General features: G+C 39.6%; 49 protein-coding genes. 43 read left to right on the forward strand and 6 right to left on the reverse strand.

Annotated features, from left to right (window positions below; all coding sequences use genetic code 11):
• Positions 1–176: 176 nt before the first annotated feature.
• The 7 genes from HMPREF3249_RS02600 to dnaJ all read left to right on the forward strand — a co-directional run bounded on the left by HMPREF3249_RS02600 (position 177) and on the right by dnaJ (position 7,664).
• Positions 177–872, forward strand: coding sequence for a histidine phosphatase family protein (locus HMPREF3249_RS02600; RefSeq protein ID WP_004224131.1), 696 nt, complete (start codon positions 177–179; stop codon positions 870–872).
• 135 nt (positions 873–1,007) lie between these two features.
• Positions 1,008–1,697 (forward strand): histidine phosphatase family protein, encoded by a 690-nt coding sequence (locus tag HMPREF3249_RS02605; RefSeq protein ID WP_049534473.1) that lies wholly within the window; start codon positions 1,008–1,010, stop codon positions 1,695–1,697.
• A gap of 120 nt (positions 1,698–1,817) precedes the next feature.
• On the forward strand, positions 1,818–2,132 hold the full coding sequence (locus HMPREF3249_RS02610; RefSeq protein ID WP_106382354.1) for a PadR family transcriptional regulator: 315 nt from the start codon (positions 1,818–1,820) through the stop codon (positions 2,130–2,132).
• A 285-nt stretch (positions 2,133–2,417) separates the two neighbouring features.
• Positions 2,418–3,452, forward strand: coding sequence for a heat-inducible transcriptional repressor HrcA (gene hrcA, locus HMPREF3249_RS02615; RefSeq protein WP_070867481.1), 1,035 nt, complete (start codon positions 2,418–2,420; stop codon positions 3,450–3,452).
• Positions 3,453–3,512: 60 nt separating this feature from the next.
• Positions 3,513–4,031 (forward strand): nucleotide exchange factor GrpE, encoded by a 519-nt coding sequence (gene grpE, locus HMPREF3249_RS02620; protein WP_021002038.1) that lies wholly within the window; start codon positions 3,513–3,515, stop codon positions 4,029–4,031.
• A 212-nt stretch (positions 4,032–4,243) separates the two neighbouring features.
• Positions 4,244–6,076 (forward strand): molecular chaperone DnaK, encoded by a 1,833-nt coding sequence (dnaK, locus tag HMPREF3249_RS02625; protein WP_004224124.1) that lies wholly within the window; start codon positions 4,244–4,246, stop codon positions 6,074–6,076.
• A gap of 454 nt (positions 6,077–6,530) precedes the next feature.
• Positions 6,531–7,664: a molecular chaperone DnaJ gene (dnaJ, locus tag HMPREF3249_RS02630; RefSeq protein ID WP_003039670.1), complete on the forward strand. Its 1,134-nt coding sequence runs from the start codon at positions 6,531–6,533 to the stop codon at positions 7,662–7,664.
• A gap of 31 nt (positions 7,665–7,695) precedes the next feature.
• On the opposite strand, the gene HMPREF3249_RS02635 is transcribed toward dnaJ, so the two are convergent.
• The gene (locus HMPREF3249_RS02635) at positions 7,696–8,181 is read right to left on the reverse strand and encodes an NUDIX hydrolase (protein ID WP_004224118.1); all 486 of its coding nucleotides are present in this window, start codon (positions 8,179–8,181) and stop codon (positions 7,696–7,698) included.
• Positions 8,182–8,291: 110 nt separating this feature from the next.
• Here HMPREF3249_RS02635 and truA point away from each other — a divergent pair, with 110 nt between their 5' ends.
• The 15 genes from truA (at position 8,292) to HMPREF3249_RS02710 (ending at position 25,877) form a co-directional block, all read left to right on the forward strand.
• A complete protein-coding gene (truA, locus tag HMPREF3249_RS02640) occupies positions 8,292–9,041 on the forward strand; it encodes a tRNA pseudouridine(38-40) synthase TruA (protein ID WP_059221469.1) in 750 nt (249 codons plus the stop codon).
• Positions 9,031–9,804 (forward strand): bifunctional hydroxymethylpyrimidine kinase/phosphomethylpyrimidine kinase, encoded by a 774-nt coding sequence (locus HMPREF3249_RS02645; RefSeq protein WP_049534467.1) that lies wholly within the window; start codon positions 9,031–9,033, stop codon positions 9,802–9,804. Before truA ends, HMPREF3249_RS02645 begins: the two co-directional genes overlap by 11 nt.
• Complete coding sequence (locus HMPREF3249_RS02650; protein ID WP_037619444.1) at positions 9,782–10,249, forward strand: ECF transporter S component; 468 nt, start codon at positions 9,782–9,784, stop codon at positions 10,247–10,249. The genes HMPREF3249_RS02645 and HMPREF3249_RS02650 overlap by 23 nt, the downstream gene beginning before the upstream one ends.
• A gap of 97 nt (positions 10,250–10,346) precedes the next feature.
• Positions 10,347–10,910, forward strand: a complete 564-nt coding sequence (locus tag HMPREF3249_RS02655) for a TIGR01440 family protein (protein ID WP_049534455.1) — start codon at positions 10,347–10,349, stop codon at positions 10,908–10,910.
• Between the two features lie 120 nt (positions 10,911–11,030).
• Positions 11,031–12,314, forward strand: a complete 1,284-nt coding sequence (tig, locus tag HMPREF3249_RS02660; protein WP_049534453.1) for a trigger factor — start codon at positions 11,031–11,033, stop codon at positions 12,312–12,314.
• A gap of 236 nt (positions 12,315–12,550) precedes the next feature.
• Entirely contained in the window at positions 12,551–13,138 is a 588-nt protein-coding gene (gene rpoE, locus HMPREF3249_RS02665) for a DNA-directed RNA polymerase subunit delta (protein WP_049534451.1), read from the forward strand.
• Between the two features lie 173 nt (positions 13,139–13,311).
• Positions 13,312–14,922: a CTP synthase gene (locus HMPREF3249_RS02670; RefSeq protein WP_059221467.1), complete on the forward strand. Its 1,611-nt coding sequence runs from the start codon at positions 13,312–13,314 to the stop codon at positions 14,920–14,922.
• A 162-nt stretch (positions 14,923–15,084) separates the two neighbouring features.
• Positions 15,085–15,771 carry a B3/B4 domain-containing protein gene (locus HMPREF3249_RS02675; RefSeq protein ID WP_059221464.1) on the forward strand — a complete coding sequence of 229 codons (687 nt, stop codon included), beginning with the start codon at positions 15,085–15,087 and terminating at the stop codon, positions 15,769–15,771.
• 164 nt (positions 15,772–15,935) lie between these two features.
• Positions 15,936–17,912 (forward strand): peptide ABC transporter substrate-binding protein, encoded by a 1,977-nt coding sequence (locus HMPREF3249_RS02680; RefSeq protein ID WP_049534441.1) that lies wholly within the window; start codon positions 15,936–15,938, stop codon positions 17,910–17,912.
• A 197-nt stretch (positions 17,913–18,109) separates the two neighbouring features.
• Positions 18,110–20,089 (forward strand): peptide ABC transporter substrate-binding protein, encoded by a 1,980-nt coding sequence (locus HMPREF3249_RS02685; RefSeq protein WP_049534439.1) that lies wholly within the window; start codon positions 18,110–18,112, stop codon positions 20,087–20,089.
• A gap of 376 nt (positions 20,090–20,465) precedes the next feature.
• Positions 20,466–21,962 carry an ABC transporter permease gene (locus HMPREF3249_RS02690; RefSeq protein ID WP_049534436.1) on the forward strand — a complete coding sequence of 499 codons (1,497 nt, stop codon included), beginning with the start codon at positions 20,466–20,468 and terminating at the stop codon, positions 21,960–21,962.
• On the forward strand, positions 21,962–22,888 hold the full coding sequence (gene oppC / locus HMPREF3249_RS02695; RefSeq protein ID WP_003026180.1) for an oligopeptide ABC transporter permease OppC: 927 nt from the start codon (positions 21,962–21,964) through the stop codon (positions 22,886–22,888). The genes HMPREF3249_RS02690 and oppC overlap by 1 nt, the downstream gene beginning before the upstream one ends.
• Before the next feature lie 8 nt (positions 22,889–22,896).
• A complete protein-coding gene (locus HMPREF3249_RS02700) occupies positions 22,897–23,964 on the forward strand; it encodes an ABC transporter ATP-binding protein (protein ID WP_003039437.1) in 1,068 nt (355 codons plus the stop codon).
• Positions 23,965–23,974: 10 nt separating this feature from the next.
• Positions 23,975–24,898: an ATP-binding cassette domain-containing protein gene (locus HMPREF3249_RS02705; RefSeq protein WP_003026175.1), complete on the forward strand. Its 924-nt coding sequence runs from the start codon at positions 23,975–23,977 to the stop codon at positions 24,896–24,898.
• A 142-nt stretch (positions 24,899–25,040) separates the two neighbouring features.
• A complete protein-coding gene (locus tag HMPREF3249_RS02710) occupies positions 25,041–25,877 on the forward strand; it encodes a Cof-type HAD-IIB family hydrolase (protein ID WP_003039829.1) in 837 nt (278 codons plus the stop codon).
• Between the two features lie 59 nt (positions 25,878–25,936).
• On the opposite strand, the gene HMPREF3249_RS02715 is transcribed toward HMPREF3249_RS02710, so the two are convergent.
• Positions 25,937–26,902, reverse strand: a complete 966-nt coding sequence (locus tag HMPREF3249_RS02715; RefSeq protein WP_059221463.1) for a LacI family DNA-binding transcriptional regulator — start codon at positions 26,900–26,902, stop codon at positions 25,937–25,939.
• Positions 26,883–28,340 (reverse strand): sucrose-6-phosphate hydrolase, encoded by a 1,458-nt coding sequence (locus HMPREF3249_RS02720; RefSeq protein WP_003039426.1) that lies wholly within the window; start codon positions 28,338–28,340, stop codon positions 26,883–26,885. Before HMPREF3249_RS02720 ends, HMPREF3249_RS02715 begins: the two co-directional genes overlap by 20 nt.
• A 191-nt stretch (positions 28,341–28,531) precedes the next feature.
• On the opposite strand from HMPREF3249_RS02720, the gene HMPREF3249_RS02725 reads away from it, so the two are divergent.
• From HMPREF3249_RS02725 to HMPREF3249_RS02760, 8 genes are all read left to right on the forward strand, one after another.
• Positions 28,532–30,430, forward strand: a complete 1,899-nt coding sequence (locus tag HMPREF3249_RS02725; RefSeq protein ID WP_070867482.1) for a sucrose-specific PTS transporter subunit IIBC — start codon at positions 28,532–28,534, stop codon at positions 30,428–30,430.
• Between the two features lie 273 nt (positions 30,431–30,703).
• Positions 30,704–31,603, forward strand: a complete 900-nt coding sequence (scrK, locus tag HMPREF3249_RS02730; RefSeq protein WP_059221692.1) for a fructokinase ScrK — start codon at positions 30,704–30,706, stop codon at positions 31,601–31,603.
• A gap of 64 nt (positions 31,604–31,667) precedes the next feature.
• Positions 31,668–32,078: a peptide deformylase gene (locus HMPREF3249_RS02735; protein ID WP_059221459.1), complete on the forward strand. Its 411-nt coding sequence runs from the start codon at positions 31,668–31,670 to the stop codon at positions 32,076–32,078.
• Between the two features lie 156 nt (positions 32,079–32,234).
• Positions 32,235–32,693 (forward strand): MarR family winged helix-turn-helix transcriptional regulator, encoded by a 459-nt coding sequence (locus HMPREF3249_RS02740; protein WP_004224071.1) that lies wholly within the window; start codon positions 32,235–32,237, stop codon positions 32,691–32,693.
• Positions 32,686–34,452 carry an ABC transporter ATP-binding protein gene (locus HMPREF3249_RS02745; RefSeq protein ID WP_059221457.1) on the forward strand — a complete coding sequence of 589 codons (1,767 nt, stop codon included), beginning with the start codon at positions 32,686–32,688 and terminating at the stop codon, positions 34,450–34,452. The genes HMPREF3249_RS02740 and HMPREF3249_RS02745 overlap by 8 nt, the downstream gene beginning before the upstream one ends.
• Complete coding sequence (locus tag HMPREF3249_RS02750; protein ID WP_003027423.1) at positions 34,442–36,202, forward strand: ABC transporter ATP-binding protein; 1,761 nt, start codon at positions 34,442–34,444, stop codon at positions 36,200–36,202. Before HMPREF3249_RS02745 ends, HMPREF3249_RS02750 begins: the two co-directional genes overlap by 11 nt.
• Before the next feature lie 209 nt (positions 36,203–36,411).
• Positions 36,412–36,726: a PTS cellobiose transporter subunit IIB gene (locus HMPREF3249_RS02755; protein ID WP_022525145.1), complete on the forward strand. Its 315-nt coding sequence runs from the start codon at positions 36,412–36,414 to the stop codon at positions 36,724–36,726.
• Between the two features lie 10 nt (positions 36,727–36,736).
• Complete coding sequence (locus HMPREF3249_RS02760; protein ID WP_003027417.1) at positions 36,737–37,057, forward strand: PTS cellobiose transporter subunit IIA; 321 nt, start codon at positions 36,737–36,739, stop codon at positions 37,055–37,057.
• A gap of 133 nt (positions 37,058–37,190) precedes the next feature.
• Here the strand turns inward: HMPREF3249_RS02760 and HMPREF3249_RS02765 are convergent, their stop codons facing one another.
• Complete coding sequence (locus HMPREF3249_RS02765; protein WP_003027414.1) at positions 37,191–38,588, reverse strand: glycoside hydrolase family 1 protein; 1,398 nt, start codon at positions 38,586–38,588, stop codon at positions 37,191–37,193.
• Positions 38,589–38,731: 143 nt separating this feature from the next.
• Between HMPREF3249_RS02765 and celB the strand changes: the two genes are divergently transcribed.
• The 9 genes from celB to recG all read left to right on the forward strand — a co-directional run bounded on the left by celB (position 38,732) and on the right by recG (position 51,234).
• Positions 38,732–40,000 carry a PTS cellobiose transporter subunit IIC gene (celB, locus tag HMPREF3249_RS02770; protein ID WP_049534423.1) on the forward strand — a complete coding sequence of 423 codons (1,269 nt, stop codon included), beginning with the start codon at positions 38,732–38,734 and terminating at the stop codon, positions 39,998–40,000.
• 33 nt (positions 40,001–40,033) lie between these two features.
• Positions 40,034–40,759: a GntR family transcriptional regulator gene (locus HMPREF3249_RS02775; protein ID WP_003027408.1), complete on the forward strand. Its 726-nt coding sequence runs from the start codon at positions 40,034–40,036 to the stop codon at positions 40,757–40,759.
• A 32-nt stretch (positions 40,760–40,791) separates the two neighbouring features.
• Positions 40,792–41,736, forward strand: coding sequence for a mannose-6-phosphate isomerase, class I (manA, locus tag HMPREF3249_RS02780; RefSeq protein WP_022525144.1), 945 nt, complete (start codon positions 40,792–40,794; stop codon positions 41,734–41,736).
• A gap of 252 nt (positions 41,737–41,988) precedes the next feature.
• Positions 41,989–43,836: an APC family permease gene (locus HMPREF3249_RS02785; RefSeq protein WP_059221455.1), complete on the forward strand. Its 1,848-nt coding sequence runs from the start codon at positions 41,989–41,991 to the stop codon at positions 43,834–43,836.
• Between the two features lie 127 nt (positions 43,837–43,963).
• On the forward strand, positions 43,964–46,483 hold the full coding sequence (gene secA / locus HMPREF3249_RS02790; protein WP_003027401.1) for a preprotein translocase subunit SecA: 2,520 nt from the start codon (positions 43,964–43,966) through the stop codon (positions 46,481–46,483).
• A gap of 22 nt (positions 46,484–46,505) precedes the next feature.
• Complete coding sequence (locus HMPREF3249_RS02795; protein ID WP_059221453.1) at positions 46,506–47,546, forward strand: 3-deoxy-7-phosphoheptulonate synthase; 1,041 nt, start codon at positions 46,506–46,508, stop codon at positions 47,544–47,546.
• Positions 47,547–47,656: 110 nt separating this feature from the next.
• A complete protein-coding gene (acpS, locus tag HMPREF3249_RS02800) occupies positions 47,657–48,022 on the forward strand; it encodes a holo-ACP synthase (protein ID WP_059221450.1) in 366 nt (121 codons plus the stop codon).
• On the forward strand, positions 48,009–49,115 hold the full coding sequence (gene alr / locus HMPREF3249_RS02805) for an alanine racemase (RefSeq protein ID WP_059221448.1): 1,107 nt from the start codon (positions 48,009–48,011) through the stop codon (positions 49,113–49,115). The genes acpS and alr overlap by 14 nt, the downstream gene beginning before the upstream one ends.
• Before the next feature lie 103 nt (positions 49,116–49,218).
• On the forward strand, positions 49,219–51,234 hold the full coding sequence (recG, locus tag HMPREF3249_RS02810; RefSeq protein WP_059221447.1) for an ATP-dependent DNA helicase RecG: 2,016 nt from the start codon (positions 49,219–49,221) through the stop codon (positions 51,232–51,234).
• Between the two features lie 331 nt (positions 51,235–51,565).
• Here the strand turns inward: recG and HMPREF3249_RS02815 are convergent, their stop codons facing one another.
• Positions 51,566–52,528 carry an asparaginase gene (locus HMPREF3249_RS02815; RefSeq protein WP_059221445.1) on the reverse strand — a complete coding sequence of 321 codons (963 nt, stop codon included), beginning with the start codon at positions 52,526–52,528 and terminating at the stop codon, positions 51,566–51,568.
• Between the two features lie 64 nt (positions 52,529–52,592).
• Between HMPREF3249_RS02815 and HMPREF3249_RS02820 the strand changes: the two genes are divergently transcribed.
• On the forward strand, positions 52,593–53,981 hold the full coding sequence (locus HMPREF3249_RS02820; protein WP_059221443.1) for a Cof-type HAD-IIB family hydrolase: 1,389 nt from the start codon (positions 52,593–52,595) through the stop codon (positions 53,979–53,981).
• 43 nt (positions 53,982–54,024) lie between these two features.
• Here HMPREF3249_RS02820 and HMPREF3249_RS02825 read toward each other — a convergent pair whose 3' ends face one another.
• A complete protein-coding gene (locus HMPREF3249_RS02825) occupies positions 54,025–54,477 on the reverse strand; it encodes a universal stress protein (protein ID WP_059221441.1) in 453 nt (150 codons plus the stop codon).
• 151 nt (positions 54,478–54,628) lie between these two features.
• On the opposite strand from HMPREF3249_RS02825, the gene HMPREF3249_RS02830 reads away from it, so the two are divergent.
• From HMPREF3249_RS02830 to HMPREF3249_RS02840, 3 genes are all read left to right on the forward strand, one after another.
• Positions 54,629–55,843, forward strand: coding sequence for a pyridoxal phosphate-dependent aminotransferase (locus HMPREF3249_RS02830; RefSeq protein WP_003039623.1), 1,215 nt, complete (start codon positions 54,629–54,631; stop codon positions 55,841–55,843).
• Positions 55,844–56,007: 164 nt separating this feature from the next.
• A complete protein-coding gene (gene codY, locus HMPREF3249_RS02835) occupies positions 56,008–56,796 on the forward strand; it encodes a GTP-sensing pleiotropic transcriptional regulator CodY (RefSeq protein ID WP_003028802.1) in 789 nt (262 codons plus the stop codon).
• Positions 56,796–57,371, forward strand: coding sequence for a cysteine hydrolase family protein (locus HMPREF3249_RS02840; RefSeq protein WP_049534410.1), 576 nt, complete (start codon positions 56,796–56,798; stop codon positions 57,369–57,371). The genes codY and HMPREF3249_RS02840 overlap by 1 nt, the downstream gene beginning before the upstream one ends.
• Positions 57,372–57,671: the final 300 nt, after the last annotated feature.

The raw sequence follows: 57,671 nt of genomic DNA on the forward strand, positions 1-57,671 counted from the left end.
GTTTCGTAGAAACTTGATTTCATCGTCCCACCTCCGCACGGTTGAGTAGGACTGTAAAAGTTGATTTATCAACGTATTAGAGTCCACTCAACCACTGCGTCTTATAATTATGACTATATAAGCAAAGGAAGCTGAGCACTTTTGTCCCAGCTTCTTCTTTTGAAAAGGAGATTGAAATGGCAAAAACGAAATTATACATTATTCGTCATGGAAAAACGATGTTTAATACAATTGGTCGGGCGCAAGGTTGGAGTGATACGCCGCTTACGGCTGAAGGGGAACGTGGCATCCATGAATTAGGAATTGGTTTGCGAGAATCAGGACTTACATTTACAAGAGCTTTTTCCAGCGATTCTGGGCGGACAATTCAGACCATGGGGATTGTCCTTGAAGAGCTCGGTTTAACAGGCAAAATTCCTTATACCTTTGACAAGCGAATCCGCGAATGGTGTTTTGGCAGTTTCGACGGTGCTTATGGTGGCGATCTGTTTCATGGCGTGATTCCACGAGTGCTGGATGTTGAAGACTATAAGAAACTAACCTTGCAGGAATTAGCAGACGGTCTAGTCGAAGTGGATACAGCTGGCTGGGCAGAACCTTGGGAAAAGCTTAGTGGACGTATTCTAGATGGTTTCACAGCTATTGCGCAAGAGGTAGAAGCTGCTGGTGGGGGCAATGCTCTTGTCGTCAGCCACAGCATGACAATCGGTGCCTTTACTTGTTTGATTGATCCGTCTATTATTTTAAATCCTGGCGTACAAAATGGCAGTGTAACGGTCGTGGAGTATGAAAATGGGAAATTCACCATTCAAGCGTTAGGAGACATGTCTTATCGCCAAGTAGGTGCTAAGATATTGGAAGGGCAGAAATAATCGCAAAAACGGGAATGTGAGAAAAGTTGATTTTCACGAATTGTGGCTTTCATCTTACTCCTGATTTTTCTTTCATCTCTCAAACGATTTTCTGCAAAAAATGATATAATATAGTAAGAAAAACGGAGGTAAAATATGGCAAAAACAAGATTATACATTGTTCGCCATGGGAAGACCATGTTTAATACAATCGGTCGGGCACAAGGCTGGTCTGATACGCCTTTGACCGCTGCAGGAGAACGTGGCATTCGTGAGCTAGGAATTGGGCTTCGCGAGTCAGGACTTCCATTCAAAAAAGCTTTTTCTAGCGATAGCGGGCGGACAATTCAAACCATGGGGATTATTTTAGAAGAACTTGACTTGACAGGGCGCATTCCTTATCGCACAGATAAGCGAATTCGCGAATGGTGTTTTGGTAGTTTCGATGGAGCTTACGATGGTGAGCTGTTTATGGGAGTGATGCCCCGTGTTTTCAATGTAGAGCATGTTCATCAATTGAGTTACCCTGAGCTGGCTGAAGGCCTGGTAGAAGTTGATACAGCTGGTTGGGCTGAGAGTTGGGAAAAATTGAGTAGCCGTATTTGGGAAGGATTTTCAGATATTGCCAAGGAAATCGAAGCTGCTAGTGGTGGCAATGCACTGATTGTTAGCCACGGTATGACCATTGGAACATTTGTGTATCTCATTGACCAAACAAGGCCACATGGTTTAGACAATGGTAGTGTGACCGTCATTGAATACGAGAATGGTCAATTTACAGTTGATTGCATTGGAGATATGTCTTATCGTGAAGTTGGCAAGAAAATACTGGATGAGATTGAGTAAGAGTCGTTTTTGTAATGAAAATAAATTAAGAGGTTGAGATAAGCGTTGATTTTTGGGAACGACTTTCTCTCCTTTTTTTATTGCTAAAAAATACTTGACAAGTATATCGAGGTGAATAGTATGGATGATAAATTAAGACGGATTTATGTTCCCATGACAGAGACGGGATTTTATATCTTATTTTGCTTGCAAAAAGAAAGTCATGGTTATAACATTACACAGAAAGTAAAAGAACTGACAAAAGGGCAGGTTGTAATTAGTCCGGGAACTATGTATGGAACTTTGTCTAAAATGGAGAAAGATGGTTTGATTGTATTTTCTCACGAAGAGGAGAAACGTAAAATTTATCAGATTACAGAAATAGGACGAGAGATTTTGGAAATAGAACTGAAACGAATTGAGCGACTCTATCAAAATAGCAAGGAGGATGTATAATGGAAAAGAAAATTTTTTAGGCTGGCTAACAAATGTCATACTTCTGTTGTTGCCGATTTTAGCGGTTGCGGAATTATTCTTTTATATGTGGCTTGTGAAAAAGAAGAAAACTAGGTCCTCAGACTGATTTTTAGCACTCTTTTTAAAAGAGTGCTAATTTTTTGAGTTTTTGTCTTGACTTTAAAAATGAACCGTGTATAATAGAATCATAGGTTAGCACTCAGGTGTTTAGAGTGCTAAAAAGAAAATCTCATATTCCAGCTGAAAGCTGAAAGGGGTGATGTCATGGTAACGGAACGTCAGAATGAGATTTTAAACTTGATTATTGACATCTTTACAAAGACCCATGAGCCAGTCGGATCTAAAGCCCTACAAGAATCAATCCAGTCTAGCAGCGCGACGATTCGTAATGACATGGCTGTTCTTGAAAAGCAGGGGCTTTTGGAAAAAGCACACACATCAAGTGGACGCAAGCCAAGTGTTGCGGGTTTTCAATACTTTGTCAAACATTCCCTTTCCTTTGATCGTCTTGCTGAAAATGAACTCTATGAAGTAATCAAGGCATTTGACCGTGAATTCTTCAAACTAGAGGATGTTCTTCAACAGGCAGCAGACGTTCTTTCAATGCTAAGTGGATGTACGGTGGTAGCACTTGATGTAGAACCGAGTCAACAACGCTTGACAGCTTTTGACATTGTGATTCTCAGCCAGCATACAGCTTTAGCAGTCTTTACTTTGGATGAATCCAATACGATTACCAGCCAATTCATGATTCCCCGTAATTTCTTGCGAGGTGATTTGATTCAGCTGAAAGAATTGATACAAGAGCGTTTCTTAGGACAGACAGTTCTTGATATTCACTATAAGATTCGGACAGAGATTCCACAAATTATTCAGCGTTATTTTACAACGACCGATAATGTTATGGATCTTTTCGAGCATATCTTTAGTGATATTTTCAAAGAAAATGTCATTGTATCTGGTAAGGTGAAGTTGCTGAATTTTTCAGATCTAAAGAGTTATCAATTCTTTGATCAACTGCAAAAAGTGGCTTTTGAAATTCGAGATAGTTTAGCTGAAGATCAAATGCAGACGGTGCGCGTGGCAGACAGCAGAGAAAGCAGTCTGGCGAATTTGACGCTCATCTCTAGCAAATTTCTCATTCCTTACCGAGGATTTGGTATGCTAGCGGTCATTGGACCAGTCAATTTAGATTATCAGCGAGTTGTCAGTCAACTCAATGTTGTCAATCGCGTTTTAACGATGAAGCTCACAGATTTTTATAGATATCTGAGTAGCAATCATTATGAAGTGCATTAAGGCGACAGAGCTGATAGCTATAGATAGAAAAATACTTAAAATACCATAAGGAGGTGCCTAGTGGCAGCAGAAAAACAGCAAGAAGAAGCAAAAAAAGAGGACGTTTCGGTAGAAGAAACAACAGAGGTAGCTCCTGAAAAGTCCGAATTGGACTTGGCGAATGAGCGCGCAGACGAATTTGAAAACAAATATCTTCGTGCAGCTGCTGAAATGCAAAATATTCAGCGCCGAGCAAATGAAGAACGTCAACAATTGCAGAAATATCGTAGCCAAGACTTAGGAAAAGCAATTCTTCCTTCGTTGGACAACTTAGAACGCGCCTTGGCAGTTGAAGGTCTGACTGATGATGTCCGAAAAGGGCTAGAAATGGTACAGGAAAGTTTGATTGCCGCCCTTAAAGATGAAGGAATTGAAGAAGTTCCAACAGACGGTGAGTTTGATCACAACTTCCATATGGCTATTCAGACGGTGCCGGCAGATGATGATTACCCAGCTGGAAGCATCGCACAAGTCTTCCAAAAGGGCTATAAACTCCATGAACGTCTCCTAAGACCAGCTATGGTAGTGGTAGCAGAATAAAAAGATCTCGTCCGAAACGACGGTAAACTATGAAGAAAGAAAATATATTTTCGCTCTACTAAACCGTGAGCGAAGTGAACAATTGGCGACACTCTTAACCGTGGTGCTCTCTGCGCAAACTTTAATAAAGAGATTGACATAGTCAAGCTCTGATGGCGCCGCCACTTAAGAAGAGTATCAAAAAAGAAATTCTAAATAAAGGGGAAAAAATAATGAGCAAAATTATTGGTATTGACTTAGGTACAACAAATTCAGCAGTTGCAGTTCTTGAAGGAACTGAAAGCAAAATTATCGCAAATCCAGAAGGTAACCGTACAACACCGTCAGTTGTGTCTTTCAAAAACGGTGAAATCATCGTTGGTGACGCAGCAAAACGTCAAGCGGTGACAAATCCTGATACGATTATCTCCATTAAATCAAAAATGGGAACTTCTGAAAAAGTTTCAGCAAATGGGAAAGAGTATACTCCACAAGAAATCTCAGCTATGATTCTTCAATATTTGAAAGGCTATGCTGAAGATTACCTTGGTGAAAAAGTAACCAAAGCAGTTATCACAGTTCCTGCTTACTTCAACGATGCCCAACGTCAAGCAACTAAAGATGCTGGTAAAATTGCTGGTCTTGAAGTAGAACGGATTGTCAACGAACCAACAGCAGCAGCCCTTGCTTATGGTTTGGACAAGACAGATAAAGAAGAAAAAATCCTTGTATTTGACCTTGGTGGTGGTACATTTGACGTGTCAATCCTTGAATTAGGCGATGGTGTCTTTGATGTGCTAGCAACTGCAGGGGACAATAAACTCGGTGGTGATGACTTTGACCAAAAGATTATCGACTATATGGTAGCAGAGTTCAAGAAAGAAAACGGTATTGATTTGTCAACTGACAAGATGGCTCTTCAACGTTTGAAGGATGCGGCTGAAAAAGCTAAGAAAGACCTTTCTGGTGTAACTTCTACTCAAATCAGCTTGCCATTCATCACTGCGGGAGAAGCTGGACCGCTCCACTTAGAAATGACTTTGACTCGTGCAAAATTTGATGACTTGACTCGTGACCTTGTGGATCGCACAAAAGAACCTGTTCGTCGTGCATTGTCTGACGCTGGTCTTAGCTTGTCAGAAATTGATGAAGTTATTCTTGTTGGTGGTTCAACACGTATCCCTGCCGTTGTGGAAGCAGTAAAAGCTGAAACTGGTAAAGAGCCAAACAAATCAGTAAACCCTGACGAAGTAGTTGCTATGGGTGCAGCTATTCAAGGTGGTGTCATTACTGGTGATGTCAAAGACGTTGTTCTGCTTGACGTAACACCATTGTCACTTGGTATTGAAACAATGGGTGGTGTCTTCACTAAACTGATTGACCGCAACACAACGATTCCAACATCTAAATCACAAGTCTTCTCAACTGCAGCAGACAACCAACCAGCTGTTGATATCCACGTTCTTCAAGGGGAACGCCCAATGGCAGCAGATAACAAGACTCTTGGACGTTTCCAATTGACAGATATCCCAGCTGCTCCTCGCGGAATCCCTCAAATCGAAGTAACATTTGACATTGATAAGAACGGTATCGTGTCTGTTAAGGCTAAAGACCTTGGTACGCAAAAAGAACAACACATCGTTATTCAATCGAACTCCGGTTTGACAGACGAAGAAATTGACCGCATGATGAAAGATGCAGAAGCAAACGCTGAAGCAGATAAAAAACGTAAAGAAGAAGTAGATCTTCGTAACGAAGTGGATCAAGCAATCTTTGCAACTGAAAAGACAATCAAAGAAACAGAAGGAAAAGGCTTCGACGCAGAGCGCGACGCTGCCCAAGCTGCCCTTGATGACCTTAAGAAAGCTCAAGAAGATAACAACTTGGATGACATGAAAGCAAAACTTGAAGCACTCAATGAAAAAGCGCAAGCCCTCGCTGTGAAACTTTACGAACAAGCGGCTGCAGCCCAACAAGCTCAAGCAGGAGCAGAAGGTGCAAGCCAAACAAGTACAGGCGACAACAAAGGTGATGATGTCGTAGACGGTGAGTTTACGGAGAAATAAGACGCCAAAGCAGCTCATCTGCTAACGCTTGCCGCTATAAGGCGGTCAAGCTAGGCGGCTTACTAGATCGAAAACAAAGAAAAAATCGTCTTTGCTTTCTCCCATCGTAACGATGAGACAGGAGTGCTTCAGGAAAATCCTGAAACCTCCTTTGTCACATCTTGGCAAGAACGATTGCGGATTATAATTTAGTGCTTGCTCAATCTTACTTGTAGCCGATTTGTAACAGATAAATTCAGGGGTTGATAAACCAACCTCTGTTTTTGGATAAAGAGGAACTGAACCCAACCTAAATATTGGTTTGTTTCGTAACAATAACAGAAAGGAACAAAGAGTGTTCATGGAATTGAACACGAGCGGAAAGCTCGGAAATTAGATAAACCTCTTAAGAAATCAGGATTTCTTGTCGGTTTCCTAAATTTCAGTCGCTTTCTGTTCGCTCTTAGTATCTTATATGAACAATACAGAATTTTATGACCGTTTAGGCGTTTCAAAAAACGCATCTCAGGATGAGATTAAGAAAGCCTATCGGAAATTATCAAAGAAATATCACCCAGACATCAATAAAGAACCGGGTGCTGAAGAGAAATACAAGGAAGTCCAAGAGGCCTATGAAACCTTGAGTGATGAGCAAAAACGGGCAGCCTATGACCAATATGGTGCTGCGGGAGCTAACGGAGGCTTCGGCGGTGGAGCTGGCGGTTTTGGTGGCTTTGACGGTTCTAGCTTTGGAGGTTTTGAAGATATTTTTTCTAGCTTCTTTGGTGGAGGTGGTGCAAGTCGCAATCCCAACGCACCTCGTCAAGGAGATGATCTTCAATATCGGGTCAACCTTAAGTTTGAAGAAGCGATTTTTGGTACGGATAAAGAAATTAAATACAATCGTGAGGCGACTTGCCATACTTGTCATGGCTCTGGTGCGAAACCGGGAACTAGTCCAATAACTTGTAGTCGCTGTCACGGATCTGGTGTCATCAATGTGGATACGCAAACCCCACTTGGAATGATGCGTCGTCAAGTCACTTGTGATGTCTGCCATGGGCGCGGACAAGAAATCAAAGACCCTTGCCAAACCTGCCATGGAACAGGACATGAAAAACAAGCCCATAGTGTTCATGTAAAAATCCCTGCAGGTGTTGAAACTGGTCAACAAGTTCGCTTGTCTGGTCAAGGGGAGGCCGGTTTCAACGGTGGACCGTACGGAGATCTATATGTCGTCGTTCAGGTGGAATCAAGTGATAAGTTTGAGCGGGATGGATCAACCATTTATTATAAGCTCAATCTCAATTTCGTTCAAGCAGCTTTAGGTGACAGCGTGGAAATACCAACCGTTCACGGTGATGTGGAATTAACCATTCCAGAGGGAACACAAACCGGCAAACGCTTCCGCCTGCGTGGAAAGGGAGCACCGAGCCTTCGTGGCGGCAGCATGGGAGACCAGTATGTCACAGTCAATGTTGTAACACCGACAGGACTTAACGACAAACAAAAAGCAGCGTTGAAAGAGTTTGCAGAAGCTGGTGATATGAAAGTCAATCCGAAGAAAAAAGGTTTCTTTGATAAAATGAAAGATGCCTTTGAGCAATAAGAAAAGAGCAGTTTGACGCTGCTCTTTTATATTATAAGGATAAAATTGTGTGTTTTTCATCTTTGGTGATGACGCGCTTGATACCAGTTGGTTGTGTGGAAACAAGTTTTGCTAGAAAATTTGGGTAGGCTTGATACTCATCCATTCGATCTAGTGGAATCCATTCAACTGTTTCACGAGGAGAGAAGCTTGGGAACTGCTGGCCTTTTGACTTCATCAAGTAATAAAAGGAAATTTCATGGCAATTCAGACCAGCTAACTTGCCAGAATTTTGTTGGAAAAAATTTTCGTGAATGAACAGCAATCGATCGATTTCGTAGTCCTGTCCAGTTTCTTCCTTAATTTCTCGAAGAATAGCTTCTTCTGAAGTTTCTCCTAGCTGAACAGCTCCACCTAAAGGATAAAAATAATCCTCGTTTGGATTGGTCATAAAAGCAAGCGCGCCTTCTTCAATAATGACGGCAGCAGCTTTGTAACGAAATCGAGATTTCTTTTTGCAAAAAGTAATATCAGTCATTTATCTTTCCTCCGTATTCTAGTGTAGCATATTTTCAATGAAAACCTGTCCCCGGACAGTTTTGTTTTTACAGTCTTGCGAGGGGCTTTTTTTCTTGTTACAATAAACACATGACACGATATAAAGCGATTATTTCTTACGACGGTCATGGCTTTGCTGGTTTTCAGCGGCAACTTCATGCTCGTAGCGTTCAAGAAGAGATTGAAAAGACTTTAACCAAAATCAATAGTGGGGCATCGGTCGTAATCCATGGTGCAGGACGTACAGACAGCGGTGTTCATGCGCTAGGACAAGTTATTCATTTTGATTTACCACAAAAAAGAGATGGAGAAAAACTACGTTTCGCACTTGATACGCAGACACCGGAAGATATTGATTTTATCAGTGTAGAAGAGGTGAATGATAATTTTCATTCTAGGTATTGCAAACACAGCAAGACCTATGAATTTATAGTGGATATCGGGCGTCCTAAAAATCCTATGATGCGCTATTATGCAACCCATTACCCTTATCCGCTTGATTTGAGTTTGATTGAAGAAGCTATTGAAAAGTTAGAAGGAACTCATGATTTTACGGGTTTTACAGCTTCAGGAACTAGTGTGGAAAATAAAGTTCGGACGATTACAAAAGCACGCTTAGACTTTGATGAGAAACGCAACTTTCTGATTTTTACTTTCTCTGGCAATGGCTTCTTGTATAAGCAAATTCGCAATATGGTCGGTACTTTATTGAAAATTGGAAATAAACGAATGCCAGTCGAGCAGATTGATAGAATTTTAACAGAAAAAGATCGTCATTTAGCAGGACCAACAGCAGCCTCGAACGGACTTTATCTAAAGGAGATACGATATGAAGAATAACTTTATTTTAGCTATATCAGGGAATGATATTTTTAGTGGCGGCGGACTGCATGCTGATTTAGCGACTTACACGGTCAACCGACTACATGGTTTTGTGTCAGTGACTTGCTTGACCGCCATGACGGAGCAAGGTTTTGAGATTATTCCTGTAGATACGACAGTCTTTTCTCAGCAGCTCAACTCTCTTAAGAATGTGCCTTTTTCAGCTATTAAATTGGGGCTTTTGCCCAATGTAGAAGTGGCAGATTTGGCTTTGGATTTTGTGAAAGCTCATGCAGAGACTCCTGTTGTGTTAGACCCTGTCTTAGTTTGCAAGGAAAGCCATGATGTGGAGGTTTCGGCACTTCGAGATGAGCTCATCAAGTTTTTCCCTTATACAAACATTATCACGCCTAATTTACCAGAAGCTGAACTCTTGGCTCAAAAAGAATTACGAACATTAGAGGATGTCAAAGAAGCGGCTAGACTTCTCCATTCTTTGGGTGCTAAATCCGTTGTTATCAAAGGAGGAAACCGCTTAGATTCTCAAAAAGCAATAGATGTTTATTATGACGGAGAGCAATTTAAAATTTTGGAATCGCCTGTTTTAGACAAAAATAATATCGGAGCGGGTTGCACCTTTGCTTCCAGCATTGCCGGTCAGCTATTATTAGGGAAGTCAACTTTTGAAGCGGTTCAAAATTCAAAAGAATTTGTTTACCGAGCTATCCAACATTCAGATCAATATGGAGTTGTTCAATATGAAAAAGAATCAGACGCATAAACTTGTCCTTTTATCTATGATTGCTGCTTTGACAGTTGTTTTGGGATATTATTTAAAAATTCCAACGCCAACGGGAATTTTAACTTTTCTTGATACAGGAATTTTCTTTGCCGCCTTTTATTTTGGCAGAAAAGAAGGAGCAATTGTTGGTGGTTTAGCCGGATTTCTTATTGATTTGATTTCGGGTTATCCGCAGTGGATGTTTTTTAGCATGATTTTTCATGGTCTACAAGGTTATTTTGCGGGTTTTAAAGGGAAAAGTCGTTATCTTGGTTTAGTATTGGCGACGCTTGTTATGGTAGGGGGGTATGCTGTTGCTTCCACGATCATGCATGGTTGGGGAGCAGCTTTTCCAGAAATATTTTCTAACTTCTGTCAAAATACTTTAGGAATGATTGTTGGGGTAATCTTGAATAAACTGTTGGTGGATGTTTTGAAAAAATAAAGTAAATAAGGGGTGTTGTGCCCTTTTTACTTTTAAGAATTTCAGTTTGTAAAAGCAATAAAAATCATTTATAATACAATTAAAACGAGGTGAAATCATGAATTTACAAAAACTTAGAGAACAAACACAAACAATTTTAGCAGATGTTTTAGAAAAATCAGTTCTTTCTGCTGGTGATATTTTTGTGATTGGACTTTCTTCCAGTGAGGTGATTGGAGGGCATATTGGAAAAAATTCCAGCCAAGAAGTGGGAGAAGTCATTGTCAAAACCATATTGGATATGTTATCCGAGCGTGGTCTTTACTTAGCTGTTCAAGGCTGCGAACATGTTAATCGAGCCTTGGTTGTGGAGCGAGAGTTGGCTCAAAAACGAAATCTAGAAATTGTCAATGTCTTGCCCACTCTGCATGCCGGTGGAAGCGGGCAGTTAGCTGCTTTTAAATATATGAACGATCCAGTTGAGGTGGAATTTATCACGGCTCAAGCGGGGCTAGATATCGGAGATACGGCGATTGGTATGCATGTTAAACACGTTCAAATCCCAGTTCGACCAATTTTGAGAGAACTCGGAGAAGCGCATGTGACTGCGCTCGCTAGCCGCCCTAAGCTAATCGGTGGAGCACGAGCTGCTTACCAAAAGGATAAAATTCGGAAAGCATAAAGAGCAAAATCAGCAAATGGACGGAAAAATCGTTAAATTTTTCATTAGAAAATTTGTGAAATAACGTGTATTTATGGTATAATTGATTGTATTCAATAAATTTTAAGGAGAAATGACAGAATGTCTGTATCATTTGAAAACAAAGAAACAAATCGCGGAGTTTTGACATTTACAATCAGTCAAGAACAAATCAAGCCAGAATTGGATCGCGTGTTTAACTCAGTTAAGAAAACTCTGAATGTACCAGGTTTCCGTAAAGGTCATCTTCCTCGCCCGGTGTTTAACCAAAAATTTGGGGAAGAAGCTCTTTACCAAGACACACTGAACGCCCTTCTCCCAGCTGCTTATGAAGCTGCAGTTAAAGAAGCAGAAATTGAAGTTGTTGCCCAACCACAATTTGACGTGGCTTCTATGGAAAAAGGTCAAGATTGGACCATTACCGCTGAAGTGGTTACAAAACCTGAAGTAAAATTAGGTGAATATAAAAATCTAGAAGTATCTGTTGATGTCTCTAAAGAAGTATCTGACGCAGATGTAGACGCAAGAATTGAACGTGAGCGCAACAATTTAGCAGAGCTTGTATTGAAAGAAGACAAGGCTGCTAATGGCGACACAGTTGTGATTGATTTTGTTGGAACAGTTGACGGCGTTGAATTTGACGGCGGTAAAGGAGATAACTTCTCACTTGAACTCGGAAGCGGTCAATTCATTCCAGGTTTTGAGGATCAATTGGTTGGACATGCTGCTGGCGAAACAGTAGAAGTAAACGTAACATTCCCAGAAGACTATCAAGCAACAGACCTTGCAGGTAAAGATGCTAAGTTTGTTACAACCATTCATGAAGTCAAAGAAAAAGAAGTTCCAGAACTAGATGATGAACTAGCGAAAGACATTGACGAAGATGTTGAAACACTTGACGAATTAAAAGAAAAATACCGCAAAGAATTAGCTGAATCAAAAGAAATTGCTTTTGATGACGCAGTTGAATCTGCAGCACTTGATCTTGCAGTAGAAAATGCAGAAATCGTTGAGTTGCCAGAAGAAATGGTTCACGAAGAAGTTCATCGCTCTGTGAATGAATTCCTTGGAAACATGCAACGTCAAGGTATTTCACCAGATATGTATTTCCAAATCACTGGTACAACGCAAGAAGACCTTCACAAGCAACATGAAGCTGATGCTGAAAAACGTACTAAAACCAACCTTGTGATTGAAGCTGTTGCGAAAGCAGAAGGATTTGAAGCAAGTGATGAAGACATTGAAGCAGAAATTGCTTCACTTGCCGCTGATTACAGCATGGAAGTAGAGCGCGTTCGTCAACTTCTTTCAGCAGATATGTTGAAACATGATATTGTGATTAAAAAAGCCGTTGAATTGATTACAAGTACTGCAAAAGTAAAATAATCGAACGATAACATAAGGCAAGTTCAGTCGGAAATTCGGCTGAATTGCCTTTTTACTTCTTTTTATATAAAAGCGGAAGTCATTTTAGTGAGAAAGTGATTTTCTTGAATAAAGGATAAAATTCCTTTGACGAAAGAGGATTTTTATCGTACAATAAAAAGTAGCGAAAAATTCAATAAATTAAATTTTTGAGAGTCAACATGGCAGAAGCTCTCAGACTTAAAAGGAGATCGACTTTGGAATTAGAAGTATTTGCTGGACAAGAAAAGAGTGAACTTTCTATGATTGAAGTAGCGCGTGCTATCTTAGAAACACGTGGTCGTCATCATGAAATGTATTTTAACGATCTTGTCAATGAAATTCAAAATTACCTTGAAAAATCAAATAGTGATATTCGTGAAGCCTTGCCACTTTTTTATACAGAGCTAAATGTAGACGGCAGTTTCATTCCTCTAGGGGATAATAAGTGGGGCTTGCGTTCATGGTATGCGATTGATGAAGTGGATGAAGAAATTATCACTCTTGAAGAAGACGATGAAGAAGCTCCTAAGAAACGGAAGAAAAAACGTGTGAATGCCTTTATGGACGGAGATGAAAACGCCATTGATTACAATGATGATGATCCAGAAGATGAAGATTCATACGAAGCAGACCCTGCCCTTAACTATGACGAGGATAATCTAGACGATGAAAAGAGTGAAGTTGAGGCGTATGATGCGGAAATCAATGAAATTGCACCTGATGATTTAGGTGAAGAAGTCGAACTCAATGAAGAGGATGAGGATTACTCAGATGATGAGGTGGATCCAGAAGATGAAGAATAGTTCAGTTTAGAGCATTTTCTGATTTGACAAAAAATCTATTCTGCGATATTATAATATCGGGCACTTCTTTTAAGAAGTCGAAGCTCCCTAGCTCTAGGGAGCTATTTTTGTTTTGCTATTCATGAACACGTCTTAAAAAGCAATGGACGTTGTATTTTAGATAAGGAGTATTTATGGCAACAAAATATATTTTTGTTACAGGTGGTGTAGTTAGTTCGATTGGTAAAGGGATTGTAGCGGCAAGTCTTGGTCGTCTCTTGAAAAACCGTGGCCTTAAGGTGACTATTCAAAAGTTTGACCCATATATCAATATCGACCCAGGAACGATGAGTCCTTACCAACACGGGGAAGTGTTTGTGACGGACGACGGTGCAGAGACAGACTTGGATCTGGGGCACTATGAGCGCTTTATTGATATTAACCTAAATAAATATTCAAATGTCACAACGGGTAAGATTTATAGCGAAGTTCTTCGTAAAGAACGTAAAGGTGAGTACCTTGGAGCTACTGTTCAGGTCATCCCACATATTACAGATGCTTTAAAAGAAAAAATTAAACGTGCGGCAACAACAACAGACTCTGACGTGATTATCACAGAAGTGGGAGGAACTGTAGGAGATATTGAAAGTTTGCCATTCTTAGAAGCACTTCGTCAAATGAAGGCAGATGTCGGAGCAGACAATGTGATGTATATTCACACGACCTTGCTTCCATATCTTAAGGCAGCTGGGGAAATGAAAACCAAGCCAACTCAACACTCTGTAAAAGAATTGCGTGGTCTGGGTATTCAACCGAATATGCTGGTCATTCGCACCGAAAAGCCAGCTGGTCAAAATATTAAGAACAAATTAGCGCAGTTTTGTGATGTAGCACCAGAAGCAGTGATTGAGTCGCTAGATGTGGAACATTTGTATCAAATTCCGCTAAACCTACAAGCACAAAACATGGACCAAATCGTTTGTGATCACTTGAAGTTGGACGTGCCAGAAGCAGATATGACAGAGTGGTCTGCTATGGTTGATAAAGTCATGAACTTGAAGAAACAAGTAAAAATTGCACTAGTTGGAAAATATGTGGAACTACCAGATGCGTACATCTCTGTTGTAGAAGCTCTCAAGCACTCTGGTTATGCCAACGATGCGGAAATCAAGCTGAATTGGGTCAATGCGAATGATGTCACAACTGAAAATGTCGCTGAATTACTGAAAGATGCAGACGGTATCATTGTGCCGGGTGGCTTTGGTCATCGTGGGACCGAAGGAAAGATTGCGACGATTCAATATGCTCGTGAAAATGATGTGCCAATGCTTGGAATTTGCCTTGGTATGCAGTTGACTTGTGTTGAATTTGCTCGCCATGTGCTGGGATTTGATGATGCTAATTCTTCAGAACTAAATCCAGATACGAAACATCCTGTTATAGATTTGATGCGGGATCAGATTGATGTAGAAGATATGGGAGGGACGCTTCGTTTAGGACTTTATCCGTCTAAGTTGAAACGCGGTTCCAAAGCGGCTGCAGCTTATGACAATCAAGAAGTTGTTCAGCGTCGTCACCGTCACCGTTACGAATTTAACAATGAATTCCGTCAACAATTTGAAGATGCTGGTTTTGTATTCTCAGGAGTTTCACCTGATAATCGTCTGGTGGAAATTGTTGAAATGCCAGAAAATAAATTCTTTGTGGCTTGTCAATACCACCCAGAATTATCTAGCCGTCCTAATCGTCCAGAAGGACTTTATACCGCTTTTGTCACAGCAGCAGTTGAAAATAGTGAGAAATAAGATTGGAAGCAATTCCAGTCTTTTTAGCATTTCTCATAGGAGAAAAATTTGTCAATATGAATGAAAGACAGCATTTTAAAACTAAAGTAAGAAATTTTCTCCTAAAAATGATACAATTTGAATAGTTGATGAGCTCAATAAATAATAAAACGGAGGTGGATCATGATGAAGTTTATACTGAATGAAAGTCTCGCAATGCTTGGGATTAAAAATGTGGTTATTGGCATCGCTAAAAATGTAGATCCACGTGCACCTTTACCTGCTTCATTTTTGAAAAAGCAAAAAGAGATGGAAAAGTGGGCATTGAATTGCGATATTGATGAGGTGTCTGATACTCCAGTCATTCAAGGCTACAAGGATTTATTGCAAAGTGTCGGACGTAGTGTCAAGAAGAATCCTCCTACCGTTTTGGCGCTTATTCGGAATATTCGACATCGTGGATCCATCCCGAATATTAATAGTATTATTGATATTTATAATGTTGAATCTTTACATTCTTTATTAGCCATTGGTGGGCATGATTTGGATAAAATAGCGGGGCAAATTGAATTTACGGTTAGTCAAAAAGAAGATGTGTTTCTACCGATTTTATCTACGGAAAAACACGTTTCACAGACTGATTATGTTTATCGTGATCAAAAAGGAATTTTAGCATGGCTAGATGTTCGTGACGGAGAAAACTATAAATTTGATGACGAGACAAAGAATGCTATTTTTATCATTCAAGGAAATGCTCATACATCTGTTGAAATGCGTTTAGAAGCACTGAAGCGCATTGAGAACAATTTAGCAGAATGTATGCCGAATCTGGATTTTGAAACGTATGTCATTCACCCAGAGGGGAAATAACCTAAAAAGCAATGTATCCATCAATAGGATACGAGAAGTGAGTCCGTTGTTTGAAAGCATTTGGAATACAATCACATTTTTTAGTAAAAGATTTGTTTGAAAATTCTTTACTTTTTATGAAGATATAGTATAATTAGAATATATCATACTTTTCGGAGGTAACTATGAAAAAAAGTAAAATCATCGCAGTTGCGGGGCTAGCTCTTTTAACGTCTGGTCTTTTAGCTGCTTGCTCGGGTTCGAAATCGAGCTCAGCTGAAACAAAATTTGGTTATGTGTATTCTAGTGATCCAGAAACTTTGGATTATGTAACATCAGGAAAAGCAACCACTAGCGATCTTGTGACAAATGGAGTTGACGGATTGTTAGAAAATGACAAATATGGAAATCTTGTACCATCAATGGCTAAGTCATGGACTGTATCAAAAGATGGTTTAACCTATACTTATAAACTTCGTAAGGGTGCCAAATGGTACACATCAGAAGGGGAAGAATACGCAGAAGTTAAAGCGCAAGACTTTGTAACTGGTTTGAAACATGCTGCCGATAAAAAATCTGAGGCGCTTTATTTGGTTCAAAACTCAATTAAAGGTTTAGATGCTTACGTGAATGGTCAAACAAAAGACTTTTCAACGGTAGGTGTGAAAGCAGTTGATGATTATACTGTTCAGTATACATTGAACAAGCCAGAACCATATTGGAATTCTAAGACAACCTCTGCCATTATGTGGCCAATCAATGCCGAATTTTTGAAATCTAAAGGAAATAAATTTGGCCAATCAACAGACCCTAACTCAATCCTTTATAATGGACCATTCTTGATGAAAGCTATCACAGCAAAATCTGCGGTAGAATATGTTAAAAACAAACATTATTGGGATAAAGATAAAGTAAATGTTGATAGCATCAAGTTGGCTTATTATGATGGTCAAGACCAAGATTCATTAGCACGTAACTTTAAAGATGGTGCTTATACGTATGCACGTCTCTTCCCAGCAAGTTCAAACTTTTCAACTTTTGAAAAGGACTTCAAAGACAATATCTATACATCAGAAGCTGGTGCAGGAACAGCAGTTTTAGGACTTAATATTGACCGTCAAACGTACAACCACACTGCTAAAAAAACAGATGAAGAAAAAAATTCAACGAAAAAAGCATTGTTGAATAAAGACTTCCGTCAAGCGCTGAACTTTGCGCTTGACCGCGACTCTTACGCTGCACAAGTCAATGGTAAAGAGGGCGCTGCTAAAGCAATCCGCAATATGTTTGTACCGTCTGACTTTGTCCAAGTTGGAGAAAAATCATTTAGCGATGTTGTAGAAGAAAAATTAGCTAGCTATGGTGATGACTGGAAGGGTGTCAAATTAGCAGATTCACAAAACGGTTTGTACAATCCAGACAAAGCAAAAGCGAAATTTGCAAAAGCAAAAGAAGCATTGCAAGCTCAAGGTGTGCAATTCCCAATCCACATAGATGTTCCTGTAATTGAAACTTCTAAAAACTTTGTTGCTCGTATGCAATCTATGAAACAATCTATTGAAAAAGTGCTTGGCAAAGAAAATGTTGTCATGGACTTGAATATGATGTCAGAAGATGATGTAATGAACATCACTTATTATGCTCCGAATGCAGCTAGCGAAGATTGGGATCTCTCAGGTATCGTTAGTTGGACTCCTGACTATCAAGACCCATCTACTTATCTTGACATTTTGAAATCAACATCTTCTGATAATACGAAAACTTGGTTTGGATTTGACTCTGGTAGTGAAAATGCTGGTGCTAAAGCAGTTGGCTTGGACGAATATAATAAATTAGTCGATGAAGCAGGTGCAGAAACAACAGACATTGCAAAACGTTATGAAAAATATGCAGCAGCACAAGCTTGGTTAACAGACAGTTCACTTGTCTTACCAACAATGGCTTCAACAGGTGCCGGAACTTTTGTGTCACGCATTCAACCGTTCTCAGGTGCATTTGCGCAAACAGGTAGTAAAGGTAGCTCAACCTACTTCAAATACATTAAAGTCGGTAACGATACTGTCACTAAGAAAGACTATGAAGCAGCTAAGAAGAAATGGCAAAAAGAAAAAGCCGAGTCTAATAAAAAAGCTCAAGATAAATTAGCTGATCATGTAAAATAATACAACCTATAAAAGCAGGTGAAACTCACTAAAAGGTGAGGAAAACCTGCTTTTTTCTATCTATAAAATTGTAAGGTTAATATAATTCCTTTGATACTAGGTCTGAAAAATATGTCATAAAATTTAGAAAATTCTATTTACTTTTTACTTTTTGTGTGCTAGAATGTATAAAAATAATGATTTTGGGAGGAATATTCATGAAAAAAAGTAAAATCATTACCCTTGCAGCGCTAGCCTTGCTTGCAACAGGAACTCTAGCAGCTTGTTCTGGCTCTAAAACAAGTTCTGGGAATAAAACATTCTCATATGTTTATGAGCAAGATCCAGATAATTTGAACTATTTGACAACTGGGAAAGCAGCTACTGCAAATCTTACCAGTAATGTCATTGACGGACTCTTGGAAAATGACCGTTATGGAAATCTAGTTCCTTCTATGGCGAAGGATTGGACCGTCTCTAAAGATGGCTTGACTTATACTTATACACTTCGTAAGGGTGTGAAGTGGTACACATCGGAAGGCGAAGAGTATGCAGAAGTTAAGGCACAAGACTTTGTAACGGGCTTAAAATATGCTGCAGACAATAAATCTGATGCTATTTACTTGGTGCAAGATTCTGTTAAAGGCTTGGATGCTTACATGAAAGGTGAAAATAAAGATTTCTCTTCTGTCGGTATCAAAGCAGTCGATGATTACACGGTTCAATACACTCTTAATCGACCAGAAAGTTTTTGGAACTCAAAAACAACAATGGGCGTTCTAGCACCAGTTAATGCAGAATTTTTGAAATCAAAAGGCAATAAATTTGCACAAGCAACAGATCCATCTAGTCTTCTTTATAATGGACCATACTTGCTAAAATCTATCACAGCAAAATCATCTGTCGAATTTGCGAAAAATCCAAACTATTGGGATAAGAAAAATGTGCACATTGATAACATTAAGTTGTCCTACTATGATGGTCAAGACCAGGACAAACTTGCTAAAGGATTTAGCGATGGTTCATTTACTAATGCCAAAGTATTTCCAACAAGTCCAAGTTATGCTTCTGTTAGCAAGAAATATAAAAACAACATCGTTTATACTCCGCAAGATGCAACGACTTACCTAGTAGCTACAAACATTGACCGTCAATCTTACAAACATACTTCAAAGACAACAGATACTCAAAAGACTTCTACTAAGAAAGCTTTGCTAAATAAAGACTTCCGTCAAGCGATTACATTTGCATTTGACCGCACAGCTTATGCGTCACAAGTAAATGGTAAAGATGGTGCAACGAAGATGCTTCGTAACCTCTTTGTACCACCAACGTTTGTTCAAACAGATGACAAGAGCTTTGGAGAATTGGTCAAAGAAAAATTAGTCGGCTACGATGAAAGTTGGAAAGATGTCAACTTAAATGATGCGCAAGACGGACTTTACAATCCAACCAAAGCCAAGGAAAAATTAGCCAAAGCTAAAGCGGCGCTTCAAGCAGACGGTGTTCAATTCCCAATCCACATTGATATGCCAGTTGACCAAACAGCGACTAATAAAGTTCAACGCGTGCAATCATTGAAGCAATCAATTGAAAAGAATCTTGGGAAAGAAAATGTTGTGATTGATATTCAACAAATGTCTAAAGACGACGTGAATAATATCACTTACTTTGCCGAATCTGCAGCGGCAGAAGATTGGGATCTTTCTGATAATGTTGGTTGGAGTCCAGACTTCCAAGACCCATCTACCTATCTTGATGTTATCAAACCTTCAAGCGGTGAAAACACTAAGACTTATCTAGGATTTGATGCAGGTACGAATAACGCTGCCGCAGCACAAGTTGGTATGAACGAATATGAAAAGTTGTTGAATGAGGCTGAAAAAGAAACCACTAATACGAATGCACGCTATGAAAAATATGCTGCAGCCCAAGCTTGGTTGACTGATAATGCTTTGGTTATTCCGACAACAACCTTGACTGGTCGTCCAATTCTTTCTCGTACAGTACCATTTAGCAATCCATTTGCTTGGTCAGGAAACAAAGGGAATAGTGAAATCATTCTATATAAATATCTTGAACTCCAAGATGAGCCTGTGACTCAAAATCAATACAAGAAAGCAATGGAAAAATGGAATAAAAAGCGCACAGAATCTAATAAAAAGGCTCAAGAAGAACTTGCAGATCATGTTAAATAATTGAAAAAAATTAGATAAAATTTAACAGAAAAACAAAAAAAGTTCAATTATGATAAAAATATTCTGACAATTGATTTTACAATTAACCAGAATTGTGATATAATTTTAAACAATCAGTTTAAAAATTGAAGGTATTCTAAAATTGAAAATAGGTATTTGTCGTGACGCGTGGCATTTCTCTATCAGTTCCTTCGGTCTTGGCTGACAGGTTATGTTTAATAACTTAACCATAGTTATTAAAGTGGAATATCTGATGTGACTCATGCTGAATCATTAAAATACAAAAAGAATTAGCAGATCATGTAAAATAAACTTCTCATCAGAACTTTCTCTAACAGGAGGGAAAGTTCTTTTGGGATTTTAAAGGAAACGGTAAATGAAGAAATATATTTTTATGCGTATCTTACGCTCTTTAGTATCTATTTTCATGGTAACAACGCTGACTTACACCATTATCTATACCATGGTGCCTAGGAAGTTGATTTTCAAACAGGACCCAAACTATAACAAAATAGCGACAACTCCTGATAAAAAAGCCAATTACGAAAATACGATTTTTGAGCGTATGGGTTACATTGACTACTATGATACGAAGGAATTGCAAGAAAAAGCTAGTAAAGAGAATTCCTCTGTAACAGTAGAACCTACTAATGCAAATAAAAAAATCTATGAAGCTTACATCAAAAAGCTGGGACGCGGTTGGAAATTGCAGCAATTTAAAGAAAGCAAGCAATTTTATGCAACTCGTGAAGTTCCAGTCTATGAACGCGTTCTTGGTTTCTATGGTAATTTGATTCAAATTGACCATACAGGTGCTGTGAAAGATGCTTCTAATCCGAATTTGAAGCGTTATATTCGCATTGAAAATGATCCTGCTATTGGTTGGTCTGTTGTTGGTTCTGGAACGAAACATAAATATTTATTGTACTTCAATAGTCGGTTTCCATTTATCCACCAAAATTTTGTGAGATTAAATCTGGGAATCTCCTATCCAACCTATGCAAATCTCCCTGTCCTACAAGTTATTTCACAAGGGCAAGGTCAAACGCAGACTTCAGAAGTTCAATTTCCAACAGGAAAGAAAACATCATCTGTTAATATTTATACACGTACATATAAGTCTCCAAAACAAGCCGATGCACGCGATGTTGCTAATTACGGAAAAGATGATCCTTATACGGCGACAGAGAGCAATTATCAATATCCATCTATGATTGTGAGCTCTTCTATTGTTGGGTTGATTGGTTTGGCCTTGTCATACTTAATCGCCGTTCCACTTGGATCTTATATGGCTCGTTTTAAGAATACATTGTTTGATAGTATTTCAACCGGTGCTTTGACTTTCTTAATGTCACTGCCGACTATTGCCTTGGTTTATATCATTCGGTTGATTGGCTCAGCAATTGGCTTGCCTGATTCATTCCCTATTTTGGGAGCAGGTGATTGGCGCTCTTATGTGCTGCCGGCAGTTATTCTTGGGCTCTTGAGTGCACCTTGGACAGCAGTGTGGATTCGTCGTTATATGATTGACTTGCAATCACAAGATTTTGTTCGTTTTGCACGTGCAAAAGGTCTTTCTGAAAAAGAAATTTCAAATAAACATATTTTCAAAAATGCCATGGTGCCACTTGTATCCAGCATTCCAAACTCAGTTATTGGGGTTATTACAGGTGCAACTTTGACTGAAACAGTCTTCGCTTTCCCTGGTATGGGTAAGATGTTGATTGACTCTGTTAAAGCTTCAAATAACTCTATGGTCGTTGGTCTTGTCTTTATCTTTACATGTCTTTCTATCTTCGCTCTTCTATTGGGTGATATTCTGATGACAGTACTTGACCCACGTATTAAATTAACATCAAAAGGAGGTAAATAATGGCTACAATTGATAAGACTAAGTTCCAATTTGTCAAACGCGATGATTTTGCCTCTGAAACGATTGATGCTCCAGCCTATTCTTACTGGAAATCAGTTATGCGTCAGTTCCTAAAAAAGAAATCAACAGTTATCATGTTGGGAATTTTGGTCGCTATTATTTTGATGAGTTTCATTTATCCGATTTTCTCAGATTTTGACTTTAACGATGTCAGCAAGGTGAATGATTTCGGTGCGCGTTATATTAAACCAAATGGTCAATATTGGTTTGGTACAGATAGCAACGGGAAATCCCTTTTTGACGGAGTATGGTTTGGAGCTCGTAACTCTATCCTCATTTCCGTCATTGCAACTGTGATTAACTTAGTTATTGGTATTGTGATTGGTGGTATCTGGGGAATTTCCAAAACCGTTGACCGTATCATGATGGAAGTGTACAATATCATTTCTAACATCCCATCTCTCTTGATTGTCATTGTCTTGACTTATTCAATTGGTGCTGGTTTCTGGAACTTGATTTTTGCTATGACCATCACAGGTTGGGTTGGGATTGCTTATACGATTCGTATCCAAATCATGCGTTATCGCGACTTGGAATATAACCTTGCCAGCCGAACTTTGGGTACGCCAACACTGAAAATCATTGTAAAAAATATCATGCCACAATTGGTTTCTGTTATTGTGACCACGGCTTCACAACTGCTGCCAAGTTTCATTTCTTATGAAGCATTTCTATCGTTCTTTGGTTTGGGGCTTCCTGTCACAGTACCAAGTTTGGGACGGTTAATTTCAGATTATTCACAAAACGTGACAACAAATGCGTATCTTTTCTGGATTCCATTGACAACCTTGATTTTGGTTTCCCTCTCATTATTCGTTGTCGGTCAAAACTTAGCGGATGCTAGTGATCCACGTACACATAGATAGGAGTAAATATGACACAAGAAAAAAATGTAATATTGACTGCTCGCGATATTGTCGTGGAATTTGACGTTCGTGATAAGGTCTTAACAGCTATTCGTGGTGTTTCGCTTGACCTCATTGAAGGTGAAGTTCTTGCACTTGTAGGGGAATCTGGTTCTGGTAAGTCTGTTTTAACAAAGACATTTACAGGAATGTTAGAAGAAAATGGTCGAGTTGCTCAAGGAACGATTGATTATCGGGGGCAAGATTTGACAAAATTGAAGTCAAATAAAGATTGGGAACCTATACGTGGTGTTAAAATTGCGACAATCTTCCAAGATCCGATGACAAGTTTGGATCCTATTAACACAATCGGTAGCCAAATTACAGAAGTGATTATCAAGCATCAAAAGAAAACGCCTAAAGAAGCGAAAGAAATGGCTGTTGACTATATGAATAAGGTCGGCATTCCTGATGCTGAAAAGCGCTTTTATGAATACCCATTTCAATATTCAGGAGGAATGCGTCAACGGATTGTTATCGCTATTGCGCTTGCTTGTCGACCTGATATCCTTATCTGTGATGAACCAACGACAGCGCTTGACGTTACGATTCAAGCACAAATCATTGATTTGTTGAAATCTTTGCAACACGAATATGAATTCACAACTATTTTTATCACCCACGACCTGGGAGTGGTAGCAAGTATTGCCGATAAGGTTGCGGTTATGTATGCTGGTGAAATCGTTGAATACGGAACAGTAGAAGAAGTTTTTTACGACCCACGCCACCCCTATACTTGGAGTTTGTTATCTAGTCTACCTCAGTTGGCAGATGACAAGGGTGAGTTGTATTCAATTCCTGGAACGCCGCCATCTCTTTATTCACATTTGCAAGGAGATGCATTTGCCTTGCGTTCGGATTATGCTATGGAAATTGACTTTGAAGAGAAGCCACCTCAAATCTATGTAACGGATACCCATTGGGCAAAAACATGGTTGTTACATGAGAATGCTCCAAAAGTGAATAAGCCAGCTGTTATTGATGATTTACACGAAAAAATTAGCTCAAAAATGGGCTTTGCCCATTTAGACGCCTAGGAGGAAGGAAATGCCTGAAAAATTAGTAGAAGTTAAAGATTTGGAAATTTCCTTCGGTGAGGGAAGCAAGAAATTTGTTGCTGTTAAAAATGCTAATTTCTTTATCAATAAAGGAGAAACGTTTTCACTTGTAGGAGAATCTGGTTCTGGTAAAACAACAATTGGTCGTGCGATTATTGGTTTAAATGATACGAGTCATGGAGAGATTTTCTTTGAAGGGAAAAAAATTAATGGCAAAAAATCAAAAGAAGAAGAGTCAGAAATCATTCGTAAAATTCAAATGATTTTCCAAGACCCTGCTGCTAGTTTGAATGAACGTGCGACAGTTGATTATATCATTTCGGAAGGCTTGTATAATTTCCACTTATTTAAAGATGAAGAAGAACGCAAGAAAAAAGTGAAAGATATTATTCATGAAGTTGGATTGTTATCAGAGCATTTAACGCGTTACCCGCATGAATTTTCTGGTGGTCAACGTCAGCGGATTGGGATTGCCCGTGCGCTTGTTATGGAACCAGATTTTGTCATTGCCGATGAGCCGATTTCAGCTTTGGACGTGTCTGTGCGGGCACAAGTTTTAAACCTACTGAAAAAATTCCAAAAAGAATTAGGTTTGACTTATCTCTTTATTGCTCACGATTTATCGGTTGTACGCTTCATTTCAGATCGTATTGCGGTTATTTATAAGGGTGTGATTGTCGAAGTAGCTGAAACAGAAGAACTCTTTAACAATCCAATTCATCCTTATACTCAGTCTTTATTGTCAGCTGTGCCAATTCCAGATCCAATATTGGAGCGGAAGAAAGTGTTGAAAGTCTATGATGCTAATCAGCATGATTATTCAACGGATAAGCCAGAAATGGTCGAAATTCGTCCTGGACACTTTGTGTGGGCTAATAAAGCAGAAGTTGAAAAATATAAAAAAGAATTATAACATCATTCTTTGACTTTGAGAGAATTTTAAAAATCACTTTAGAGGTTATCTAGAGTGATTTTTGAATTCATGTTATCTTTTTCTGGACGATTCTATTTTAAACTGTACTATACTAGATATGATAGAAAAGAGGAGTAATGGAATGTATCAATTGATTGCGTTTGATATGGATGGAACACTTTTGACTAGTAAAAAAACGATTGCCAAAAGCAGCGTTGAAGCGATTGGGAGAGCTCAAGATGCTGGTAAACAAGTTGTACTTTCAACAGGACGCTCTTTGTCAGAACTGCTTCCTTATGGAGATGATTTGCGCGGGATTCGCTATGCTATTCTTGCAAGTGGTGCATTGATTTATGATTTGGAGGCTAAATGCGTTTTAGCTAAGCAAACCTTGCCTGCTATAGCAGTGGATAAGGTGAAGGCGATAGCAGAAGCTCAAGATTTGATGCTGGTTTGTATGATTGACGGACAAGGCTATCTTCAAAAATCACATTTTGAGAATATTGCTAACTATTATATGGAAATTTATACTGAACTTTATGATAAAACAGCTATCTTGGTGGATAACATTTACGATTTGTTAGCTAAGGAGAGAGAGCATTTTGACAAAATCAATATTTATCACTTTACGGCAAGGGATCGAGATCAATCGTATGAAACTTTATTGTCTGAAAAGATAACGATGATAAAAGCTGAAGTAAGTGGTCTTGAACTAACAGCGCAAGGAGTTGAAAAGGGGCAGGGTTTAGCTCACCTTGCTCAAAAATTAAATCTTCCTATGGAGCAAATCATTGCTGTTGGGGATGCTGACAATGATGAAAGCATGATTCGCGAAGCAGGTTTTGGTGTTGCTATGGGAAATGCCAATGAGACTATCAAAAATTTAGCAGATATTGTTGTGGCAGACAACGACCACGGTGGCTGTGCGCAGGCTATTGATGATGTGCTTCTGGCAGAAAAATATAAAGACAACGAATAGACACTAAAACCCACTTAAGTATTGAGAAATCTTAAGTGGGTTTTCACTATCTTACAGAATTAAATACTCTTTCCTGAAGAGAGGTGCACGGGAAGAAAGTAGCCGGTTGTCACAACTTCTTCACCAGCAATTTTTCGGAGCAACAAATCTACCAGCAAACAAGCTATATCTTTCAATGGTTGCTGTATAGTGGCTAGTTGGGGATAGTAGTTTTCTACAAAATAAGTTCCGTCGTAGCCAATGACTTTTAGCTCCTCTGGAATTTTGATTTCCAATTCTTGAGCGACTTTCATGATTAAAATGGCTGTCAGATCATCTGAAGCAAAAATGGCATCAGGCTCTCTATGTTTTAAAATATTTTTGATTTCCATTTCTTTGCGAATAGGAGAGAAGTCACTTGATACATTGATAATTGGTGCATCAGGTAGAATGGAAGCAAAACCTGCATGGCGGAGACCTGTCGGGGAGTTTGAATTATCATTTCCGGTAATCATAATGATATTTTGGGCACCGGATTTGACCAAGGTTTCTGCAGCCAAGACACCACCAGCATAGTTGTCCGAAGATACAACAGGAATGGAAGGGGATAAGTTGCGGTCAAAAGAGATAATGGGAGCTGTTACACGGTCATAATCAGAGATGCCTAAGTTGTGGCTGCCTGAGATAATGCCATCCACTTGATTGGCTTCTAGCATCTCCAGATACTCTTTTTCCTTACTTGAATTGTGCTCGCTATTGCAGATGATTGTCTTGTAGCCTCTTTTGAATAACTCATGTTCTAATTTGTCAATGAGTTCGGCATAAAAGACGTGACTGATATTTGGGAAAATCAGTCCAATCAGCTTAGCGGATTTTCCTTGTAAGCCACGAGCGAGATTATTGGGCTTGTATCCCAACTCGCGCATGGCCTCATTGACTTTTGTAATCGTTTTTTCTGAGAGGTAACCTTTTTTGTTAATTACACGAGACACAGTGGTTGGGCTGACCCCAGCAATTTTTGCAACATCAGTTAACTTCGCGACCATAATCTAACTCATAGTAAGTTCCAGTTGGATTTCCCTCGCTGATAAAAATACCGTTTTGGTTTTCATGAGGGAAAACGCGGCCTGAAAATACTTTTTCTCCTTTGTTAATAAAAATTTCAAAAACTGACTTATCAATGAAGATAGTAGCGGTTGTAGCTTGGTTTTCAATCGTACAACTACGAACGGTACCAAATTCAAGAGCGTATTGCTCACCGGCTTGACTACGGTCAACTGTTACTTGACCATTTTTGATGTCAAAGCAAATGCGTAGCCCCTTATGCTCTTGATCTGCAAAAAGGACGATCTCAGTTTGTGAATCAGTTGTAAATTCTAGTTCTAATTCATAGCAGTTCTTTGTTTGCGCTTGGTTAGCAAACGTTTGGATATTATCTGTGCGTAAGGATGTGATAGCTGGGACAGGGTATTGATAGAGTTTACCGTCTTTTAGGGTTAATTCTTTGACCAAAGAGAATGTTCCTTGGTGGTCGAAACGGTCAGATGGATAAGCGATATCTGGCAAACCCAGCCAGCTGACAGCTAAGGCACGGCCATCTGGAGCATTGAAAGCTTGAGTGGCGTAGCATTCAAATCCATAATCTAAATTTTGCAGAGGACTAGGTTCAACAATTGCTACTTTCTTTGTGTCAAACGATTGACCTATTTTATACATATTTGGATAAATATTGTCATAAGGGACAATTTCTTTTGATAAACCTTGAGGACAGTAGAGCAAAACAGGCTTCTCATCAATAAAGACAAGATTTGGGCACTCCATCATGTAGGCGGTGTTATCATTTTCAAAGTGTAAATTACCGACTTCTTCCCAGTTTGTATAGTCATTGTCAACCGCTTTATAAAGCTTGATATAGCCTTTTTTGTCAAGGTTTTGTCCCCCAACAATGGCATAAAATTGTCCGTGGTAGTTAAAAATCTGAGGATCACGAAAATGATCTGTAGTATCCTTAGGTTGTTCAATCAAGATCTTGTTTAGTTTTTGAATATGTCCGTCTTTGTCCAGCAAAGCACCGATTTGGTAAGGGTGACGAACCCAATTCTCATCACGGACATTCCCAGTATAGAATAGGAAAAGTTTGTCGTCAAACTGCATGGCAGAGCCAGAGTAAGCACCGTGACTGTCTAATGGGGTGTCTGGCAGAACACGAACACCGGTTTCTGTGAAGTGTACGAGGTCATCACTTTCAAGCTGTACCCAAGACTTGAGCCCATGAGTTGCACCAAATGGAAAATTTTGATAGAAGGCAATCCATTTTCCGTCAAAATAGGAAAAACCATTTGGGTCATTCAAAAGCCCCGTATCAGGCTCTACGTGGTAGGCAGCACGCCAAGGTGATGCAGCAATTTTTTCTTTTATCTGTTGGATTTCGTTTTCAGTCCATTGTTCATAGCGTTTGTAGCGTTGTTCGGTTGTCCAAGCCAATCTTTTGTCCTCCGAGATAGTTTTCTTACTTATATAGTAAACGTTTTCTCTGAAAAAATCAACTTTTTAATAGAAAAAAATTAAATTTCTGCAAAACGCTTGACATATTTTGAAATCATGTTAAAATAATAGTCGTAGGAGCGATTAAATCGCTTTCATAAATTTTAATTATTTTCAATAAGGAGATGCAAATGGAAAATAAGGACATTGCAAAAGCAGTCATTGAGGCCATTGGCGGACGTGACAATGTAAGTAGTGTTGCTCACTGTGCGACCCGTCTGCGTGTCATGGTCAAAGATGAAGCTAAGATTGATAAAGACAGAGTTGAGAATCTTGAAAAGGTTCAGGGAGCTTTCTTTAACTCAGGTCAATATCAAATTATCTTTGGTACTGGTACAGTGAATAAAATCTATGATGAAGTGGTAGCACTTGGTTTGCCTACGTCTTCAACTGGTGAACAAAAAGCAGAAGCAGCTAAAAAGGGGAATTGGTTCCAACGTGCCGTTCGTACATTTGGTGACGTATTTGTGCCAATCCTGCCAGCAATCGTAGCAACAGGTCTCTTCATGGGGATTCGTGGTGCGATTAATAACGATACAATTCTTGGGTTATTTGGCACAACTTCAAAAGCATTCGCTGCATCAGACTTCTATACTTACACAGTTGTGTTGACAGATACAGCCTTTGCCTTCTTCCCGGCTTTGATTTCTTGGTCAGCTTTCCGTGTATTCGGTGGTAATCCAGTTATTGGTATTGTACTTGGTTTGATGTTGGTCAATACAGCTCTTCCAAATGCATGGGATGTAGCTTCTGGTGCTGCAAAGCCAATCATGTTCTTTGGTTTCATTCCAGTAGTTGGTTATCAAAACTCAGTATTGCCAGCCTTCTTCATTGGATTACTTGGTGCGAAACTTGAAAAATGGTTGCATAAGAAAATTCCAGATGTGCTTGATTTGCTCGTTGTGCCATTCTTGACCTTCCTTGTGATGTCAGTTCTTGGACTCTTTGTCATTGGTCCGATCTTCCACTCACTTGAAAATGTCATTCTTGCTGCAACAAAAGCTATTCTTGCCTTACCGTTTGGCTTAGCAGGTCTCATCCTTGGTGGTGTGCATCAGCTTATCGTGGTAACAGGTGTTCACCATATCTTCAACTTACTAGAAGCGCAATTGATTGCAAATGAAGGAAAAGATGCCTTTAATGCGATCATCACGGCTGCTATGACTGCCCAAGCGGGTGCAACTCTTGCAGTTGGTGTAAAAACAAAATCTAAAAAACTAAAAGCTCTTGCATTCCCAGCTGCTCTCTCTGCAGGTCTTGGAATTACTGAACCAGCTATTTTCGGGGTAAACTTACGTTATGGTAAACCATTTGTACTTGGTCTTGTTGCCGGTGCTGCTGGTGGTTGGTTAGCTTCTATTCTTGGACTTGCTGGTACTGGATTTGGTATTACTATTATCCCAGGTACACTTCTCTATCTGAATGGGCAAGTTCTTCAATATATCTTCATGGTACTTGTAACTACTGGTCTTGGATTTGGTTTGACTTACGCATTTGGTTACAAAGATGCTGAAGAAGAAGTGACTGAAGCAAAAGAAGTAGTAGAAGCTAATGAAGCAGCCGCACCAGTCCTTTCTGATGAAACAATTGTTTCTCCAATCGTTGGTCAAATGGTTGACTTGAAAGATGTCAATGACCCAGTATTCTCTAGCGGTGCTATGGGACAAGGAGTTGCGGTAAAACCTAGTGAAGGTGTTGTGTATGCTCCTGCGGATGCAGAAGTGACAATTGCATTTGAAACTGGTCACGCTTACGGCTTGAAAACGGCAAATGGTGCTGAAATCTTGATTCACGTAGGTATTGACACAGTTTCTATGAACGGTGACGGATTTGATCAAAAAGTTGCTCAAGGTGATAAGGTGAAAGCTGGCGATGTTCTTGGAACCTTTGACACTGCTAAAATCGCAGCTACTGGTCTGGATGACACAACTATGGTGATTGTTACCAACACAGCTGATTATGCTTCTGTTATTCCTGTTGCAGAAGGTGTAGTAGCGAAAGGCGATGCTGTGATTGAGCTGAAAGCCTAACCTTGTAATGTGATAAGAGGCTGAACAAAAAGTTCAGCTTCTTCACTTTTAGTTAACAAAACACATTAACACAGCGGTTGATTGTTTTCTTTGCTCGCTTCACGTCTCAAAGTTGTCAATCAACTGTGCGGGGTGGGAAACGAACTTTTTCCGGTTCTTTCCCACTCCCTTTTCTTTGAAAAAGAGAAGAAAAAGTAAGATTTTTACTCAGAAGTCATACGAGGATATGCTATAATGAATAGAGAAGAAAACAAAATTAAAAGAGGTTTTGAAATGACAAAATTGTATGGAAGCTTAGAGGCTGGTGGTACAAAATTTGTTTGTGCAGTTGGTGGCGACAATTTTGAAGTGGTTGAGAAAACACAATTTCCAACGACTACACCGATTGAAACATTGGATAAAACAATTGCATTTTTCTCACGCTTTGAGAATTTGACGGGATTGGCAATTGGTTCTTTTGGACCGATTGATATTGATCCAAATTCAAAAACATATGGTTTTATTACAACTACACCCAAGCCACACTGGGCAAATGTTGATATTGTTGGTACTTTGCGGCGTGCATTGAATGTGCCGATTTTCTTTACGACAGATGTTAATAGCTCTGCGTACGGTGAAATAGTAGCACGAAACAATGCTGGTGGTCGTATTGAAAATTTGGTTTATTATACGATTGGAACAGGTATTGGTGCTGGTGCTATTCAACGTGGTGAATTTGTTGGTGGAACAGGTCATCCTGAAATGGGGCATTATTATGTTGCGAAACACCCGATGGATGTAGAGAAAGAATTTAATGGGGTTTGTCCTTTCCATAACGGCTGTTTAGAAGGGCTGGCTGCTGGACCTAGTTTAGAGGCTCGGACAGGCATTCGAGGTGAAAATATTGAACTAAACAGCTCTGTTTGGGATATTCAAGCCTACTACATTGCGCAAGCAGCAATTCAAGCAACGGTGACATTCCGCCCTGATGTGATTGTCTTTGGTGGAGGTGTTATGGCGCAACAGCACATGTTGGACCGTGTTCGTGAAAAGTTCACAGTTTTGTTGAATGGTTATCTGCCTGTTCCAGATGTGCGTGATTACATTGTGACGCCAGCTGTTGCAGGAAATGGATCAGCAACACTTGGAAATTTTGTCTTAGCTAAAAAAGTCAGTGAAAAAGCCAAAGGATAATTGAGTAATTGAGAGCAAGTGAGCGAATATGGAATGAGCTTGCTCTTTTTTTGATGAGGAAGAAATGATTAAATCAATTGTAAAAGATATGTTGTTTTTGCAGCAAAAAGCACAACTAGCAAGCAAAGAAGATGTCGGAATTGGACAAGATTTGTTTGATACCTTAAAAGCAAATCAAGATAAGTGTGTCGGAATGGCAGCCAATATGATTGGAGTTCAGAAACAAGTTATTATTTTTATGTATGGTATGGTGCCTGTTATCATGTTCAATCCTATTTTGAAAAGGAAGTTATCTCCTTACCGAGCGGAAGAATCCTGTTTGTCACTTGCGGGTAGTCGTTTGACGACTCGTTATAAGGAAATTACAGTTGACTATTTGGATCAGCATTGGCAAAAGCAAACACTGACTTTGAAAGATTTTCCCGCACAAATCTGTCAGCATGAACTGGATCATTTGGAAGGGATTTTGATTTAATAATCTGACGACTCAGCTTTTATAGAGTTGAGTTTTAATTTGTTTGAAAATTAGTTCTCATAGAAACTTTTTCCTTGACATTCGCTTAGAATATAGTAAAATAGTTCTCATGAAAATCATTTGGTTCTCTAGAGAACTATTTGAAAGGAAGTCAAAATGGAAAAACCATTATTGGAATTCAAGCGATTTGGGCGAAAAACGCATCTTATGATTCAAAAGATTGCCAAAGAGCGAGGAATTGAATTTATGGCGGGTCCACAGGGGCAGGTATTGCATTTTGTGAACCACCGCGAAGATTGTGACAAGATGACCTTTATTAAAGATATTGAGCAGGAGTTGGGCATTACTAAGTCCGTTGCCAGTAATTTAATGAAGCGGATGGTGAAAAATGGCTTGATTTATCTGGAAGTGAGTGAGACCGATAAACGCGCTAAGATTATTCGTTTGACGCCGGAATCAAAAGAACGCATGGATAAAATTCGTGATTTCTTTGATGAAATGGATCGTTGTCTATTAGCTGGCGTTTCAGAAGAGGATCTGGTCATTTTTTTTCAGGTAATGGGAAAATTTTACCAGAATATTGAAAAATTAGAAGAAGGAGAAACGAATGTTTAAATTATTTAAACGTTTAACTGCTAAAGAAGTAGGGATGATTGTCATTAGTATCTTGTTTACTTGTTTAACAGTTTATTTGGAATTAGAGGTTCCAACTTATATTTCAAAAATTACGGAACTCCTACAGACGAGAGGGACAGTAGTTTCTGACCTGTGGAATCCAGGTTTGAAAATGATTGGCTTATCTTTTGCGAGCTTTCTAAGTGCAGTAGCAGTTGGCTTTATTGCGGCTAGATTGGCGGCTAGCTTTACAACGAGTTTGCGGTCAGATATTTTCAATCGTGTGCTGGATTATTCAGACGCTGAGATTAAGCGATTCTCTATTCCGAGTCTTTTGACGCGGACAACCAACGATCTTACGCAAATTCAGATCATGATTACCATGGGCTTGCAAGTTGTGACGCGTGGGCCAATCATGGCGATTTGGGCGATTACGAAAATCATTGGGAAATCAGAATACTGGCTCTGGGCGGTTATTGTGGCGGTTATTGTGAATATTATCATGACAACAGTTCTGATGACGTTGGCCTTTCCAAAGCAATCTGTTATTCAACGGTTGACTGATAAGTTGAACAGTATTACGCGTGAAAGTCTAACAGGGATTCGTGTTGTTCGGGCTTACAATGCTGAAGACTATCAAGATGACAAGTTTGCAGGAGCCAATGATGAAGTGACTCGTTTGAATCTCTTTGTCAGTCGTCTCATGGCAATTTTAAATCCAATTATGATGGGGATTTCGAGCGGATTGACTTTAGCGATTTATTGGATTGGGGCTTACTTGATTCAAGATGCAGCTTTACCAGAGCGCTTGCCTATCTTTAGTGATATGGTAGTCTTTATGTCTTATGCCATGCAAGTGGTAATGGGCTTCATGCTCATGGCGGCTCTTTTTATCATTCTACCTCGTACCTTGGTATCTGCTGGGCGGATCAATGAAGTACTTGAATTATATTCAACGATTGAGTCTCCAGAACACCCTAAAGAAGCTAAAGATATTAAAGGAGAAGTGGTATTTGACAATGTGTCTTTCCGCTATGCTAAAAACTCTGAGGCTGTCATTGAGCATGTCAGCTTTACAGCAAAAGCAGGTGAAACCGTAGCTTTCATTGGTTCAACCGGTTCTGGGAAATCTACTCTAATTAGCTTAATTCCTCGTTTTTATGATGTGACAGAAGGAAGAATTTTAGTAGACGGCGTAAACGTCAAAGATTATCAGCTAGAAGATTTGCATAATAAAGTTGGCTACATTCCACAAAAAGCTGTCCTCTTCTCTGGTGATATAAAGAGTAATTTGGACTTTGGACAAAGCAATGAAAGTCCATTGGATGATGAAAAAATGTGGTCTGCGTTGGACTTGGCACAAGCGAAATCATTTGTTGAAGAAAAAGAAGGTGGTCTGCACTCAGAGGTCGCACAAAACGGTACGAATTTCTCTGGTGGGCAAAAGCAACGTTTGGCAATTGCGCGTGCGCTTGCTCGCAAGCCTGAAATTTTGATTTTTGATGATTCATTTTCAGCGTTGGACTATAAGACAGACCGCATTTTGCGGGAAGAATTAGCGAAAAAAGTGAAGGACACAACCAGATTGATTGTGGCGCAGCGGATTTCAACGATTATGGATGCTGATCAGATTTTGGTACTGGATAAAGGAAAAGTAGTCGGTCAGGGTACTCATAAAGAATTGCTGGCAACGAACGCAGTTTACCAAGAAATTGCTTACTCACAATTATCAAAGGAGGAATTGGAAAATGGAAAATAAAAAATCATCTTTATTTAGCCAAGTGAAACCTTATCTCAAAGGTTTTCAGCTTCCATTGCTCATTGCATTTGTGGGAGCGGCAGTGTCTAGTATTATTACAGTTTATGGACCGGACAAATTAAAAGAAATTACCAACCTTATCACAGAGGGAATGCGAAGTCAGATTGATTTGAAAGCAATCTCCAACATTGCTCTTTTCCTAGCGATTTTGTATGCAGCAGGTGCTTTGTTAAATTACGTTCAATCTTTTATCATTTCATCTGTTATTCAGCATTTCTCCAAGCGTTTGCGGACTGCTATTGCTGAAAAAATCAATAAATTACCATTGCGGTATTTTGACAGCCATTCTCAAGGGGATACTCTTTCACGGGTCACCAATGACGTGGATACGGTCGGACAGTCTTTGAACCAAAGTTTAGGAGCAGTCATATCCTCAAGTTTACTTCTTATTGCTGTTCTCTTTATGATGTTTTACAACAATGTCATCCTTTCCTTTGTAACGATTGGCTCAGTCTTGATTGGCTTTGTCTTTGTTGCTTTGATTATGGGCAAATCTCAACGATTTTTTCGAGCACAACAAGAAAATCTTGCCAGCGTTAATGGCTATGTAGAAGAAATGTACTCTGGGCATAATGTCATTGTCAGCTACAATGCCGCAGAGGAATCTAAAGCAGCCTTTCAAACGCTCAATACGAATCTTTACAACAGCATGTGGAAATCCCAATTTATTTCAGGGATTATGATGCCGCTTATGATGTTTGTAGGGAACTTCGGTTACGTTATGGTTGTTTTGGTTGGAGCGAGCATGGCCTTGAATGGCGATGTCACTATGGGAACGATTGTTGCCTTTATGGTGTATGTACGGACTTTCTCTCAACCGTTGTCACAAATTGCGCAAGGGATTACCACTCTTCAACAAGCTAGCGCTGCTATGGGACGCGTGTTTGAATTTTTAGCAGAGCCTGAAATGGAAAACGATGAGCACAAGGCGCAACAACTCACGACCTTAAAAGGCGATGTTGCCTTTGATAATGTATTCTTTGGTTACAATCCAGATCGAACGATTATTCATGATTTTTCTGCCAATGCAAAAGCAGGGCAAAAGATTGCCATTGTCGGTCCGACCGGTGCTGGGAAGACGACGATCGTCAATTTGCTGATGAAATTCTATGAGATTGAGAAAGGGCGGATTACGATTGATGGTATTGATACGAAGCAAATGAAACGCTCTGAGGTACATGATGCCTTCTCCATGGTTCTTCAAGACACTTGGTTATTTGAGGGAACGATTAAGGAAAATTTGATTTACAATCAGAAAAATATTTCTGACGAAGCAGTTGTGGCAGCTGCCAAAGCTGTTGGGGTTCATCACTTCATTAAGACTTTGCCAAAAGGATATGATACGGTGCTGGACGATACTGTGAGCCTCTCTGTTGGGCAAAAGCAATTGCTAACCATTGCGCGTGCCCTTCTTAAGGATGCTCCATTGCTTATCTTGGACGAAGCGACTTCATCTGTTGATACACGGACGGAAGAGCTGATTCAAAAAGCGATGGATAAACTAATGGAAGGACGGACTTCCTTTGTCATTGCTCACCGTTTGTCAACGATTCGTAATGCTGACTTAATTTTGGTTATGCGAGATGGCAATATCATTGAACAAGGCAATCACGAACAATTGATGGAACAAAACGGCTTCTATGCTGATCTTTACAATAGTCAATTTGATGAAGACGCAGAATATGCGTAAAGGAAATGACAAACGATAAATTGCAATAGGGACTCTTTCTAGTCAAAATTTGACCGGAAAGAGTTTTTTGTTATTAAATTTTTTGAAAAGTATAATCTTTATATATAAAAGACTAGACATTTAACAAAAACTGTGCTATACTAATATCAATGATAGGTAATTCGTTAATAAAAAATTACCTAATATACAATATTTTAAGGAGAATTTTCATGGCAAAAGCGTTAATTATCTGTGCGGCAGGGATGTCTTCCTCTCTTATGGCAAAAAAGACAACTGAATACCTTCAAGGTCAAGGACAAGACATTACCGTTGAAGCAATTGGTGCAACAGAAGGAAATAAAGTGATTGAATCTGCAGCGTTTGATCTTTATTTAATTAGTCCTCAAACAAGAATGTATTTCAAACAATTTGCTGACCTCGGTGAAAGAGTTGGACGCCCAGTTGTTCAAATTCCGCCTCAAGCCTATGTGCCTATCCCAACAGGGGTCGCAGCCTTAGCCAAAGTGGTAACGGACAATCTATAAAGAGGGTTTTATGAATACAGAAGAATTACAAGTAGCAGCGTTTGAAATCATTCTTCATAGTGGAACGGCGCGTGCAACAGTACACGAAGCATTTGCAGTGATGCGTCTTGGTCACTACGATGAAGCCTCTCAAAAATTGGAAGCTGCGAATACAGAGTTGGTTGAAGCGCATCACGCGCAAACGAAATTGTTGCAAGATTATGCAAGTGGTGTTGAGATTAAGATCGAGATTATCATGGTTCATGCACAAGACCATTTGATGACAACGATGACATTACGTGAAGTGGCATTAGAAATGCTTGAATTATATAAAAAGCTAGAAGAAAAATAATTTATTGCTAAACCTCCTAAGAATAAACTTATAACATTTGTGCAAACTAGTTACATGTTATAGGTTTATTTTTTATTTTTAAGATAACTCAAACTCCCCAAGGGTTCCGATACCTTGGGGAGTTTTGCTAAATTCAATCTTCAAAACCGTTTTTGTCAGACAGTTCTTTAAAGAAATAACCCGATTTTTTAATCGTTCGTTTACCTTGTTGGTCTAGGTCAACGGCAATAAGTCCATAGCGATTTTTATAGGCATTGCACCAGGACCAATTGTCCATACAGGTCCAGAGATGATAACCAAGGCAGTTAGCTCCTTCGTTAATTGCTTGATGAAGGTAACGGAGATGATCTTTGATAAAGTAAATACGGTAATCGTCCTCGATTTGACCATTGGCATTGATATAGCGCTCCTCACCTTCAACGCCCATACCATTTTCTGAGATGTAGCAAGGAATATTACCGTAGTTATCACGAACGTTAATCATAATATCGTAAATCCCTTTTTCATAGATTTCCCAACCGCGATAAGGGTTCATTTTTTTATTCGGCATATCGTAGTAGTCAAAGAAATCATCTGGCATAGGATTCTGCGGATCTTTACCGGCAGGATTTTCTTTTGCTTTAACCCGACGTGGCTGGTAATAATTGACACCAAGCAAATCAATGGTGTTTTCTTTAATAGTCTGCAAATCCTTACTTGTGTGTTCTGGCACCATGTCTAATTCCTTAATAAGGGCAATCAAGTCAGCCGGATATTCGCCCTTGATAGCAGGATCTAAGAAAGAGCGGTTAAAGAAAGCATCCGCAATCTGAGCAGCTTTGACATCTTCGGGATTGTTTTCATCACGCGGATAGCTTGGAGTTAAGTTAAGGATGATCCCGATTTTTCCGTCTTGGTTTTCATGATAGGCTTTGACAGCTAAGCTACTGGCGAGCATTTCATAAAAAGCCACTTGAACAGCGTGTTTCATGTTGACTTCGTTAGGATAATGGAAGTTATAGAGGTAGCCACCTTCAACAGGGACAATCGGCTCGTTATGTGTAAACCAATATTTGACACGGTCTCCAAATAACTCAAAGCAGGTTTTTGCGAAATTTACATAAGCATCAACCGTTTCCCGATTGAGCCAACCGCCTTTTTCTTGCAGTGCCATTGGCATGTCAAAATGGTACAAGTTGATAAATGGCTCAATACCATTTGCAATCAGTTCATCAATGAATGAGTTGTAAAAATCCACAGCTTTTGGATTAACAGCACCAACGCCTTCAGGGATTAGGCGACTCCATTGGATAGAAGTGCGGAAAGAATTATGCCCTGTTGCTTTCATCAATTGCACATCTTCTTTGTAATACTGATAATTATAAGAAGCTTTATCTGGGCCAATATGATTGAAGAATTTTTCGGGCTCTTTATCGTACCAATAGTCCCAGATATTCTCTCCCTTTCCGTCCCCCTCAAAACGCCCTTCTGTTTGCGGACCGCTGGAAGCAGTCCCCCAGAAAAATCCCTTTGGAAATGTTAGAAATGTCATATATTTTCTCCTTTAAAAAATTCTCTATAATATAATTCTATACTTTTTTAGAAAAAAGTCAATCTTTTATTAAAAAAGTATAGACATTTTACAAAAAATATAGTATAGTTAGAGTATCAAAAAAAGAAAAAGAGGGAAGATTGATGAACAAGTTTCTAGATCAAATCGGTGATAAGTTGTTGCCATTGGCAAACAAGCTCGCTTCCAATCGTTATTTGGCTGTTTTACGGGATGCTTTTATGCTCTCCTTTCCATTAACGATGTTTGGCTCAATCGTAGTAGTATTTAACAATTTGCCATTTTTTAATGATGCAACGAAAGCAACTTTATCTAATCTGTTTGGTAGCGGTCAAAGTGCAACAATGTCTATTATGACAGTGTTTGTAACGTTTGGTATTGGCTATTATTTATCAAAATCTTATGATGTAGAGGGAATCTTTGGAGGAGCCGTTTCCTTTTCTAGCTTTCTTCTCTTGACACCTTTTTATACCATGTCAGAAAAAGGTGAAAAAATTTCAGGCGTATTGAGTTTAGACCGTTTAGGGGCTAAAGGGATGTTCCTTGGCATGCTGGTTGCATTTTTGGCAGCGGAAATCTACTGCTGGGCAACGAAAAAAGGTTGGCAGATTAAAATGCCAGACAGCGTTCCGCCTGCAGTAGCCAAGTCGTTTGCGGCTTTGATTCCTGCCGTATTGACTCTTTCCATATTCTTGTTTGTCAATGCTGGTTTGACAGGATTTTTCAATGCAAATCTTCATGATATTATTTATAAGGTTATTCAAACGCCGCTAGTTGGCTTGGGAAGTAGTATCTGGGCAACTTTAGTGGCAATCTTCTTTGTTCAATTTTTATGGTTCTTTGGACTTCATGGACAAATTCTTGTTAATTCTGTCATGGATCCAATTTGGAATACATTGATGTTGGATAACTTAGAGGCTTATCAGGCTGGCAAGCATTTGCCACACATTATTTCCAAATCATTTATGGAAACATTTACTGTTGGTTTAGGTGGTTCTGGGATGACGCTAGCTGTAGTTATCATTATGGCTTTTATTCTGAAAAAGAAAATGTATAAGGACGTTGGACGACTTGCTCTTGGTGCGGGGCTATTCAATGTCAATGAACCAGTTATCTTTGGCTTGCCAATCGTTTTGAATGCGACTATTCTGATTCCATGGGTTTTAGCACCGATTGTTGTGACTGCGTTTAACTATACTGTGATGGCAGTAGGAATTGTTCCAGCTCCAACAGGAGTGGCAGTTCCTTGGACGGTACCCGTATTCTTTAGCGGAATGCTAGCAACCAATTCCATTTTAGGTGGTGTCCTTCAGTTAGTGGATATGGTGATTGTTGGATTGATCTGGTATCCATTCCTTCGTATGCTGGACAAACAACCTGATTCTGTATTATAATGAGATGAAAGACAGATTTGCAGGAGCTATCTTATGCCTAAATACGAAGAAATCGCCAATATACTTCGAGATAGAATTGCAAGTGGAGTCTACCCAGTAGACTCCATGTTGCCTATTCAGTCCGAATTATCAAAAGAATTTGGCGTCAGCCGAATGACCATCAAAAAAGCCGTTGAGATTTTAACCATTGAAGGACTCATTTTTTCTAAACAAGGAAATGGAACGAGAGTGTTAAATTCCTCCTTTTGGGATAAAGAAGATTCAAAATTTCGCTTGAATAACTACAATGGCTTGAGTCAAGATTTAAAAAATGATGAGCGAAAATTAACGAGCCAGATTATTCAATTTGCAGTTGAATTTCCAGAAGCTGATCTTGCAGAGCGCCTGCAAGTGGAAGTAACGGCACCGGTTTACAAAATCATACGTTTGCGTCTGTTGGATGAGCAACCTTATGTGTTGGAACACACGTATATGCCGTGTGACTTGGTACCAGGATTGAATGAGGAGATTTTGCTTCAGTCTATCTATGCTTATCTATGGGATGAGTTAAACTTAAAATTTGCCGGGAGTTATCGCCATATCACAGCTGAAAAGCCAGATGAATATGACAAAACCTATTTAGCTTGCCAAGAGACAGACCCGATTTTACAGGTGGAGCAAGTTGTTTATCTGGAAAATGGACGTCCGATTGAATATTCGAGAAGTCGCAATCGCTTTGACACGAGAGGATATTCTCTTTTAGATGTTAAAAATATTTAAGTCATTATTTGTACAATGAAAAGGAGGAAATGATGTCAGAACCATTATTTTTACAATCTGTTATGCATGAAAAAATCTGGGGAGGAACGAGGCTACGAGATGAATTTGGCTATGAAATTCCCAGTGATAAAGTAGGCGAATATTGGGCGATTTCGGCTCACCCGCATGGCGTATCTACCATAAAAAACGGTCGTTTTGCTGGTACGGGCTTAGATCAGCTCTATGCAGAGCATCGAGAGTTATTTGGTAATAGTAGTGAGCCTGTTTTTCCGCTTTTAACCAAAATTTTGGACGCTAATGATTGGTTGAGTGTTCAGGTTCATCCAGATGATCATTATGCTATGGAGCACGAAGGAGAATTAGGAAAAACGGAGTGCTGGTATGTGATTGCTGCAGATGAAGGAGCAGAAATTATCTACGGGCACAATGCCAAATCACGAGAAGAATTACGCCAGCAGATTGAAAAGAAAGAATGGGACAAGCTCTTAACCAAAGTGCCAGTCAAGGCTGGAGATTTTTTCTATGTTCCAAGTGGTACTATGCACGCGATTGGCTCAGGTATTTTGATTTTAGAAACGCAACAGTCTAGCGACACTACCTATCGTGTCTACGACTTTGACCGAAAAGATGCTAAAGGCAATCTGCGCGAGCTGCATTTGGAAAAGTCCATTGATGTGCTCAATATCGGTGCGCCAGCCAATAGCCGCCCAGTTACGCTGAAAGCAGATGATTTGACGTCAACGCTTTTAGTAGCTAGTGATTTCTTTGCTGTTTACAAATGGGAAGTATCAGGAAAAGTGGATATCGAGAAAACAGTTGCTTATTTACTAGTAAGTGTGCTAGCAGGGCGAGGTGTGCTGACCGTAGATGGAGAAACGTATCCAATCGCAAAAGGAGACCATTTTATCCTGCCAAGCGATGTGGAAGCATGGACTTTTGAGGGACAAGACCTTGAAATGATTGTTAGTCATCCGTAATAGCTTTTATAGAACATCAGAGGTTGAGGAAAAGTCCTTGACCTCTTTTATCATAAGGTAAAGCATTATGGCGTAGTTCTCTACTGTTCTACAGATTTTTAAAGGTATCTGTGAAACAATCCTATCTGTATAATCCTTATATTTTTGCAGGAATTGTCAGTTATATTAAGAAATGATGTCATTTTCAGAAAACGTTGATACTATTTCAGAAAAGCGTTATAATAGCTGATATTGAAAATTTAGGAGAAAAAGATGTTTTCCAAGTTGAAGAATATTTTTATTGGTCGACCTTTAAAATCAAGCGATGAGGGAGATGAAGGGAATTTACTCACTAAGCTACAAGCCTTGGCTATGCTGTCAAGCGATGCTCTGTCTTCGATTGCCTATGGTCCTGAACAAGTTGTTTTGGTTTTGGTATCCGTATCTGCTGGTGCAATTTGGTGGTCTTTGCCAATCGGTATTGTGGTGCTGATTTTGCTGGCTAGTTTAACCATTTCATATCGTCAGGTGATTCATGCTTACCCACAAGGCGGTGGGGCTTATATGGTCACAACGGAAAATCTTTCCCCTAAAGCTGGTCTAGTTTCAGGTGGTAGTTTGCTGGTTGATTATATGTTGACGGTAGCGGTATCTGTTTCGTCTGGAGCAGATGCGATTACGTCAGCAATTCCTGCATTGCATCCATATAACTTGCATATTTCGATCGTTTTAGTGCTGGCTTTAATGCTAATGAACTTACGCGGATTGCGGGAATCTGCAGTTTCTCTTATGATTCCAGTGTATTTGTTTATCGCAAGTACTGTTTTCTTGATTGGCTTTGGCTTATTGCAATTATTGCTGGGAAATTTATCTTATCATGCAACGGCTCCTATCGGAAAATCCATCTCAGGCGTTAGCTTAGTGCTTCTGTTACGTGCTTTTACGAGCGGTTCAGCTTCTCTGACAGGTGTGGAAGCTATTTCAAATTCTGTACCATTTTTCAAAACACCAAAAGCTGAAAATGCAGCGAAAACATTAGCAATTATGGCTGCCATTTTAGGCTTCATGTTTGCCGGTATTACTTTTTTAAACTACTGGATTGGAATCGTTCCGATAAAAGACGTTACAATACTCGCTCAAATGGCACAAGCTATTTTGGGAAATTCACCTATTGGGCGGCTTCTCTTTTATATTTTCCAACTTTCAACAGCACTCATTCTTGCGGTAGCAGCTAATACAGGCTTTTCGGCCTTTCCTATGCTATCTTACAATATGGCAAAAAATAAATATATGCCACATATGTATATGGAGAAAGGTGCTCGCCTTGGTTATTCAAATGGGATTTTGACCTTGGCCATTGGTGCAATTTTTCTGTTGTTGATTTTCAACGGGAATACTGAGCGGCTCATTCCACTTTATACGATTGGTGTATTTGTACCTTTTGCGCTTTCTCAAACAGGAATGGTCATACATTGGCGCAAACAGCATGGAAAACATTTCTTAAAATATTCTGTAACAAATATTTTGGGTGCAGCAATTTGTTACACGATTGTGGCGATTTTGTTGCTTTTCCGTTTGCGAGATATCTGGCCATTCTTCCCGATTATTATTATTTTGCTTTGGATTTTCTTAACAATCAAAAATCATTATAATAAAGTTGCTAAACAATTGCGTTTAAATGAAAAAATTGAACGCGTGGACTATGCAGGAAATCTGGTTTTGGTCCTTGTTGGGAATGTTACGCGTGTTAGTGTCGGTGCGATGAATTATGCGCGTAGCATTGGTGATGAGGTGATTGCCATGCATGTATCTACCAAAGAAACACAAGAAAAAGATGAAGAAGTAGCCAGTGAATTTAAACAATATTTTCCAGATATTCAATTTGTAAATGTGGAAACAAGCTACCGTAATATCATCAGACCAACCGTACAGTATGTAACAAAAATCGCTCGTGGTGCGCAGAAGAAAGGTTATACCGTAACGGTATTAGTGCCACAGTTCATTCCAAATCATAGTTGGCAAAACATGCTACATAATCAAATGAGCTTGAAATTGAAATATTTCCTCAAATGGCATGAAAATGTCGTTGTAGCCAGTTATTCTTATCACTTAAAAGAGTAAGAACATAAAACGGCAGTTTTGAATGGAACTGCCGTTTTTATCCTTTTATTTTCTTGAAAGATATAGTGAAAAATGCTATAATGAAAAGAACATTTTAAAATAAGAATTGTAACAAGTAAGGAAAGAAATGGCGAATATTTTAAGAAAAATTATCGAAAATGATAAAGGTGAATTAAGAAGATTAGAAAAAATGGCAAAGAAAGTCATGGCGTATGAAGATGAAATGGCTGCTTTGTCAGATGAAGCTTTGAAAGCAAAGACGGATGAATTTAAACAACGGTATCAAAATGGCGAGTCATTAGATGACTTGCTTTATGAAGCTTTTGCGGTTGTTCGTGAAGGTGCAAAGCGTGTGTTAGGACTTTTCCCTTACCCAGTACAGATTATGGGTGGGATTGTCTTACACCATGGAGATGTGCCAGAAATGCGTACAGGGGAGGGAAAAACCCTGACAGCGACCATGCCAGTTTATCTGAACGCCTTGTCTGGAGAAGGGGTTCACGTTGTCACAGTAAATGAATATCTGACAGAGCGTGACGCAACGGAAATGGGGGAACTGTACTCTTGGTTGGGGCTTTCTGTCGGTATCAATCTTGCTGCCAAGTCATCCGCAGAGAAAAAAGAAGCCTATGAATGTGATATCACGTATTCAACCAATGCAGAGATTGGTTTTGACTATTTGCGTGACAACATGGTAGTGCGCGCTGAAAACATGGTGCAACGCCCGCTCAACTACGCTTTGGTTGACGAAGTAGACTCCATTTTGATTGACGAAGCTCGTACGCCTTTGATTGTGTCAGGACCAACTTCGTCTGATACGAACCAACTTTATCACATGGCGGATAGCTTTGTGAAGTCTCTTAATAAAGATGACTACATCATTGATGTGCAGTCTAAAACCATTGGACTTTCTGACTCTGGGATTGATAAAGCAGAAAGCTACTTCAAGTTAGAAAACTTGTATGATATTGAAAATGTAGCACTGACTCACTTTATTGACAATGCCCTTCGTGCAAACTATATCATGCTGTTAGATATTGACTATGTGGTGAGTGAAGAGCAAGAAATTTTGATTGTGGATCAATTTACAGGTCGGACAATGGAAGGTCGCCGCTATTCTGATGGACTCCACCAAGCAATTGAAGCTAAAGAAGGTGTACCAATTCAAGATGAAACGAAGACCTCAGCTTCTATCACTTACCAAAATCTGTTCCGTATGTATAAGAAATTGTCGGGGATGACGGGAACGGCCAAGACAGAAGAAGAAGAATTCCGCGAAACTTATAACATTCGAGTTATTCCGATTCCTACCAACCGTCCGGTGGCTCGTATTGATCACCCAGACCTTCTTTATCCAAGTATTGAATCAAAATTTAAAGCAGTTGTCCAAGATGTGAAAGCTCGTCATGAAAAAGGACAACCTGTACTTGTTGGGACAGTTGCTGTTGAAACGAGTGATTATATTTCTAAAAAATTAGTCGAAGCTGGAGTTCCTCATGAAGTATTGAATGCGAAAAATCACTATAAAGAAGCGCAAATCATTATGAATGCTGGTCAGCGAGGTGCTGTAACGATTGCAACCAATATGGCCGGTCGTGGTACAGATATTAAGCTTGGTGAAGGTGTTCGTGAGCTTGGTGGACTTTGTGTTATTGGTACAGAGCGCCATGAAAGCCGTCGTATTGATAATCAACTTCGTGGTCGTTCAGGTCGTCAAGGAGATCCTGGTGAATCACAATTCTACCTATCACTTGAAGATGAACTTATGCGTCGCTTTGGATCGGAACGGATTAAAGCTGTTTTGGATCGCATGAACCTTAGCGAAGAAGAGTCTGTCATCAAATCTCGTATGCTGACGCGCCAAGTAGAAGGAGCTCAAAAGCGTGTTGAAGGGAACAACTATGATACACGTAAACAAGTCCTTCAATATGATGATGTTATGCGTGAGCAACGTGAAATTATCTATGCGCAGCGCTATGATGTCATTACGGCTGATCGTGATTTGGCACCGGAAATTCATGCCATGATGAAGCGAACAATCAACCGTTTTGTGGATGGCAACAGTCGTGCAGAACAAGATGAAAAATTAGAATCAATTGTTAATTTTGCAAAATACAATCTTGTTCCAGAAGAATCTATTGAAATCGCAGATTTAGAAGGCTTGTCTGATGAAGATATCAAGGCTGATTTATACAAACGTGCCTTGGAGGTTTACGATAGTCAAGTGGCGAAACTTCGCGATGAAGAGTCCGTCAGAGAATTCCAAAAAGTTCTGATTTTACGCGTTGTAGATAGCAAATGGACTGATCATATCGATGCTTTGGATCAACTTCGGAACGCAGTTGGACTTCGTGGTTATGCTCAAAATAACCCAGTTGTTGAATACCAGGCTGAAAGTTTCCGTATGTTTAATGACATGATTGGTTCGATCGAATTTGATGTGACGCGTTTGATGATGAAGGCTCAAATTCACGAGCAAGAACGTCCGCGTACGGAGCATCATATCAGCACAACAGCAACACGCAATATTTCAGCACAACACTCTGGCTTACCTAGCGATATTGATTTGACAAAAGTGAAGCGCAATGACTTGTGTCCATGTGGTTCTGGTAAGAAATTTAAAAATTGTCATGGACGCCACAGATAAGTAGTGTAAAGAGGGGAAGATTATGACATTTAAGGCAACTAGCGAGCCAATTGATGTAGCAAAGGTTCGCAATTTATCAAAGTTGGAAGGAGAGGCTTTAGCTGAAAAAGAGGCACGAGATCGCGAGTTAAATGCGATTATTCGTGGAGAGGATGACCGCATTCTGTTGGTTATTGGTCCATGTTCTTCTGATAATGAGGCTGCTGTTCTGGAATACGCAAAACGTTTATCTGCCCTCCAAGAAGAGGTGAAAGACCGTATTTTCATGGTCATGCGTGTTTATACGGCAAAACCTCGTACTAATGGCGATGGTTATAAAGGATTGATTCATCAACCGAATGCTAAGGCTGCTCCAAGCTTAATCAACGGGATTAAGGCTGTTCGGAATTTGCATTATCGTGTCATTACGGAGACAGGAATGACGACAGCCGATGAAATGCTCTATCCAGAAAATCTTCCGTTGGTAGATGATTTGATTTCATATATGGCTGTTGGGGCGCGTTCTGTGGAAGATCAGCAACACCGTTTTGTAGCGAGTGGAGCTGATGTTGCGACTGGCTTGAAAAATCCTACGTCTGGCAATCTTAATGTCATGTTTAATGGGATTTATGCAGCGCAAAACAAGCAAAGTTTCTTGTTTGCTGGTAAGGAAGTAGAAACTTCAGGGAATCCTCTGGCACATGCTATTCTGCGTGGTGGACTTGATGAGTATGGAAAAAACATTCCAAATTATTACTATGATAATTTGCTAGACACGATTGACCAATATGAAAAAATGGGCTTGGAAAATCCTTTTATCATCATTGATACCAATCATGATAATTCTGGTAAGCAGTATTTAGAGCAGGTGCGGATTGTCCGTCAAACCTTAATCAATCGTGATTGGAATGAGAAAATCAAAAAAGTTGTACGCGGCTTTATGATTGAGTCTTACTTAGAAGACGGTCGTCAAAACGAGCCTGAAGTGTTTGGAAAATCCATTACAGACCCTTGTCTGGGTTGGGATAATACAGTCAGACTGGTCAAGGAAATTTATACTACCCTATCTAAAAATGAAAAATAAAAAAGATGGGGAGTGGATTTGTAAAATCTGATAGTATTAGCGCATTAAGTTTTATTTTAGAAAGTAACTGAGTCTGGCACACGTTTGTGTCCCAGCCTCTTTTTAAAAAGATGATTAAAGGACATGGTATTGATATAGAGGAAATTTCTTCTATTCAAAAAGTTTACGAAAAAAATGCTCGCTTTGCCCAAAAGGTTTTGACAGCCGCAGAATTTGACCGATTTGAAAATCTGACGGGCAAGCGAAAAATGGAATATTTGGCGGGGCGTTGGTCTGCTAAAGAGGCTTTTTCTAAAGCGTGGGGGACTGGTATTGGTTGTGTCACTTTTCAGGATTTAGAAATTTTAAACAATGAAAAGGGAGCGCCTGTTTTTACCAAATCGCCTTTTTCTGGCAAGGTCTGGGTGTCGCTCAGCCATGCAGGTAATATTGTCACAGCTAGTGTTATTTTGGAGGAACATCATGAAAACGAGTAATCATCGACCTACTAAGGTCGTTGTTGATTTAGCTGCTATCAGCTTTAATATTAAGCAAATTGCTGCCCATATTCCAAACGATGTGGAAAAGTGGGCTGTGGTGAAGGCAGATGCTTATGGTCATGGTGCAGTTGCTGTTACACGCCATATTGAGCCAATTGTAGATGGCTTTTGTGTTTCCAATATTGATGAAGCTGTAGAGTTGCGTGATGCTGGCATTACGAAAAAGATTTTGGTATTAGGAGTGTCAGATGTGCATGCCATTCCATTGGCAATTGAGCGCAAAGTGAGCTGTACGGTTGCTAGTTTAGAATGGCTTGATTTGCTGTTACAGTCAAATATAGATGTAGCTGGCTTGGTTGTTCACATAAAAATTGATTCTGGAATGGGACGGATTGGTTTTCGAGATAGTCAAGACGCTCAAAAAGCCATTCATCGTTTGGAAAAAGCAGGTGCTCAGGTAGAAGGCATCTTTACCCATTTTGCAACAGCTGATGAAGCAGATACCCATAAATTTGAAGCACAGTTGGCACGTTTTAAAGAAATTTTAGGGCAGTTAGAAATCGTTCCACCGATTGTTCACGCTAGTAATTCTGCAACGACTCTTTGGCATGCAGAGACTGTGATGAAAGCGGTGCGTCTGGGTGATATTATCTATGGTCTCAATCCTAGCGGTCGTACCTTGCAGCTTCCTTATGAAATGAAGCCGGCTCTTTCTCTGGTGTCGGAATTAGTTCATGTCAAGCAGCTGGAAGCAGGGGCAGATGTGGGATATGGAGCTACTTATACAAGTGAAAATTCGCAGTATATTGGAACGATCCCGTTAGGATATGCAGACGGTTGGACACGAGATATGCAAGGTTTTAATGTTTTGATTGACGGGCAACCTTGTCCTATTGTTGGGCGTGTGTCTATGGATCAGATTACTGTTCGTCTACCTAAAGCTTATCCTATTGGTACACCTGTTGTTTTTATCGGAGAAAGCAGTAAAAAATCTATTTCGGCAACAGATGTAGCAGAAAAACGAGGAACAATCAACTACGAGGTGGTTTGCTTGATTAGTGATCGTGTGCCTAGAGTTTATAAAAATTGATTGAAACTAAAAAGCAGTTGGAAAAATCTAGAAAGCTATTTTCAGCATGGTTGTTCCAATCTGCTTTTACAAACTCTTGAAAAACAGAACTGAAAGAGGAATTATGAATTTACACCAACCTTTAACGGTTCTGCCGGGTGTAGGACCGAAATCTGCTGAAAAATTTACTAAGCTGGGAATTGAAAGCCTGCAAGATTTGCTGCTCTATTTTCCCTTTCGCTATGAAGATTTTAAAAGTAAGAATGTGTTAGAACTGGAAGATGGTGAAAAGGCAGTTATTTCAGGGGTGGTGACTACACCAGCAAATGTCCAGTACTATGGCTACAAGCGCAATCGCCTGCGTTTTACCATAAAGCAGGGAGAGGTGGTACTTGCAGTCAACTTCTTTAATCAACCTTATCTAGCAGACAAGGTGGAGGTTGGCTCAACCATTGCTATTTTCGGAAAATGGGATAAGGCAAAGGCTAGTTTGACCGGGATGAAAATTCTAGCACAAGTAGAAGATGATTTGCAGCCTGTTTATCGAGTGGCACAAGGGATTAGTCAAGCTAGTTTGGTGAAGGTCATTAAGACAGCTTTTGACCAAAGCTTAGAACTTCTGTTGGAAGAAAATCTGCCTCAAATTCTGCTGGAGCGCTATCAGTTAGTGGAACGTAGTCAGGCTGTACGAGCAATGCATTTTCCAAAAGACTTAACAGAGTACAAACAAGCCTTGCGTCGGGTCAAGTTTGAAGAGCTTTTTTATTTTCAAGTGCAATTGCAGGTTCTCAAATGTGAAACAAAAGATGTTAGTCAGGGCTTAATTATTCCTTGGCAGGCAGACTTGCTAGAAAATAAAAAAGCTACTCTACCTTTTGAGCTGACAGTTGCTCAAGAGCGCAGTCTAAACGAGATTTTACAGGATATGAAATCGCCAATCCACATGAACCGGCTTTTGCAGGGAGATGTGGGTAGTGGAAAGACGGTGGTTGCAGGTTTAGCCATGTATGCTACCTATACGGCTGGTTTTCAGTCTGCTCTTATGGTACCGACTGAAATCTTGGCAGAGCAGCATTTTGATAGTTTGAGCCAACTTTTTCCTGAACTACGGATAATTCTGTTGACAGGAGGAATGAAGCCGACAGAACGCAGACAAGCACTAGAAGCGATTGAGGCTGGTCAGGTAGATATGATTGTCGGCACTCATGCTTTGATTCAAGAAAGTGTGATATATCATCAGCTCGGTCTGGTGATTATTGATGAACAGCACCGCTTTGGAGTGGGGCAGAGGCGAATTTTGCGAGAAAAAGGAAATAATCCTGATGTCCTCATGATGACTGCAACGCCCATTCCTAGAACGCTTGCTATTACTGCTTTTGGCGATATGGATGTGTCCATTATTGATCAAATGCCAGCAGGACGTAAGCCAATCATCACCCGTTGGGTCAAGCATGAGCAGCTGAAAGTAGTTCTGGATTGGTTGATAAAAGAGCTGCAACGAGGTGCTCAAGTCTATGTCATCTCTCCTTTGATTGAGGAGTCGGAAGCTCTGGATCTGAAAAATGCTATTGCTTTGGAAGAGGAATTAAAGGCTTATTTCGGTGACAAAGCACAAGTAGCTCTGCTACATGGTAAAATGAAGAGCGAAGAAAAAGATACCATTATGCAGGATTTTAAGAAAGGAAAAATTGACATTCTGGTTTCCACGACTGTTATTGAAGTCGGTGTCAATGTCCCCAATGCTACGGTCATGCTAATCATGGATGCGGATCGATTTGGGCTCAGTCAGCTCCACCAGTTACGTGGTCGGGTAGGACGTGGGAATAAGCAGTCTTATGCGGTTCTCGTGGCTAATCCCAAGACGGAATCTGGCAAGAAACGCATGAAAATCATGACGGAAACAACTGACGGTTTTGTCTTAGCTGAGGAAGATTTGAAAATGCGTGGTTCTGGTGAAATCTTTGGCACTCGTCAGTCTGGTTTGCCGGAATTTCAGGTAGCGGATATTTTGGAGGATTATCCAATTTTAGAAGAGGCCAGAAAGGTCGCCAGTCAAATTGTGTCCACTCCTGATTGGCGAACGAATGCAGACTGGTATATTGTAGCACTTCATTTGGAACAACAGGATTATTTGGATTGATTTGAGTCTATCATCATGTATAAAACAAAAAAACTTCACCATTTTCATTTGGATGAAGTTTTTTAAATTAAGTTTTCTGAAAGAAATCTATAAGTCTGCTTTAAGTTTTTCGGGCTATACTAAATTCATCAAAAAGAAAGAGGTAAGTCCAATGACAGTAAATATTAAAGTAAATTATAACAAAACATTCAAAAAAACAGGAAAGGAATCAGAAATATATGGCAAATAACTAAAAAACAAAAGAGCTAAAAACTTTTTTTCATAAATCTCCTAAACATAAAATATCCTAAGAAGCTTCGAATCACTCGAGGCTTTTTATCTATGTAAGAACCTAGCCTTCCATGTAGTCTTTTAATTCTTGCCCTTGAAGTCTAGCATTCAGGGCGATTAGCAGCTTGATACGAGCTTTAGGAGCATTCAGCTCTTTGACAAACATGATTCCTGATTCGTGTAACTTTACGCCGCCTCCTTCATAAGCGTAAACTGGCTCTGCAATCCCGTTAAAGCAACGTGATACAAGTGCAATTGGCAATCCAGAATTCGCAAGTTTTCTGAGCTCTTGGGCAACTTCTTGCGGTAGATTTCCAGCGCCAAAGCCTTCAATGATGAGACCGTCTATCTTTTCCAAGTCTAGCATATCAAGCAGTTCGGTTTTCATTCCAGCATAGGCTGGGATAATCGGTACTAACCCAGAAATTTTATCTAAATGAAAACGAACGCGTGGTTCAGCTGTTTTGAAATAGAGGATTTCTTGCTTCATAATCAGTCCGAGTGGTCCATGAGTTGGCGTTTGAAAAGTGCTGACATTGGTCGTATGCGTTTTTGTCACGTATTTGGCAGCATGGACTTCATCATTCATAACCACCAGAACGCCTTTTCCGCGTGCTTTGTCATCACTTGCTACACGGAGTGCAGATAAGTAATTGTAAACTCCGTCACTTCCTAGTTCATTGGAGCTTCGCATGGCACCGGTCAAGACGACAGGAATATCTGGAAGTTCCATGGTATCCAAAAAATAAGCTGTTTCTTCCAGAGTGTCCGTTCCATGAGTAATGACAACCCCGTCAAAATGCTTCCCGTCTGTCTTGATTTTTTGATACAATTGCAGCATGTGCTGTGGTGTTATGTGAGGGCTAGGAATATTGAAAACATCAAGAGCCGTCACTTGAATACCTTCTAGAGGAACTGTGACATGGTTCATGGGATTGTGTTCAGTTGTGATGACTTTTCCAGTAGTGTCCGCCTGCATGGAAATAGTACCGCCAGTATGTAAAACTAAAATTCTTTTGGTCATAAGTGAGCTTCTCCTGAATCTATGCTATAATTATTGTATCATAAAAGAAAGAGATGAGAAATGAATGGAAATTAAAGCAGTCTTTTTTGATATTGATGGGACGTTAGTAAATGATAGTCGGACAGTCTTGAAATCCACAGAACAAGCGATTCATAGTTTAAAACAGCAAGGTATTTTAGTTGGTTTAGCGACAGGTCGGGGTCCATTTTTTGTTCAATCTTTTATGGAGCAGTTGGATTTGGACTTTGCAGTAACCTATAATGGACAATATATTTTTTCAAAAGATAAAGTCATTTCTGCGAAGCCAATTGATAAAACCAGTTTGCGTCACCTGATTCAGTATGCTCGCCAGCATAAAATAGAAATCTCGTTTGGAACAAAATCAGGAGTGATTGGCTCTAAAATCATGAGCTTTGGCATGAGCAAGTTTTCTCAATGGACCAGTCGTTTTGTTCCGAAGAAGATGGCACACTTGGTAAATAAAAGTTTCAACAATGTGGTTAGCAAGGCACTTCCTCAACAGCAGGATGATTTATTGAAATCCATTCAAGAGCCGATTTATCAAGTACTGATGCTGGCAACACCAAAAGAAACACAAGCTATCGAAGCGGATTTTCCAGATTTAAAGTTTACTCGTAGCAGTCCTTTCGCAGCTGATATCGTCAATCAAGGAATGTCAAAGTTAGAAGGAATTAAGCTGGTCGGAAAAGAATACGGTTTTGACATCAATCAAGTCATGGCTTTTGGTGATTCTGATAATGATGTTGAGATGTTAGCGGGCGTTGGTATGTCTATTGCCATGGGAAATGGAACCAGTCGAGTGAAAGAAGTTGCAAAACACACGACCAGCAGCAATAGTCAGGACGGGATTCATAAAGCTTTGGAACACTTTGGCATTTTAGCGAGTGAAAAAGTCTTTATCAGTAGTGACCACCATTTTAATAAGGTCAAAGAATTTCATGGGACAATGGACGAATGCACGCAGGAAGAGCCCATCCTGTGGACAACAGAAGGTGCTCGTCATCGTGCAGGTTTCAAGGTAGAAGAATTAGTAGAATTTTTACGGGCAGCCAGTCCGTCAGAAGAAATTTTCAATCAGTCTGTTCAATCTTTGCACGAAGCTGTGAACAAAGCTGCTGAAAAAGTCAAAAAGAAGAGCAAAGCAGAGATGTCCTTAGTTGGGCAAGTAGATGCACTGATTGATATGTTGTATTTTACTTATGGTAGTTTTGTTTTAATGGGAGTAGATCCTGAGCGTTTATTTGAAATTGTACACCAAGCGAATATGGGGAAACTCTTCCCAGATGGCAAAGCGCACTTTGACCCAGTTACTCATAAAATTTTAAAACCAGATGATTGGGAAAAAAATTATGCACCGGAACCTGCTATCAAAAAAGAGCTTGAACGTCAAATTCAAGCTTATCAACGAAATTGTGAAAAAAATGAAGAATAAAAAAGAGGAGAGACTGGTTTATGCCAATCTCTCTATCTTTGTATTATAATGTTTTTTCCTTATCACGAACAACAAGTAAGTCAACTTTTGCATGACGCAAGATGTATTCAGATGAGGAACCAACCAGTAACCGTTCAAAGGCATTGAGCCCAGTAGCACCGACCATGATGAGATCAACTTTTTGTTCTTCTGGAATATCAGTGGCAAGAAGGGTTTTCGGATTTCCCATTTCAACAACTGTGACAACATTTGTCACGCCGGCTTCCTTGGTTTTTTCAGCATATTGATCCATGAGTTTCTTTGCATCTTCTTGCAATTCTTCATAGACTTCTGCATCAAATGTAGAAACGCTTTGCAAGGCACGTGTATCAATTACATGGGCGATCGTTAGGCGTGAATTATTTCTAAGCGCAACATTTACACCCTTTTCAAAGGCAAGCTCAGCTTCGTGAGAACCGTCAACAGCGACCATAATGTTTTGATATCTTTGTAGCATAGGAATACCTCCATTCTTTCTTTAGTTATATTGTAACCCTTTACATGAAAAAAGTAAAGCATTTTCATGCAGACTTTACAAGAAGTTTTTTAGATTTTTTAGGAAAATTGCGTTATAATAAATTGACTTTTTTGAAATGAGGAAAAATTCGATGAAAGAATTTAATAAATCAACAAAATTAGAACATGTGGCTTATGATATTCGTGGTCCTGTCTTAGAAGAAGCCATGCGGATGCGCGCAAACGGTGAGAAAATCCTCCGTTTGAATACAGGAAACCCAGCTGAGTTTGGTTTTACAGCGCCAGATGAGGTGATTCATGACTTGATTATGAATGCACGTGATAGCGAGGGGTATTCAGACTCGAAAGGGATTTTTTCTGCTCGAAAAGCCATTATGCAATATTGCCAGTTAAAGAATATTCCAAATGTTGATATTGACGATGTCTACCTTGGAAATGGAGTCAGCGAGCTGATTGTCATGTCTATGCAAGGTTTGCTAGACAATGGCGATGAGGTGCTGGTACCTATGCCGGATTATCCTCTCTGGACCGCAGCGGTCAGTTTAGCAGGAGGGAATGCTGTTCACTATCTTTGTGATGAAGCTGCTGATTGGTACCCAGATATTGATGACATTAGATCGAAAATTACTTCTAATACAAAGGCTATTGTCGTTATCAACCCCAACAATCCGACAGGAGCTTTGTATCCTAAAGAGGTGTTGGAAGAACTTGTTGAAGTTGCGCGGCAAAACAACTTGATTATTTTTGCAGATGAGATTTATGACCGTTTAGTGATGGACGGTGAGAAACATACGGCTATCGCCAGTTTGGCTCCTGACCTCTTTTGTGTCAGCATGAACGGCTTGTCTAAATCACACCGTATCGCGGGTTTTCGTGTCGGGTGGATGGTGTTATCTGGTCCTAAATATCACGTGAAAGATTATATTGAAGGGCTAAACATGCTATCCAATATGCGTTTGTGCTCAAACGTCTTATCTCAGCATGTGGTACAAACGTCGCTTGGTGGTTATCAATCAGTTGATGAATTGCTGCTTCCTGGTGGGCGCATTTATGAGCAACGGAATTTTATTTACAAGGCTATCAATGAAATTCCAGGCTTGTCAGCAACCAAACCTAAAGCGGGGCTTTATATTTTTCCTAAAATTGATAGGGAAATGTATCGAGTAGATGACGATGAGCAATTCGTGCTTGATTTCTTAAAGCAAGAAAAGATTTTGCTGGTGCACGGACGAGGCTTTAACTGGAAAGATCCAGATCATTTCCGGATTGTTTATCTGCCTCGTGTAGATGAACTGGCACAAATTCAAGAAAAGATGACTCGTTTCTTAAGGCAATATCGGAGATGACGAAGAGCAGCCGAAAGGTTGCTTTTTTGTTGCTGAAATAAAAGAGTAATAAACTTAGCAGGACTAATTGTACACAATTGTATCTCAATAAACAATTTTCAGATAATTGTTGAAGATTAAAGCGCTTTATGATATAATCAATAAGATTATATGCGAGGTAAATTATGGCAAACTTATTAGCAAAAACACGAAAAATTACATCTATTTTGCGTCGTTCAGATGAGCGATTGCAAGATGAATTACCTTACAATGCAATTACTCAGCAGTTAGCTGAAATTATGGATTGCAATGCCTGCATTGTAAACAGTAAAGGGCGTCTTTTGGGGTATTTCATGCGCTACAAGACGAATAATGACCGAGTGGAAGCATTTTATCAAACGAAAATCTTCCCAGAAGAATATGTTCGCACAGCGAATTTAATGTATGACACAGAAGCCAATCTTCCTGTCAATCATGATTTGTCAATTTTTCCTGTCGAAACCAAAGATGAATTTCCAGATGGCTTGACGACAATTTCACCTATCCACGTTTCAGGGATTCGCTTAGGGACCTTGATTGTTTGGCGCAATGATAAAGAATTTGACGATGATGATCTAATCTTAGTAGAAATTGCAAGTACAGTGGTTGGTATTCAGTTACTCAATTTCCAACGAGAAGAAGATGAAAAAAATATTCGTCGCAGAACAGCGGTAACCATGGCTGTAAATACTTTGTCTTATTCAGAATTACGAGCTGTTTCAGCTATTTTAGGTGAATTAAACGGTAATGAAGGTCAATTGACAGCATCGGTCATTGCGGATCGTATTGGCATTACTCGCTCGGTGATTGTCAATGCTCTGCGTAAACTAGAGAGTGCAGGTATTATTGAAAGTCGTTCTTTAGGAATGAAAGGAACCTATCTTAAAGTCCTTATTCCCGATGTCTTTGAAGAGATTAAAAAGAGAGATTACTGATGACAAAAGCATTGATTTCGATTGATTATACGGTGGATTTTGTAGCGGATGATGGGAAGTTAACAGCAGGTGCACCAGCTCAGGCGATTTCTAAAACTATCGCACAGGTAACAAAGGTTGCTTTTGATCGAGGCGATTATATCTTTTTTGCCATTGATGCCCATGATGAAGGGGATATTTTTCACCCAGAGAGTAAACTCTTTCCACCACATAACATCAAAGGCACTAGTGGACGTAACCTTTATGGACCGTTGGCGGATTTTTATCAGGAGCATAAAGCAGATTCTCGCGTCTTTTGGATGGATAAACGGCATTATTCAGCTTTTTCGGGGACAGATTTGGATATTCGCTTGCGAGAAAGAAAAGTAGATACGGTAATTCTGACAGGTGTCCTGACGGATATTTGTGTTCTCCATACAGCTATTGATGCCTATAATTTAGGGTATCAAATTGAGGTGGTAGAGTCGGCTGTGGCTTCTCTTTCGGAGGAAAATCATAAATTTGCACTAAACCACTTGCAAAATGTTTTAGGTTCGACTATAATAGATAACAATTTAAAAGTAAAAAAGCAGTAGAGTAGGCTTGTTGACTTGAACAGAGAGTGCTGAAAGCTGAGAGCAGCACCAAGGAAGCAAAATCCGAAGAACGTACTGTCAATGATAAAATGGTTTTTTTCTATACTATTAATGGCAAAGGATGATATTGTCTGAAACTATTAGATCATTGTAAATAATTTGTGTGAATCAAAGCACAAACGTCTGCTCACGTTACGAGCCAGAGGTTGCAATGCAACGAATAACAGTGGTACCACGGCTTTCGTCTGTTTTACAGGCGGAAGCCGTTTTTCTATAGCTCTGAATGTTTTAGTGTTTAGA

This window comes from Streptococcus sp. HMSC36C04 (assembly GCF_001839535.1).
GTDB lineage: Bacteria > Bacillota > Bacilli > Lactobacillales > Streptococcaceae > Streptococcus > Streptococcus hominis.

Coding starts and splice junctions, on each gene's coding strand:
- HMPREF3249_RS02600 (WP_004224131.1), top strand. CDS start 177: ATGGCAAAAACGAAATTATACATTATTCGTCATGGAAAAACGATGTTT.
- HMPREF3249_RS02605 (WP_049534473.1), top strand. CDS start 1,008: ATGGCAAAAACAAGATTATACATTGTTCGCCATGGGAAGACCATGTTT.
- HMPREF3249_RS02610 (WP_106382354.1), top strand. CDS start 1,818: ATGGATGATAAATTAAGACGGATTTATGTTCCCATGACAGAGACGGGA.
- hrcA (WP_070867481.1), top strand. CDS start 2,418: ATGGTAACGGAACGTCAGAATGAGATTTTAAACTTGATTATTGACATC.
- dnaK (WP_004224124.1), top strand. CDS start 4,244: ATGAGCAAAATTATTGGTATTGACTTAGGTACAACAAATTCAGCAGTT.
- dnaJ (WP_003039670.1), top strand. CDS start 6,531: ATGAACAATACAGAATTTTATGACCGTTTAGGCGTTTCAAAAAACGCA.
- HMPREF3249_RS02635 (WP_004224118.1), bottom strand. CDS start 8,181: ATGACTGATATTACTTTTTGCAAAAAGAAATCTCGATTTCGTTACAAA.
- truA (WP_059221469.1), top strand. CDS start 8,292: ATGACACGATATAAAGCGATTATTTCTTACGACGGTCATGGCTTTGCT.
- HMPREF3249_RS02645 (WP_049534467.1), top strand. CDS start 9,031: ATGAAGAATAACTTTATTTTAGCTATATCAGGGAATGATATTTTTAGT.
- HMPREF3249_RS02650 (WP_037619444.1), top strand. CDS start 9,782: ATGAAAAAGAATCAGACGCATAAACTTGTCCTTTTATCTATGATTGCT.
- HMPREF3249_RS02655 (WP_049534455.1), top strand. CDS start 10,347: ATGAATTTACAAAAACTTAGAGAACAAACACAAACAATTTTAGCAGAT.
- tig (WP_049534453.1), top strand. CDS start 11,031: ATGTCTGTATCATTTGAAAACAAAGAAACAAATCGCGGAGTTTTGACA.
- HMPREF3249_RS02670 (WP_059221467.1), top strand. CDS start 13,312: ATGGCAACAAAATATATTTTTGTTACAGGTGGTGTAGTTAGTTCGATT.
- HMPREF3249_RS02675 (WP_059221464.1), top strand. CDS start 15,085: ATGATGAAGTTTATACTGAATGAAAGTCTCGCAATGCTTGGGATTAAA.
- HMPREF3249_RS02680 (WP_049534441.1), top strand. CDS start 15,936: ATGAAAAAAAGTAAAATCATCGCAGTTGCGGGGCTAGCTCTTTTAACG.
- HMPREF3249_RS02685 (WP_049534439.1), top strand. CDS start 18,110: ATGAAAAAAAGTAAAATCATTACCCTTGCAGCGCTAGCCTTGCTTGCA.
- HMPREF3249_RS02690 (WP_049534436.1), top strand. CDS start 20,466: ATGAAGAAATATATTTTTATGCGTATCTTACGCTCTTTAGTATCTATT.
- oppC (WP_003026180.1), top strand. CDS start 21,962: ATGGCTACAATTGATAAGACTAAGTTCCAATTTGTCAAACGCGATGAT.
- HMPREF3249_RS02700 (WP_003039437.1), top strand. CDS start 22,897: ATGACACAAGAAAAAAATGTAATATTGACTGCTCGCGATATTGTCGTG.
- HMPREF3249_RS02705 (WP_003026175.1), top strand. CDS start 23,975: ATGCCTGAAAAATTAGTAGAAGTTAAAGATTTGGAAATTTCCTTCGGT.
- HMPREF3249_RS02710 (WP_003039829.1), top strand. CDS start 25,041: ATGTATCAATTGATTGCGTTTGATATGGATGGAACACTTTTGACTAGT.
- HMPREF3249_RS02715 (WP_059221463.1), bottom strand. CDS start 26,902: ATGGTCGCGAAGTTAACTGATGTTGCAAAAATTGCTGGGGTCAGCCCA.
- HMPREF3249_RS02725 (WP_070867482.1), top strand. CDS start 28,532: ATGGAAAATAAGGACATTGCAAAAGCAGTCATTGAGGCCATTGGCGGA.
- scrK (WP_059221692.1), top strand. CDS start 30,704: ATGACAAAATTGTATGGAAGCTTAGAGGCTGGTGGTACAAAATTTGTT.
- HMPREF3249_RS02735 (WP_059221459.1), top strand. CDS start 31,668: ATGATTAAATCAATTGTAAAAGATATGTTGTTTTTGCAGCAAAAAGCA.
- HMPREF3249_RS02740 (WP_004224071.1), top strand. CDS start 32,235: ATGGAAAAACCATTATTGGAATTCAAGCGATTTGGGCGAAAAACGCAT.
- HMPREF3249_RS02745 (WP_059221457.1), top strand. CDS start 32,686: ATGTTTAAATTATTTAAACGTTTAACTGCTAAAGAAGTAGGGATGATT.
- HMPREF3249_RS02750 (WP_003027423.1), top strand. CDS start 34,442: ATGGAAAATAAAAAATCATCTTTATTTAGCCAAGTGAAACCTTATCTC.
- HMPREF3249_RS02755 (WP_022525145.1), top strand. CDS start 36,412: ATGGCAAAAGCGTTAATTATCTGTGCGGCAGGGATGTCTTCCTCTCTT.
- HMPREF3249_RS02760 (WP_003027417.1), top strand. CDS start 36,737: ATGAATACAGAAGAATTACAAGTAGCAGCGTTTGAAATCATTCTTCAT.
- HMPREF3249_RS02765 (WP_003027414.1), bottom strand. CDS start 38,588: ATGACATTTCTAACATTTCCAAAGGGATTTTTCTGGGGGACTGCTTCC.
- celB (WP_049534423.1), top strand. CDS start 38,732: ATGAACAAGTTTCTAGATCAAATCGGTGATAAGTTGTTGCCATTGGCA.
- HMPREF3249_RS02775 (WP_003027408.1), top strand. CDS start 40,034: ATGCCTAAATACGAAGAAATCGCCAATATACTTCGAGATAGAATTGCA.
- manA (WP_022525144.1), top strand. CDS start 40,792: ATGTCAGAACCATTATTTTTACAATCTGTTATGCATGAAAAAATCTGG.
- HMPREF3249_RS02785 (WP_059221455.1), top strand. CDS start 41,989: ATGTTTTCCAAGTTGAAGAATATTTTTATTGGTCGACCTTTAAAATCA.
- secA (WP_003027401.1), top strand. CDS start 43,964: ATGGCGAATATTTTAAGAAAAATTATCGAAAATGATAAAGGTGAATTA.
- HMPREF3249_RS02795 (WP_059221453.1), top strand. CDS start 46,506: ATGACATTTAAGGCAACTAGCGAGCCAATTGATGTAGCAAAGGTTCGC.
- acpS (WP_059221450.1), top strand. CDS start 47,657: ATGATTAAAGGACATGGTATTGATATAGAGGAAATTTCTTCTATTCAA.
- alr (WP_059221448.1), top strand. CDS start 48,009: ATGAAAACGAGTAATCATCGACCTACTAAGGTCGTTGTTGATTTAGCT.
- recG (WP_059221447.1), top strand. CDS start 49,219: ATGAATTTACACCAACCTTTAACGGTTCTGCCGGGTGTAGGACCGAAA.
- HMPREF3249_RS02815 (WP_059221445.1), bottom strand. CDS start 52,528: ATGACCAAAAGAATTTTAGTTTTACATACTGGCGGTACTATTTCCATG.
- HMPREF3249_RS02820 (WP_059221443.1), top strand. CDS start 52,593: ATGGAAATTAAAGCAGTCTTTTTTGATATTGATGGGACGTTAGTAAAT.
- HMPREF3249_RS02825 (WP_059221441.1), bottom strand. CDS start 54,477: ATGCTACAAAGATATCAAAACATTATGGTCGCTGTTGACGGTTCTCAC.
- HMPREF3249_RS02830 (WP_003039623.1), top strand. CDS start 54,629: ATGAAAGAATTTAATAAATCAACAAAATTAGAACATGTGGCTTATGAT.
- codY (WP_003028802.1), top strand. CDS start 56,008: ATGGCAAACTTATTAGCAAAAACACGAAAAATTACATCTATTTTGCGT.
- HMPREF3249_RS02840 (WP_049534410.1), top strand. CDS start 56,796: ATGACAAAAGCATTGATTTCGATTGATTATACGGTGGATTTTGTAGCG.